The organism is Stenotrophomonas sp. HITSZ_GD (assembly GCF_029543105.1).
In the GTDB taxonomy this organism is placed as follows: domain Bacteria; phylum Pseudomonadota; class Gammaproteobacteria; order Xanthomonadales; family Xanthomonadaceae; genus Stenotrophomonas_A.
In genome coordinates this window covers 54973-112053 of sequence record NZ_JARQXB010000006.1, presented here as the reverse complement: position 1 = coordinate 112053, position 57081 = coordinate 54973, and the positions used below count along the sequence as shown (strand labels likewise).

Sequence of the window (57081 nt, the reverse complement as noted above, 5' to 3'; positions counted from 1 at the left end):
GTTCGGCCGCGCGATCGCCGATGTCACTGCGAACGAGCGCCGCGCCGCCAAGGCGATCAACTTCGGCCTGATGTACGGCATGAGCGCCTTCGGCCTGGCCCGGCAGCTGGGCATCGGGCGTGGCGAGGCGCAGGACTACATCGCGCTGTACTTCAGCCGCTACCCTGGCGTGCGCGACTTCATGGAGAGCACCCGCCAGCAGGCCCGCGAGAAGGGCTACGTGGAAACGGTGTTCGGCCGTCGGCTGTATCTGGAATACATCAACAGCGGCAGCCAGGGCCAGCGCGCTGGTGCAGAGCGCGCGGCAATCAATGCGCCGATGCAGGGCACGGCGGCGGACATCATCAAGCGCGCGATGGTGGCGGTGGACGGTTGGCTGGCCGCGCACCGCGAGCGCGCGCTGATGATCCTGCAGGTGCACGACGAACTGGTGTTCGAGGCCGATGCGGATTTCATCGAAACGCTGCGCACGCAGGCCACTACGCTGATGGCAGGCGCCGCGCAGCTGCGCGTGCCGCTGGTGGTGGATGCAGGCGTGGGCGGAAACTGGGACGAAGCACACTGATGAATGCGCCGCACTTTCCACCCCCGTGAGAAAGTGCGGCGCAATGCATCAGGAAAAGCAACGTGAAACTGTCAGGAATCAATGAATCCGTCCTTAATCCGACGAATTCTTAACCCAAATCTTCACGATCTATCAATGTCCGAAATGGTGTTATAGCCCTCGACAGGCGCAACGCCTGTCGCGGATCTCTCCCATCCCCTGGAGCAGATCTCTGGAACGGCGACTCCTCCCCAAGTTTCCGTTCCCTGGCCCCGCTGACCTCCCCCTGGTCCGCGGGGCTTTTTATTTTCCGAACGCCGGTATTTTGACCGACACGCTGAACGCGAACCGTGCGGTATTTCACCAAAATAAACGACCGTCATTCAGTTGACGCGCTTAATGGCTGAATGCGTTGGAATTACTCGCGCTGCATCACGTTTGGCGCGCCAGCTTCCCGGCGCAGCTCAGCCCAGCCAATCGCGCGGCATCAGATAGTCCGCCAATCGCGCCTCGGGGCTGCCGGCCTCCGGCGTGTAGCCGTACTCCCAGCGCACGCGGGGCGGCAGGCTCATCAGGATGCTCTCCGCGCGACCGCCGCTCTGCAGGCCGAACAGCGTGCCGCGGTCGTACACCAGGTTGAACTCCACGTAGCGCCCGCGGCGGTATTCCAGGAAGGCGCGCTCGCGTTCGCCATACGGGGTGTCCTTGCGGCGTGCCACGATCGGCAGGTAGGCGTCCAGGAAGCCGTCGCCCACCGCCCGCAGGTAGGCGAAGTCCCGTTCGAAGTCACCGTGCAGGTCGTCGAAGAACAGGCCGCCCACCCCGCGCGTTTCGTTGCGGTGGCGCAGGAAGAAGTATTCGTCGCACCAGCGCTTGTGCGCGGCGTAGCGGTCCTCGCCGAAGGGCGCGCACAGCTGCTGCGCGGTGCGGTGCCAGTGCAGCACGTCCTCGTCGTAGGGGTAGAACGGGGTGAGGTCGAAGCCGCCGCCGAACCACGCCGCCACGGCCTGGCCGTCGCGCTCGGCGCGGAAGTAGCGCACGTTGGCGTGGGTGGTCGGCAGGTAGGGGTTGCGCGGGTGGAACACCAGCGATACGCCCGTGGCGCGCCAGGTCGCGCCGGCCAGCTCGGGCCGATGCGCGCTGGCCGAGGGCGGCAGCTTCGAGCCGCATACGTCGGAAAAGCCGATGCCGGCCTGTTCGAACACCGCGCCCTCGCGCAGCACGCGCGTGCGGCCGCCACCGCCTTCGGCGCGCTGCCAGGCGTCCTCCTGGAAGGTGGCCGAGCCGTCGGCGGCCTCGATGGCCTGGCAGATGCGGTCCTGCAGACCGGTCAGGTAGTCGCGTACGCGGTGGAAGTCGTCCATGCCGCCATTCTAGCGAGGCGGCCGCGCGCCCCGCTCAGCGGGTGAACTCGGCGCGGATGCCCGGCCGGCACAGCTGCCAGATGATGCCGGCATGCACCGCGGCGATCGTCAGCGCGCTGATCCACGCCATTAGCCGCACCGCGGCGAGCATCGGCGCACCGGCATCGAGCAGCTGCGCCGTCGCCTCCGCGCCGGACGCCGGCGCCAGCGTCAGCGTGCCCAGCGCCATCTCCACCAACGCGTCGGCGAGCGGGATGGCGGCGAAGTTCGCCAGCGCGACCAGCGCCAGGAGCGCGATGAACGCCACGCGCGCCCATTCGCGCCGCTGCAGCAGCGCCCAGGAAATCCACGCCACCCCCAGCGAGGCGATCGCCCCCAGCACCGACAGCGCGACCAGGTGCGCCCCCAGCCAGGCCAGCGACGCGGGCACCGGCGTGCCGGGCGGCAGTAGCGCGCTGAAATCGGTCAGCCCCGGGAGCGCCAGCGCCATTGCCGCCTGCAGCGCGCTGCAGGCGGCGCTCATCAGCGCCATCGCCAGGCTCAGCCAGGCCATCACGGTGACGAAGCTGCTGCGTGGCGCGGGCGAAGGCGGGGGCATGGTCATGCGCGGATTCCTGCGAAAGGACAGAAAAACAAACGCCGGCGTGCGCCGGCGTTTGTAGGGTCGCTGCGGGCGAGCTTACTTCACCTGCTCCTCGAACAGCTTGAGGATGCGCTTGTACTCGTCCAGCCAGGAGTCGGCCCGGGTGAAGCCGTGGCGCTCCAGCGGGTAGGGCGCGATCTCCCAGTTGTCCTTGTGCAGCTCGATCAGCTTCTGCGTCATGTCCACCGAGTCCTTGAAGAACACGTTGTCATCGACCATGCCGTGCGCGATCAGCAAGTGGTCGCGCATGCCTTCGGCGTAGTGGATCGGCGAGGAGGTCTTGTACGCCTCCGGGTCCAGTTCCGGCGTGTTGAGGATGTTGGAGGTGTACTCGTGGTTGTACTGCATCCAGTCGCCCACCGGGCGCAGCGCGGCGCCGGCCTTGAAGGTGCCCGGGGCGCGGAACAGCGCCATGTAGGTCATGAAGCCGCCGTACGAGCCGCCGTAGATGCCGGCGCGCGCGCGGTCGCCCTGCTTGTGGGCCACCAGCCAGTCCAGGCCGTCCAGGTAATCCTCCAGCTCGGGGTGGCCCATGTTGCGGTAGATCGCCGTGCGCCAGTCGCGGCCGTAGCCTTCCGAGGCGCGGTAATCCAGGTCGAGCACGATGTAGCCCTTCTGCACCAGCAGGTTGTGGAACATCTGCTCGCGGAAGTACGGCGTGTAGCGCTCGGACACGTTCTGCAGGTAGCCGGCGCCATGCACGAACATCACGATCGGATACTGCTTGCCGGCCTCCGGATTCGCGGGGCCGTAGTACTTGCCCCACACCACGCCGGCGCCGTGCTTGGAGGGCACCTGCACGTACTGCGGCTGCACCCAGTCCTGCGCCTTGAACTGCGGCGTGCGGGTGTCGGTGAGCACGCGCGCCTGGCCGCCGGCCGCCGGCACCACCGCCAGCTGCGGCGGCAGGTAGCTGCCGGAGTAACGCACCAGCAGCTGCTGGCCGTTGGGCGAGACGCTGAAATCCTCCACGCCGTCGAGCGCGGTCACTTCGCTCACCTGGTCGTTGGCCAGGTCCAGCTTGCAGACCTCGTAGTCGCCCGGCCACTTCTGGTTGCAGACGAAGAAAAAGCCCTGGCCGTCGGCCGTGGGCATCGGCGCGGAAACTTCCCACTTGCCGCGGGTGCGCTGGCGCGGCTTGCCGCCTTCGGCCACGGTGTACAGGTGCGAATAGCCCGATTCTTCGGAGAGCAGCCACAGCGTGCGGTTGTCCGCCAGCCAGCCGAAATCGTTGAAGCTCCAGTTGATCCACGCGTTGTCGGTGAGGCGGTGGCGCGGGACCAGCTTGGCCTTGTCCAGGTCCACGCTGGCAATCCAGCGGTCCTTGTTGTCCACCGCGCGGATCTCCACCGCCGCGTTGCGGCCGTCGTCGCTCCAGTGGACCGCCGGGCCGCTGCCGTCGCCGTCGCTTTCGATGCGCACGGCGCGGTTGCCCTTCAGCGGGTCGCGCTTGGCGGCCTTGCGCAGCGCGGCCAGCGGGTCGGTGGCGATGCCCGGCAGCGCATCGAACTTCAGCTCGGTGGCGCTGCCGGCGGCGGTATCCACCAGCCACAGCGTGTGCGCCACCGGGTTGTTGCGGCCCACGCGGGTACGCACTTCCTGGAATTCCTCGTAACCGGATTCGGTCACGTACTTGGGCATCTTGCCGGCCTGGCCCTCGTCGGCGCCCTTGGCCTGGGTCACCACCAGCAGGTGGCGGCCATCGGGCGACAGGGCGCTGTCGACGATCTCCACGTCGTCGCCCAGGTACACCGGCCCGGCGGCGCGGGTGGGGTCGGCCTTGCGCCAGGCATCTTCCTGGCTGCGCAGGGCGTCGCGCTGTTCCTTGTCCTTGCGCAGCGTGGCCAGCGTGGCCAGCTGTTGCTCGCGCAGTACGTCGGCCTTGGGCGTGGCGTTGGGGTCGCGCGCGGCCTTCACCACGGCCACCTGGCTGGTGCCGCCACCCGGCGCCCAGTGGTACCAGTCATTGCCGGCGCGCCAGATCACGCCGCCGTCGCTGGCGAACTGCGGCCGCGATTCGGTCTCGTTGCTGCGGGTCAGCTGGGTCAGCGCGCCCGAGCGCAGGTCGCGCAGGAAGATGTCGCCGTTGCGGGCGAACACCATGCGCTGGCGCTGGGCGTCATAAGCGGGATTGGCGGCATCCAGGCCGGCGCGCTCGTTGTCGCCCACGCGCTGGGCGGCGCCGCCGCCTAGCGGCTGGCGGAAGGTATCGCGCACCGGGCTGCCGCTGCGCTTGAGCTGGTACTGCACCTGTTGGCCATCCCACTGCCACCAGGCGTTGTCGACGCCGGGACCGATCCAGTCGGGGTCGGCCATCACCTGTTCGATGGTGAGCGGCGCGGGGGCGGGCTGGGCGCTCGCGCTGGCGGCGAGCAGCAGCAGGGACAACGGCAGCAGCTTGGGCATGGGGTAGGCAGGGCCGGGGACAAAGATGCGCAAGCCTACCAGCGCCCCTTGGGGCGGGGGCTGGGCCACAGGTCATGGCCCGGCGGGAAAAGCGCTCAGATCGCCGGGTTGCCCAGCACGCCTTCGATCTCCACGGCCAGTTCGCGGCGGCAGACCTCCGCGTGCAGCAGCAGGCGCGGCACCCGCGTGCCGAAGCGGGCGTCCAGCGCCGCGGCCACCCGGGGCAGGGCCTGGCGGTCGCGCACGTAGACCTTGAGCAAGGTGCCGGCGTCGTCGATATCGGCCGGCATGCCCGCCTGGCGCGCGGCCGCGGCGCCGCGCAGGGCTTCGATGTTGACGAATATCTCCGCCAGCTGGGCATCGACGTCGTCGTGGTGCGCGGTGGCGTGGCCCACGATGCTCGCCGTGCCCGACAGCAGCAGCGGCGCCCGGCTGCCGGGCGGCGGCAGCATCGCGCGGGCGAAGCTCGGCGACTGCGGGCCGTACTGGCGCGGGTAGCGGTAGGCGCTGACCTGGCGCGGATTCTCCAGCGCCACGCCCGGCGCGCGCGCGGCCAGCCAGTACACCAGCAACTGGCGCGGTCCGCCGAAACTGCCGATGCACGTGGCGGCCGGCAGGCGCGTTTCCTCCACCCGCTCCAGCCCGCGCACGCGCCCGACGCAGAAGCGGCGGTAGCGCTCGGCATCGCCTTCGCCTTCGGTCAGGGCATCGAGGTAGTTCCAGATCCGCAGCACGTGAGGGTAGCCGCGTTCGGCGATGAACTGGTTCAGTTGCGCATAGGCCTGCGCGCTGGCGGCCTCCACGTCCAGGTCCGCACGCTCTTCCAGCACCAGCGCGCCGAATTGCACCTGGCCGTTCTCGGCCCAGGCGATGTCGCCCGTCCGGCCATGGGTGGCAGGCGAATCGCCGCGCCAGATCTCCACCTGCGCCGGTCCCATCGGCTCCAGCGGCACCCGCAGCCGGCGCGGGTCGGCGCTGGCCTGCGCGTGCAGGGGGTGCAGGGAGAAATCCACCGCGGCCAGCACGCGCGGGTCGCGCAGTTGCTCGACCGCCGCCTCGGCGTCGACGAAGGAACAGTGCAGGTGGATCGGGTGGGACAAGCGCTTTCCAGTGGGGTATCGCAAGGCGCGGCATCATAACGCGCAGTTATCCTGCACCCGTGCATGCGGCACATTGACGCGCTGGAACGCGCGCTGGCACGATCCTTCGCTTCGAATGCCGGGTGTTCCGGAATCATTCATTTTCCGGACCTGGGCCGCTGTCTTCCCGATGATCGAATTCTCCGTAACCGGCTGGTCGGCCTGGGCGCCGGGCCTGCCACACGCGCAGGACTGGCTGGATTGGGCACGCGGCGATGCGCGGGCCCCGTCGGGCGATGGCGCGCCTGCGCTGGCCGACGTGCCCCCGGTGATGCGGCGAAGAATCGACCGCCTCGGCCGCATGGCGATCAGCGCCACCGACGATTGCGATGTGTCGCCGGTGCGCGAGAACGTGCCGCTGGTGTTCGTGTCCCGCCACGGCGACGTCGACGGCTCGGTCGAACTGCTGCGCGCGCTGGGCCAGACCGAGCTGCTTTCCCCGACGGCCTTCAGCCTGTCCGTCCACAACGCAGTGGCGGCGCTGTATTCCATCGTGCGCAAGCGCCGCGGCAACTATCTCGCGCTGGCCGGCGGGGCCGCGTCGGTCGAGAACGCCTGCGTCGAGGCGGCCGGCTTGCTGGCCGACGGCGCGCCGGAGGTTCTGTTGGTGTGCTATGACGGCCAGTTGCCGGATATTTACGCCGATTTCGCCGACGAACCCGCGCATGCCTACGCCTGGTGCTGGCGCTTGGCCGCGCCCGACCAGCCCGGTGAGCGACTGAGCCTGTCCTGGGCGCCCACGGACCTGGCGCCGGCGCCGGCCTCGCCCCTGCAACACGGCCTGGCCGTTCACCACTTCCTGCTCAGCGGCCAGCCGCGACTGGATGTCGAACGCGAGGACCAGCGCTGGCGCTGGCATCGCCATGCGTGATCGCCTGCTGCCGACCCGGCTGGATCACGCCTGGCGGGTGTTCGGCACGGGCCTGAGTTTCCTCGCCTTCGGCCTCGGTGGCCTGGCGCTGCGCCTGTGCGTGTTTCCGCTGCTGCAATTGGGCGTGCGCGATCGCACCCGGCGGCGCGCGCAGGCGCGGCGCTGGATCCAGCGCAGCTTCGCGAGCCATGTGTGGCTGATGCACGCGCTCGGCCTGTTGACCTACGAAGTGCGCGGACGTGAACGGCTTCAGCGTCGTGGACAGCTGATCCTCGCCAACCACCCCACGTTGATCGACGTGGTGTTCCTCATTTCCCTGCTGCCCGATGCCGATTGCGTGGTGAAGGTGGGCGTGGCGCGCAACCCCTTCATGCGCGGGCCGGTGCGGGCCGCCGGCTACATCGCCAACGACGAAGGGGCCGGGCTGGTGGAGGACTGCATCGCCGCGGTGCGCCGCGGCGGCAACCTGGTCATCTTCCCCGAGGGCACCCGCAGCGAGCCGGGCCGCCCGCTGCGCCTGCAGCGCGGCGCGGCCAACATCGCCGTGCGTGGGCGCCTGGACATCACGCCGGTGCGGATTTCATGCCATCCGCCGACCTTGGGCAAGGGCCAGAAATGGTATCGTGTGCCTTCACGGCGATTTCACATGTTGATCGAGGTCGGGGATGACCTGCCGATCGCGCCGTTCGTGGACGCGATCGCGGCTTCGCCGGGGGGCGAAGCGCTGGCGGTGCGCCGGCTCAACGACCATCTTGTTGATTATTTTTCGGGAGAAACCGCGCGTGCAGGCACTTGAGCACGAGATCAAGGAATTGATCATTTCATCGTTGTCGCTGGAAGACATCACGCCCGAGGATATCGATCCGGCGGCGCCGTTGTTCGTGGAAGGCCTGGGCCTGGACTCGATCGACGCGTTGGAGCTCGGGTTGGCGTTGCAAAAGCGCTACAACGTGAGCCTGTCGGCCGATTCGCAGGAAACCCGCAAGCACTTCGCCAGCGTGCGCGCGCTGGCCGAATTCGTGGCCTCGCACCAGACGGCATGAGCGCCTGAGCAGAGATTGAAGAGCATGACCAAGACCGAACTTTTCGACCGCATCGTGGCGATCCTGCATGAGAGCTTCGAGATCGATCCTTCGCGGATCAAGCCGGAAACCCGGCTCTACGAGGATCTGGACATCGACAGCATCGACGCGGTGGACCTGATCGTGCAGCTCAAGCCGCTGCTCGGCCGTAGCCTGCAGCCGGATGCCTTCAAATCGGTGCGCACCGTGCAGGACATCATCGACGTGCTGCACGGGCTGCTGCGCGACCAGGCAGCCTGATCCACGGGACGGCCGCCGTGAACCGACTGCGCGCGGCCGCGCTGCTGTTGCTGTCGCTGGCCTACCCCGTGCTGGTGTACCTGGCGATGGGCCGTTTCGAGCCGCGCTGGCTGGCGCTGCTGCTGTTCGCGCTGGCGTTGCTGCGCGCGGTGGCCACCCGCCAGCCGGTGTGGCTGGCCGCCTCCGCCGGTGCCGGCGTGCTGGCGCTGCTGGCCACGGTGCTCAACCAGGCCTTGCCGCTGAAGCTGTACCCGGCGTTCGTCAATGCGGTGCTGCTGGCCGTGTTCGCGGTAAGCCTGCGCTTTCCGCCCAGCGCGGTGGAACGCATCGCCCGCCTGAGCGAACCGGACCTGCCGCCGCAGGCCATCGCCTATACCCGCCGCGTCACCCAGGTGTGGTGCGGCTTCTTCGTGCTCAACGGCACGCTCGCGCTCGCCACCGCCCTGTGGGCATCGGAACGGACCTGGGCGCTCTACAACGGATTGTTGGCTTACGTGATGATGGGTGTGTTGTTCGCGGTGGAGTGGTGCGTGCGGCAGCGGGTGAAGGCGGCGCACGGTCATGGCTGAGTGGGTGGCGCTGGACCGCCTGGCGTTGGCGGCGATTCCCGATCGCGCGGTGCGTCCCGGCCTGACCCACCTGGCCTGGCGCCAGCGCGTGGCCGACTGGCAGGCCGCGTTCGCCGCCGCCGCCGGCGAAGACTGGGCGCTGTACATCGGCGACGAAGCCGAATTTTCCGCCGCGCTGTTCGGCGCATGGCATGCCGGCAAGCGCGTGTTCCTGCCCGGCGACGACCTGCCCGGCACGCTCGACCACCTCGCCGCGCACGTGCAGGGTATTGCCGGCGACCTGCCGGCCACGGTGAAGCCGCTGCGCGCCGCGCCCGGCGCCGGCGATCCGCACGCGCTGGCCGCCCTGGACGAGGAAGCCGCGCGCCTGGTGATGTTCACCTCCGGCAGCACCGGGGCACCGGCGGCAATCGCCAAGTGCCTGCGGCAGCTCGCGCGCGAAGTCGAAGCGCTGCAGGCTGCATTCGGCGAGCTGGCCGAAGGGACCCGCGTGCATGGCACGGTGTCCCACCAGCACATCTACGGCCTGCTGTTCCGCGTGCTGTGGCCGCTGGCCGCCGGGCGCAAGACGATGCCACGCGCGTTCTTCCACGAGGACATGGTCGCGGCGATGGCCGACCACGCGGCGCTGCTGGTGGCCACGCCGGCGCACCTCAAGCGCATTCCCGAACAGTTGGACTGGGCCGCCTTGCAGGGTGGCCTGCGCGCGGTGTTCTCCTCCGGCGGTCCGCTGCCTGCCGAGTCGGCGCGCCACGTGCGCGAACGCTTCGGCGTGGCACCGACCGAAGTGTTCGGCAGCAGCGAGACCGGCGGCATCGCCTGGCGCCGCTGGGACGACGACGCGCCGCACTGGACGGCGCTGCCCGGCGTGCAATGGCGCATCGACGACGCGGGCCAGCTCGAAGTGCATTCGCCGCATCTCGCCCAGCCGCACTGGTGGCGCAGCGAGGACCGGGCCGAGGCCCTGGCCGGCGGCGGCTTCCGCCTGCTCGGCCGCGCCGACCGCATCGTGAAGATCGAGGAACGCCGTGTCTCGCTGGATGCGCTCCAGCAGCAGCTGGCGCGCCATGCCCTCGTGGCCGACGCGCGCGTGCTGGTACTGGCCGGTGCGCGCAGCGTACTCGGTGCGGTGGTGGTGCCCAGTGCCGAAGGGTGGGCGTTGCTGCGCGCCCAGGGCCGGCGCGAATGCGCGCGGCAGCTGTCCGCGCACCTGGCCGACAGCCACGACGCGGTGACTCGCCCGCGCCGCTGGCGTTTCGTGGAGGCGTTGCCGCTCAACGCGCAGGGCAAGGTCACCGAACCCGCGCTGGCCAAGCTGTTCCGCCCGGTCTACCCGCAACCGCAGTGGCTGCAGCGCGACGCCGCCGCCGCCGAGCTGGATATCGTGCTCGACCCGGCGCTGGCGGCGTTCGATGGCCACTTCCCGCAGGCGACGATCCTGCCGGGCGTGGCGCAGCTCGACTGGGCGATCCACTTCGGCCGCGAAGCATTCGCCATCGACGCACCGTTCCAGCGCATGGACGTGTTGAAGTTCCAGCGCGTGCTGCGCCCGGGCGACCAGGTGCGCATGTCGCTGCAATGGAACCCGGCGCAGCAGGTGCTGGGGTTCCGGCTGGTATCCGGCCATGGTCCCCATGCCAGCGGCAGGGTGGTGTTCGGCCATGGCTGAGGCCTTCCGCCCCCTGGTGTTGATTCCGGTCTACGACCACGAGCACGCCATTGGCGGCATGGTGGAAGGCGTGCTCGCCACCGGCGAAGATTGCCTGCTGGTGGATGACGGCTCGCGCACGTCGTGCGCCGCCGTGCTCGATGCGCTTGCCGCCACGCATGCGCCGCGCGTGCGCCTGCTGCGGCTGCCGCGCAACCAGGGCAAGGGGGGCGCGGTGCTGGCCGGCTTCGCCGAGGCCGCGCGCCTGGGCTACAGCCACGTGCTGCAGATCGACGCCGATGGCCAGCACGACCCGGCCGATATCCCACGCTTCCTCGACCACGCGCGCCGCGCCCCGGGGAAGATCGTCTCCGGCGTGCCGCAATACGACGAAAGCGTGCCCAAGGGCCGCCTGTACGGGCGTTACGCCACGCACATCTGGGTGTGGATCAACACCTGGTCGCTGGAGATCCGCGATTCGATGTGCGGCTTCCGCGTGTATCCGCTGGCACCGGCGCTGCGGCTGATCGACGAGGAGCCGATCGGCCGCCGCATGGATTTCGATACCGACATGATCGTGCGCCTGTACTGGCGCGGCGTCGGCGTGATCAACCTGCCCACGCGCGTCACCTATCCGCGCGATGGCGTTTCCCACTTCGACGTGTGGCGCGACAACGTGCGCATCAGCCGCATGCACACGCGGCTGTTCTTCGGCATGTTGCGGCGCTCGCCGCGGCTGTTGTGGCGCCGCCTGCGCGGGGCCGCCGCGTGAGCGCCGCCGCGCGCGCGCCGCACTGGGCCGAGATCGGCGAGAGCACCTCGGCCGCCGGCATCGCGTTCCTGTGCGGCGTGCATCGCTGGCTCGGCCGCTGGCCGTTCCGCGTGTGCCTGTATCCGGTGGTGCTCACCCACTGGATGCTCAACCGCACCGCGCGCCACGCATCGCTGGAATACCTGCGCCGCCTGCACGCGCACGCCGGCGTGTTTAGCCGGCCGCCCGGCGCGTGGCACAGCCTGCGGCACTTCGCCTGCTTCGCCGAAACCGTGCTCGACAAGCTGCTCGCCGCCGGTCGCCGCTATCCGCCCGAGCGCGTCGCGCTGGACCGCGGCGAGGTGCTGGCCCTGGTACGCGAAGGCCGCGGCGGGCTGATCGTCACCGCGCACATCGGCTGCCTGGAGCTGTGCCAGGCGCTGGCCGAATCGGTGCCGGGATTCCGCATCACGGTGCTGGTGCATACCGCGCACGCGCAGCGCATCAACCGCATGATGCGCCGCCTCGATCCCGGCCACCGCGTGGAGCTGCTGCAGGTGACCGACATGGGCCCCGGGACGGCCGCGGTGCTGGCCGAGCGCGTGGCGGCGGGTGAGTTCGTCGCCATCGCCGGCGATCGCGTGCCGGTTGGCGGCGGGCGCACCGTGCGCGTGCCCTTCCTGGGGCACCCCGCGCCGTTCCCGATCGGCGCCTACGTGCTGGCATCGGTGCTGGCGTGCCCGGTGTTCACGATGTCCTGCCTGCACGAAGGCGCGGGCTACCGCATTTCGTTCACCCCGTTCGCCGATCGCATCGTGCTGCCGCGCGGCTCGCGCGATGCCGCCATCGCCGCGCAGGCCACGCGCCTGGCCGCGTGGCTGGAAGCGCAGGTCGTGGCGGCGCCGTATGACTGGTTCAATTTCTTCCCCTTCTGGGATCAGGTTCCGCATGAAGATGGACAATGAGCTGCCCGTGCAGTCCTTCGGCAGCGCGCCGCTGGCGATCGAATCGGTGGTGGGCCTGGCCCGCCGCACCCACGTCGCGGCGCTGAGCGACGACGCGGCGTTCCGCGCGCGCATCCAGCGCGGCGCGGATTTCCTCGACCGCCTGCTCGCCGAGGACGGCGTGATCTACGGCGTGACCACCGGCTATGGCGATTCGTGCACGGTGAACATCCCGCCGCGCCTGGTCGCCGAACTGCCGCACCACCTCTACACGTACCACGGCTGCGGCCTGGGGCGTTTCCTCGACGAAGAAGAGACCCGCGCGGTGCTTGCCGCGCGCCTGGCCTCGTTGAGCCGCGGCATGTCCGGCGTCAGCCTGCCGCTGCTCGAAGGCCTGGCCACGCTGCTGCGCCACGACGTGCTGCCGCTGATTCCCGCCGAGGGCTCGGTCGGCGCCAGTGGCGACCTTACGCCGCTGTCCTACGTGGCCGCGGTGCTGTGCGGCGAGCGCGAGGTGATGTACGAGGGCCAATGCCGGCCGGCGGCCGAGGTGCTGGCGCAGATCGGCATGACGCCGTTGAAGCTGCGGCCGAAGGAAGGCCTGGCGATCATGAACGGTACCGCGGTGATGACCGCGCTGGCCTGCCTGGCCTGGCGCCGCGCCGATTACCTCTCGCGCCTGGCCACCCGCCTGACCGCCTTCAACGTGCTCGCCAGCAACGGCAACGCGCACCACTTCGACGAAGTGCTGTTCTCCGCCAAGCCGCACCCGGGCCAATCGCGCATCGCCGCGCGCCTGCGCGAGGACCTGCACAGCGACCGCCCCAGCCGCAACGACCAGCGACTGCAGGACCGCTACTCCCTGCGCTGCGCGCCGCACGTGATCGGCGTGCTGGAAGACGCGCTGCCGTTCCTGCGCCAGCTGATCGAGACCGAGCTCAACAGCGCCAACGACAATCCCCTGATCGACCCGGACCGCGAGCAGATCCTGCACGGTGGCCACTTCTACGGTGGCCACATCGCGCTGGCGATGGACACGCTGAAGAACGCCGTGGCCAATGTCGCCGACCTGCTCGACCGCCAGCTCGCCCTGCTGGTGGACAGCCGCTACAACCATGGCCTGCCGGCCAACCTGTCCGGCGTGACCGGCGAGCGCGCGCCGATCAACCACGGCCTGAAGGCATTGCAGATCAGCGTGTCGGCGTGGACCGCCGAGGCGCTCAAGCTGACCATGCCGGCTTCCGTGTTCTCACGTTCCACCGAATGCCACAACCAGGACAAGGTCAGCATGGGCACCATCGCCGCGCGCGATTGCCTGCGCGTGCTGACGCTGGCCGAGCAGGTGGTGGCGGCCATGCTGATCGCCGCGCGCCAGGCCATCACCTTGCGCGAGCGCGCACAGGAGCGCGCCGCGCTGGGCGCGCAGGCCGAGGCCATGCACCAGGACCTGTGCCAGCGCATCGCGCTGGTCGAGGAGGATCGCGCCCTGGATGGCGAGCTGCGCGGGCTGGTCGCGCATATCCGCCAGGAGCAGTGGACCCTGTATGTCGACTGAGCTGTCCATCGAGATCGAACTGAGCCCGGCCTTCCACGACTGCGATGCGATGCACGTGGTCTGGCACGGGAACTACTTCAAGTACTTCGAGATCGCCCGCTGCGCGCTGCTGGCGCGGCAAGGCTACGACTACCCGCAGATGCAGGAATCCGGCTACCTGTGGCCGGTGGTCGACACCCGGGTGAAGTACATCCGCCCGCTGTTGTATGCGCAGCCGCTGAAGGTGGCCGCGCGCATCAGCGAATACGAGAACCGCCTGCGGTTCGACTACGAGATCCGCGATGCCGGCACCGGCCAGGTGCTGACCCGCGCGCACACGATCCAGGTCGCCGTGCTCGCCGCCACCGGCGAGCTTCAATACGTCTGCCCTCCCATCCTGTGGGAACGGCTGGGAGTGCATCCGCAATGAAGTCCGTCTTCCTGGCTTTCGCGCTGGCCTTGGTGCCGGCGTGGCCCGCCCTGGCGGCGCCCGCCGTGCCGCCGGAACTGGCGCAAGTGCAGCAGCGCGTGGCCCGGCCGGCGCTGCTGCGTGCCGATTTCGTGCAGGAAAAACAGGTGGCTGGATTCCGCAACCCGCTGCGCTCGCAGGGCCAGTTCGTGCTGGCGCAGGACCGTGGGGTGATCTGGCGCACGCTCAAGCCGTTCCCTTCCGATGTCGTGCTGACGCGCGACCGCATCCTCAGCCGCCAGGCCGACGGCAGCGTGCAGGTCGAGGTCGACGGCCGCCAGCAGCCTGCGCTGCGCGCGATCAACGCGATGATGTTCGCGCTGATGAGCGGCGACGTGCAGGCGATGTCATCCAGCTTCGAGGTGCGCGCCGAACTGTTGCCCGGCAACGGTTGGCGGCTGCACCTGACCCCGCGCTCGGCGATGTTGGCCAAGGCATTCGCCTCGCTGCAGCTGGAGGGCGACCAGTACGTGCGCAAGGTCGAGATCGAGGAAGCCAACCACGATCGCACGCGCCTGAGCTTCGACAACTTCCGCCAGGCGCCGCCGCTGGCCGCCGACGAGGCCCGCAGCCTTGAATGACCCAGCCGCACAAGCAGGGGGCGCCGATGCCCGCCTGCATCGCCACTGGCGCTGGGTAGGCTTGCTGTGGCTGGCGGTCGTCGTCGCGGTCGCCGTGCACCAGTGGAGCTTCTGGCGCGGCGCGCACATCGACAGCGACGTGCTGGCGTTGCTGCCGCAGGATGCCGACGACCGCCTGCTCTCCGACGCGACCCGCCTGATCGCCGACAACAGCGCGCGCCAGGTGGTGGTGCTGCTTGGCAGCGACACCGCCGAGGGCGCCAAGGCGGCGCAGGCCGCGTATTCGCGCGAGTTCCAGGGTGCTGGCCAACATGGCGACCTGCCGCTGGAGGAGAGCGCCTCCGTGCAGGGCTGGTTCGACCAGGCGCGCGCGTTCTACGCGCCTTATCGCGATCGCCTGCTCACCGCAGCGCAACGCGCGCGCCTGCAGGGCAGTGACGAAGCCGCTCTCGGCCAGCAGGCGCTGGCCGCGCTGTACGGCCCGCTCGGCGCACCGCGCCTGACCGAATGGAACCGCGACCCGCTCGGCTTGTGGCCGCAGTGGTGGCAGGCGCGTGCCGCCGGCACCGGCCTGCGCGTGGGCGACGATGGCCTGCTGCAGGCCGATGGCCGCTACTGGGCGGTGCTGCAGTTCCAGACCCGCGATTCGGCATTCCGCCTCGATGGCGAGCAGCGCATCGGCCAGGCATTGGACGCCGCCGCGGCCGCCGCGCGCGCCGCCGTGCCGGACCTGCGCGAACTGCGCGCCGGCGTGCCGCTGCATGCCGAGGCCGCCGCCGCGCAGGCCAATTTCGAGATCAACACCATCGGCTGGGGTTCGCTGGCCGCGGTGCTGCTGCTGGTGTGGCTGGCGTTCCGCTCGCTGCGGCCCATCCTGCTGGTGGCGATGTCGCTGATGATCGGCTGCGCGACCGCGCTGTCGGTCACCGCGCTGGTATTCGGCAAGGTGCATCTGCTGACGCTGGTATTCGGCGCCAGCCTCGTCGGCGTGGCCGAGGATTACGGCATCCACTGGTTCGGCTCGCGTCAGGCCGAGCCCCATGCCAGCCGCTGGCAACTGCTGCGTCACCTGCTGCCGGGTTTGTGGCTGGCGCTGCTGACCAGCGCGTTGGCCTACCTGGCGCTGGGGCTGGCGCCCTTCCCGGGGCTGCGCCAGATGGCGCTGTTCTCGGTGGTGGGCCTGGCGGCCGCCTTCCTCACCGTCATCGCGTGGTTCCCGCTGCTGGACAAGGGCCGCGTGCGCGAAACGCGCTTTGCTTATTGGCTGGGTGGCACCCTGGCGCGCTGGCCGCGGCTGGGGCAGGGCAAGGGCAAGGTCAGCGTGGTGCTGGGCGTGATCGCCCTGGTGGTGATCGCCGGCGGCCTGCTGCGCCTGCAACCCAACGACGACCTGCGCAGCCTGCAATCCTCGCCGCCGGCGTTGATGGCGCAGCAGATCGAAGTCGGGCGGCTGCTCGGCATGCCGAGCCCGGCGCAGTTCTTCCTGGTGCAGGGCGCCGATGAAGAGCAGGTGCTGCAGCGCGAGCAGGCGCTGGTCGCCAAGCTGGATGCACTGGAAGCCCAAGGCCGCATCGGCGGCCACCAGGCGATCAGTGACTGGTGGCCATCGCAGGCGCGCCAGCAGGCCGATGCCGGATTGACCGCGCGCATCGAAGCCAGCGTGCTGCGGCAGGTAGGCGAGGCCACCGGCGAGACGCTGTCGCGCCCGGCGTACGCCGCCCCCGCGGGCATCGCGGCGTTCCTGCGCGACCCGGTCTCGCTGCCGTTCCGCCACCTGTGGCTGGGCCCGCTGGGCAACGGGCAGGCCTCGGTGGTGATGGTGGACGACCTGTCGCGCGCCGACGCGCTGGCGGCCCTGCGTGCACAGGCCGACGGCCTGGACGGCGTGCGCTGGGTCGATCGCACCGCGGATTTCTCCCATCTGCTCGGCCACTACCGCCGCATGATGGGCGCGCTGCTGCTGGCCGGCGTGGTGCTGGTGTTCGGCGTGCTCGCCTGGCGCTATCGCCGGCAGTCCTGGCGCGTGATCACCCCGACGCTGCTGGCCGGCCTGCTGACGGTCGCGCTGCTGGGCTGGTTCGGCCAGCCGCTGCTGCTGTTCAACGTGCTGGCGCTGCTGCTGCTGCTGGGCATGGGCATCGATTACGGCATCTTCCTGCTCGAACACCGCGGCGATCGCAGTGCGTGGCTGTCGGTGTGCGTTGGCGCGGCCAGCACCTGGCTGTCGTTCGGCCTGCTCGCGTTGTCGTCCACGCCCGCGCTGCGCGCCTTCGGGCTCACGCTGCTGTTCGGCATCGGCCTGGTGTGGTTCATCACCCCGCTGTTCCGCCCCGCGCCGCACGACTGACCTCCTTCCTCTCGAGGCTCCCGCATGACCCGTTCTACGGAAAGAACCGAAATCCTCATCGTCGGTGCCGGCCCCGCCGGCTCGGTCGCCGCCGCGCTGCTGCGCCGGCAGGGCCGCCAGGTGGTGATGATCGAGCGCGAGCAGTTCCCGCGCTTCTCCATCGGCGAGAGCCTGCTGCCGCAGAGCATGGAATACATCGAGCAGGCCGGGCTGCTGCAGGACGTGGTGGAGGCCGGGTTCCAGTACAAGAACGGCGCGGCGTTCGTGCGCGGCGAACGCACCACCCAGTTCGACTTCCGCGACAAGTTCTCCCCGGGCTGGGGCACCACCTACCAGGTGCAGCGCGCCGACTTCGACCACGTGCTCGCCAAGGGAGCGCAGCGCCAGGGCGCGGACCTGCGCTTCGGCCACGAGGTGCTGGCGATGCGCCCGGGCGCACGGCCCAGCGTGGACGTGCGCGATCCCGACGGGCACGAATACACGCTGGAGGCGGACTTCGTGCTCGACGCCAGCGGCTTTGGCCGGTTGCTGCCGCGCTTGCTCAAGCTGGAGTCGCCCTCCAACTTCCCGGTACGCGGCGCGATCTTCACCCATGTGCGCGACCACATCGCGCCGGAGGCGGGCTTCGATCGCAACAAGATCCTCATCACCACGCATCCGGCGCACGTGGACGTCTGGTTCTGGACGATCCCTTTCTCCAACGGCTGCTGTTCGCTGGGCGTGGTGGCCGAGCCTGCGTTCTTCGAGCGCTATCCGGGCGACGACCTGCAGAAGCTGCAGGCCATCGTCGCCGAGGACCCGAACCTGACCCGCCTGCTGGCGCGCGCCGAATGGGCGGTGCTGCCGGTGCGCCGCATCACCGGCTATTCGGCCAATGTCAGCGCGTTGCACGGCGAAGGCTATGCGCTGCTCGGCAACGCCGGTGAATTCCTCGACCCGGTCTTTTCCTCCGGCGTCACCATCGCGTTCAAGTCCGCCCAGCTGGCCGCCGACTGCCTGGCCCGCCACTACGCGGGCGAGCAGGTGGACTGGCAGGCCGGCTTCGACGAGCCACTGCGGTACGGCGTGAAGGCGTTCCGCCGCTTCGTGGAAGCCTGGTACGCCGGCGGTTTCCAGAAGATCATCTTCCACCCCGACCCGCAGCCGGACATCCGCCGCATGATCTGCTCCATCCTCGCCGGCTATGCCTGGGACCTCGACAACCCCTACGTCGCCGACCCCAGCGGCCGCCGCCTGCGCGTGCTGGAGGAACTGTGCAGCGCCTGATCGCTCGCGCCCTGCTGCTCGCCGGCGTGCTGCTGCTCGCCGCCTGCGCCGGTGCGCGCCTACGCCCGCCGGCCATGGCGCTGCCGCCGCTGCAGTTGGCGCCGGCCGCGCTGGGCCATCCGCTGGCGCTGCAGCAACGGCTGGTCTTTCGCTACGGCAACCATCGCAGCACGCTCGACGCCCTGCTCGAAGCCGATGCCGACGAAGTGCGCCTGGCCGTGCAGGCGCTCGGCCAGACGGGCGTGACCCTGCGCTGGGATGGCCGCACGCTCCAGCAGCAACGCGCGCCATGGTTGCCGCCACAGGTGCGCGCCGAGCGCGTGCTCGATGACCTGCAGTTCGCGCTGTGGCCGGCCGCGGCCGTGCGCGCCGCGCTGCCCGAGGGGTGGACACTGACCGAGCACGACGCCACGCGCCAGCTCGAACACGCAGGACGCCCGTGGCTGGTGCTGGAGCGCCACGACGCCACCCAGCAGACCCTGCGCAACCTGGCCGAGGGCTACGCGCTGGACATCGAATCGGCCCCGCTGGAATCGAGCCCGCCGTGAACGACGTGTTCCTCAACGAAATGGGCGTGGTCTGCGCGCTGGGGGGCGATGCCGACGCGGTCGGGCACGCGCTGTTCGACACCCGCGCGCCGGCCAATGCCGCCACCGATGCCATCACCCCGGGCCGCGCGCTGATCCTGGGCCAGGTGCTGGCGCCGCTGCCGGCGATGGACGACCAACCCGTCCAGATGCGCGGCCGCAACAATGCGCTGCTGCGCCAGGCCTATGCGCAGATCGCCCCGGCGGTCTCCGCGGCCATCGAGCGCTTCGGCCCCGCGCGCGTGGCCGTGGTGCTCGGCACCAGCACCTCGGGCATCGGCGAGGCCGAGGATGCGCTGCGCCAGCGCGCGGCCGGCCAGCCGTGGCCCAGCGGCTTTCACTACGCGCAGCAGGAGATGGGCACGCCGGCGCGCTTCGTGCGTGCGCTCAGCGGCGCGCGCGGGCCGGCCTGGACCGTTTCCACCGCCTGCTCCTCCAGCGCCAAGGCGATGATGTCGGCGGCGCGGCTGCTGCGCGCGGGCCTCGTCGATGCGGTGGTCGCCGGCGGCGCCGATTCGCTGTGCCGCTTCACCGTCGAGGGTTTCAGCGCGCTGGAGTCGGTGTCGGCGCAGCGCTGCAATCCGTTTTCGCGCCACCGCGAGGGCATCAACATCGGCGAAGGCGCGGCGCTGTTCCTGATGACCCGCGAGCAGGGCGAAGTGCGCCTGTCCGGCTGGGGCGAGACGTCCGACGCGCACCACCTCTCCGCGCCCGACCCGAGCGGCGCCGGCGCGATCGACGCCATCGGCCAGGCGCTTGCGCGCGCCGGCCTGGCGCCGGCGCAGGTCGATTACGTCAACCTGCACGGCACCGCCACCCGCCAGAACGATGCAATGGAAAGCCGCGCGATGCAGGCGGTCTTCGGCCGGCCGGTGCCGGCCAGCGCCACCAAGCCGCTCACCGGCCACACGCTCGGCGCGGCCGGCGCGATCGAGGCGGCGCTGTGCTGGCTCACGCTGGCGCGCAACCCGGCCGGCCTGCTGCCGCCGCACTGGTGGGACGGCGAGCCCGATCCGGAGCTGCCGCCGCTGGCGTTGGTCGCGCCCGGCGAAGCGGCCGCGCGCGCGCCGCGCCACCTGCTCAGCCACTCCTTCGCCTTCGGCGGCAGCAACGCCGTGCTGGCTTTTTCCAGGGATTGATTCGGATGACCGTGCAATACGACATCGAACAGGTCATTCCCCACCGCGGCATGATGCGGTTGATCGACCGCCTGCTCGCCTGCGACGAGGACAGCGTCAGCGCCGAGGTGCGCGTGCCGGCCGATGCGCTGTTCGGCGATGCGCTCGGCGTGCCGGCCTGGGTGGGCGTGGAGTACATGGCGCAGACGGTGGCCGCCTGGGCCGGGCATCGTGCGCGGGGGCGCGGCGAGGCGCCGTCGATCGGTTTCCTGCTCGGCACGCGCCGCTACCAGGCCGCCACGCCGCGTTTCGACGCCGGCGCGGTACTGCGGGTGGAGGCAAGATGCGAACTGTTGGGCGACAATGGCCTGGGCATGTTCGCGTGCCGCATTCTCCAGGGGGATGCGGTGCTGGCGACGGCCAATGTTTCGGTTTTCGAGCCGCCCAACGCGGCGGCTTATCTGGAGAGTGGTGAGGCATGAAGGGGGAGACGACGGTCCTGGTGACCGGGGCCAGTCGCGGCATCGGGCGGGCGATCGCGCTGCGCGTGGCCGAGGCCGGCCATGACGTGGTGGTGCATTGCCGTAGCCGCGTGGAAGAGGCGCACGCCGTGGCCACGCAGATTCGCGCGCTGGGCCGGCAGGCCCGCGTGCTGAGTTTCGACGTGGCCGACCGCGCCGCCAGCGCCGCCGCGCTGCTGGCCGACGTGGAGGCGCACGGCGCCTACTACGGCGTGGTGTGCAACGCCGGCATCGCGCGCGACAACGCCTTCCCCGCGATGAGCGGCGAGGATTGGGATGCCGTCGTGCACACCAACCTGGATGGCTTTTTCAACGTGCTCAACCCGCTGGTCATGCCGATGGTGCGGCGGCGCAAGCCCGGCCGCATCGTCACGCTGTCATCGGTGTCCGGGCTGGTGGGCAACCGCGGGCAGACCAACTACAGCGCGGCCAAGGCCGGCATCATCGGCGCCACCAAGGCGCTGGCGCTGGAGCTGGCCAGCCGCGCGATCACCGTCAACTGCGTCGCGCCCGGGCTGATCGACACCGAGATGCTCGACGCCGAAGTGGTCGAGCACGCACTGCCGCTGGTGCCCGCGCGCCGGCTGGGCCGCCCGGAGGAAGTCGCCGCCGCGGTGGCCTTCCTGCTTTCCGAGGAGGCCGGCTACATCACCCGGCAGGTGATTTCGGTCAACGGAGGACTGGTCGGATGAGCAGCACGGACAAGCGCGTCGTAGTCACCGGCGCCGGCGCGATCAGCCCGCTGGGCCACGACTGGCCGAGCATCCACCTGCGCCTGCGCGAATGCCGCAACGCGGTGCGCTACCTGCCGGAGTGGGACGTCTACGACGGCTTGAACACCCGCCTGGCCGCGCCGGCGCTGCCCTTCGAGCTGCCGCCGCAATACAACCGCAAGACCACCCGCAGCATGGGCAAGGTGGCGATCATGTCGGTGCGCGCCACCGAGATGGCGCTGGAGCAGGCCGGCCTGCTCGGCCACCCGGTGCTGCGCGGCGGCATGGCCGGCGTGTCTTATGGTTCCTCGGCCGGTGCGCACGACGCCATCGCCGAGTTCGGCCGCATGCTCAACGAGCACAGCACCTCGGGCATCTCGGCCACCACCTACCTGAAGATGATGAGCCACACCGCGCCGGTGAACATCGGCGTGTTCTTCGGCCTCACCGGCCGGGTGATCACCACCTCCAGCGCCTGCACTTCCGGCAGCCAGGGCGTGGGTTCCGGCTACGAGGCCATCCGCAGCGGCAAGCAGACCGTGATGCTGTGCGGCGGCGCCGAGCAGCTCGACGCCACCGCCGCGGCGGTGTTCGACACGCTCTTCGCCACCAGCGTGCGCAACGATGCGCCGCAGACCACCCCGCGCCCGTTCGATGCCCAGCGCGATGGCCTGGTGCTGGGCGAGGGCGCCTGCACCCTCGTGCTGGAAGAGCTCGAACACGCACAGGCGCGCGGGGCGAACATCCTGGCCGAGATCGTCGGCTACGGCACCAACAGCGATGGCCAGCACGTCACCCAGCCCAGCGCCGACACCATGGCCCAGGCGATGCGCCTGGCGCTGGCCGATGCCGGCCTGGACGCCTCGCGCATCGGCTACGTGAACGCCCACGGCACCGCGACCGACCACGGCGACATCGCCGAATCCCAGGCCACCGCGCAGGTGTTCGGCCATGCCGTGCCGATCAGCTCGCTCAAGAGCTACGTCGGCCACATGCTCGGCGCCTGCGGTGCGTTCGAGGCCTGGTTGAGCATCGAGATGATGCGCGAGGGCTGGTTCGCGCCGACCGTGAACCTGGCGCAGGTGGACCCGCGCTGCGCCGCGCTGGATTACGTCACCGGCGAAGGCCGCGCCTTGCAGACCGAATATGTCGCCAGCAACAACTTCGCCTTCGGCGGCATCAACACCTCGTTGATCTTCCGCCGCTGGCCGCATTGATCGCCGTTCATCCACAAGGAGTGCCACCATGAAACGAATTCTCGCCGCCACCTGCCTCGCCCTGCTTGCCGCCGCGCCCGCCTACGCGCGCGAAACCCGCGTGGAGCAGCCGCTGCAGGCCCTGCTGGATTCGCAGGAAGCCAAGGACGCCGGCATCGATGGCAGCGTGAAGTTCTACCTGGCCGGGCAGCCCCATCCGGCGGTGGTGGAGTCCTTCGGCAGCGACGTCTCCAACCGCAAGACCAACGCGGCCAACAAGAGCGACGAGGCCGCCTGCCGCTGGGTGACCCTGTCCGTGCTCAAGGCGCTGCAGGACGGCGCCAAGGCCAAGGGCGCCAATGCGGTGATCGACGTGGTCAGCTTCTACAAGGCCAAGGAATTCAGCAGCCCGACGAGCTACGAATGCTACGCCGGCGCCATCCTGGCCGGCATGGCGCTGAAGGGCACCTACGCCAAGGTGAAGTAAGCCCACGCGCGCCTGACCAGGGCCCGCCGACCCGCCCCGGCCGCGCCGGTAGCGGGACCGGCGGGCCTTGTTGTTTTCACCGCGCCGTTCGCCCGCGCCCGGATAATGAACGGCACGAAATGCCGAGCATGCTGGCGAACCTTTCGCCAGTGCCGTATTTCCGACACAATTCCCGCTGGTTTTTCTCTTCGCTGGGCGTGGCCCGCGCGCATGCAAGCCTACGTCTACAAGAGCCAACGCAAGCAGGACACCTATGTCTACCTCGCCGTGCGCGACGCCTTCGACGCGTTGCCTGCCGCGCTGCTCGCCCAATTGGGCGCGTTGAGCTTCGTCATCGAAGTGTCGCTGGATGCCCAGCGCAAGCTGGCCCAGGCCGACGTGGCGCAGGTGCGCGAGGCGCTGGGCGGGCGCGGCTTCTACCTGCAGATGCCGGCGACGCTGGCGGGCGCGGGGCGTACCGATGGCTGAAGGCTTGCCGCGCGCACGCCTGCTGCCTGCCGCCTTCGCGGCCGGCGTGCTGCTGAGCCTGCTGGCCGGCGTGGGCGGCGGGATCGCGGCCGTGGCGGTGTGCCTGGCGCAGCCGGCCTTCGCCCTGGGCGTGTCGTGGGCGCGCCATACGCGCGCCTTGCCGGGCCACCCCAAGGACGCCCTGCACGCCGTCGTGCCGCTGCTGGGCCTGTGGGCCGCCGGCGGCGCACTGCTCGCCTTGCTGGTGGCCTGGCCCTTGGCCGCCCTGCGCGACAGCGGCAGCCTGCCGGCCGCGCTCTCGCTGAGCGTGGCGGTGGCCGCCGCGCTGCTCGGGGTGTGGCGCACCTGGCCGTTGTGGCACGAACTCGAACGCGCGGGCGGCGACCTGCGCACCGGCTGGCAGCACCTGGGCGGGCGCGAACTGCATGCCTGGCAAGGCCTGGTGGTGGCCGCGGCGGTCCTGCTGGTCTGCGGCGCCGGGCTGGTGCTGGCCTGGCCGGGGCTGCTGGAAGGCGGTGCGCGCTGGGGCGTGGCGATCGCCGCGGCCATCCTGGCTCCGCTCCTGCATCTCCTGCTGCAACGCATGCCGCTGGCCGGTGCGGCTGCCGTGCCGGTGGCGGGCCCGCAGGCGCGCGAACTGCTCGCCGTGGCGGCCGAATCGGCACCGTTGGAAACCTTGCCGCGCCACGAATGGGTGCCGGCGCTGTACGACGCCGCGCGCGGTGGCCGTGTCGACCGCGCGCTGCAGCTGCTCGAAGCCGGGGCCGATCCGCACGCCCTGCCGGAGGAATCCTGGCGCGACCAGCGCAGCCTGGCCGTGCTGGCGGCTGTCCTGCCGGACCTTCGCCTGCTGCGCGAGCTGATCGTGCGCCGGGTCGACATCAACCAGCCGTATCGCGGCATGACCCCGCTGCTGGCGGCCACGCGCGACAGCTGGCACGGCCGCCCCGACGCGGTGATGACCCTGCTCGCCAACGGCGCCGACCCGCGCGTCACCGACGGCGAAGGCAATACGCCGCTGCATCACGCCGTGCGCAGTTCGGACCCCGGCGTGGCCGCGCTGCTGCGCGATGCCGCCGCCGAGATCGACGCGCTCAACCACGAAGGCCATTCGCCGCTCGCCGCTGCCTGCCAGGCCGGCAACTGGCGCCTGGCGCGCTTCCTGCTGGAACGCGGCGCCAAGCCCGAGCCGGCCGACGGCAGCCCGGTGCTGCTCGCCGCCGCCGGCACGGAAGAAGACGACCCGGCCGGCGTGCAGCTGCTGCTCAAGCACAAGGCGCGCATCGACGCCCGCGACCGCCAGCGCCGCAGCGCCCTGCACGAGGCGGCCCTGGCCGGCCATGCCGAGATCGTCGAGGTGCTGCTCGGTGCCGGCGCCAACCTCGATGCGCGCGACTTGCTCGGCCGCACCCCGTTCCTGGAGGCCGCGCGCCAAGGCCGCGCGGCGGTGCTGGAACAACTGCTCACCCGCAAGGCCGATTTCACCGCCGTGGACAGCGATGGCCGCAACGCGGTGATCCTGGCGGCCGCCGCCGAACAGGCCTCGCCGGCACTGATCCAGCGCCTGCTCGACCTCGGCTTGCCGGCCGACCAGGCCGACCATGCCGGCCGCCGCGCCGTGGACCTGGCCGCCGAAGCGGGGCGCTGGAGCATCGTCGCGCTGCTGGATCCGGAATATCCCCTGCCGTCGGCCGTCACCGATACCCGCGCGGACGCCGAGCCCGGCACGCCGCCGCCGGTGCTTGATCGCCCGCCGCTGGTGCTGCTGCGCGAAAGCCTGCAGCTCGGCCGGGGCGAAGGCCTCGCCGCGCTGGCACGCCTGTGCGCGCCGCAGGAGCTGGGCGAACTGCTGCACGACCCGCACCTGGCGCTGAACCCGGACGCGGTGGACTGGCTGCTGCGGCACGGCGCCGACCCCGAAGTGCGCGATGCCTGCGGCGACGTGCCGGTGTTCGCGCTGCTCTCGCGCGGCGTGGATGCGGTGCCCACGCTGCAGGTGCTGCTGCGCCACGGCGTGTCGCCCTCCGGCGCGGGCGGCCTGAGCCGCTTCCTGGCGGCGTGCGTGCAACACGACAGCGGTTCGCGTGGGCTGGAACAGGTCGCGCTGGAGCTGCTCGAACGCGGTGCCGATCCCTTCGCGCATGCCGGCGCCCAGGGCGGCGATCCCCCGCTGTCGCTGGCCGTGCGACTGGGCTGGCTGCGCCTGCAGCAGGCACTGCTCGAGCGCGGCGTGGATCGCGAAGCCCGCGACAGCCACGGCATGACCGCACTGCACCTGGCCACCGCGCTGGGCCGCGAGGCCTCGCTGAAGCTGCTGGTGATGCAGGGTGCCTCGCCGGATGCGCGCGCCGCCGACGGGCAGACACCGCTGGGCGTGGCGCTGTCGATCGGCCGCCGCGACCTTGCCGACTGGCTCGACTGGCGCGTGTGGCCGCTGCCGCGCCGCCCGCTGCGCCCGGCCGACGTGCCGGCTGCCGCCACGCGCGGCGATGCCGACGCGGTGCGCCGCCTGATCGAACTCGGCCTGCCGGTGGACGCGGTTGATGCGCAGGGCTGTACCGCCCTGCTGCGCGCGGCCGGCAGCGGCCATGCCGCCGTGGTCGACCTGTGCCTGGCGCGCGGGGCCGATCCGCAGCACGCCGCCAGCAGTGGCGCCACCCCGCTGTCGGCGGCGGTGAGCATGCGCCAGACCGATATCGTCGTGGCCCTGCTCGATGCCGGCGCGCAGATCGAACATCGCCTGCCGGGCGGCGTGACCGTGCTGATGCTGGCCGCCGCGCTGGGTTTGCCGGACATCACCGCGCGCCTGCTCGCCGCCGGTGCCGATGTGCATGCCGGCGACGCGCAGGACCTCGCGCCGCTGCACTGCGCCGCGCTGTACGGCTTCACCGCGCGCGACCGCTCGCGCCTGCTCGCCCTGCTGGACACGCTGCTGCTGGCCGGCGCCGATCCGGAGAAGGTCGCTGCCGGCAAGGTCAGCCCGCTGCTGCTGCTGCTCGGCGCGCGCGCCGAGCCGGGCACGCGCTGCGACGAGCAGGTGGTGCTGGCCGGTGTGGAGCGGCTGCTCGACGAGGGCGTGTCGCTGGAGGTGCAGGACCCGCGCGGCTTCGGCCCGCTGCACCTGGCCGCGCTGCATGGCCTGCCCGCACTGGTCCAGCGCCTGCTGCGCGCCGGCGCCGACCCGGACCGCCGCGATGGCCTGAACCGCACGCCGCGCGAGATCGCCATCATGCGCGGCTTCGTCGATGTGGCCGGCCAGTTCGAGCCGGCGGTGCCGGGCGTGTCGTCGATGGCGCGCTTCCTGCGCGAGAACCGGTAAGCCCGTCTGGTCCGCGTCCTGTTCCTGTGCAGCCGCAACCGCCTGCGCAGCCCCACCGCCGAGCAGGTGTTCGCGCAGTGGCCCGGCGTGGCGGCCGATTCGGCCGGGCTGGCCGACGACGCCGACGTGGTGTTGTCGGCCGACCAACTGGCAGGCTGCGACCTCGTCTGCGTGATGGAACGCCGCCACCTGCGCCGGTTGAAGTAACGGTTCGCGCGCCAGCTGCGGGGCGTGCGCGTGGTGTGCCTGGATATTCCCGACGACTACGACTACATGGCGCCGGCGCTGGTGGCCGAACTGGAGCGCAAGGTCGGGCCGCTGTTGCGGAGCCTGGCGGGCGGCTAGGGCGCGCCACGTCCAGGCGCCCGCCGCCGCGTACGCCGGCCAGGCGGGCGGCCGGCCCGCCGTCGGCAACGCCTTGTCCGCAACGCAGCTTCCCATGCCGCCCTCCGCCGTTACATAAGATGCTCACATTTGCCGTGTGAGACTGCGGCTTTCCGGCCGACGGAGCCCGCATGACCGGGACGGCAGCACGCATCGAAGACCACGCCATGCTCGGCAACTGCCGCAGCGCGGCGCTGGTGGACCGCGACGGCACCATCGACTGGTTGTGCCTGCCGCGTTTTGATTCCGCCGCCGTCTTCGCCTGCCTCCTGGGCCACGAGGAGAACGGCTGCTGGAAGCTCGCGCCCAAGGGGCCTTACCGCAGCCACCGCCAGTACCGCGACGGCAGCCTGGTGCTGGAAACCACGTTCGAGACCGATACCGGCAGCGTGCAGCTGATCGATTTCATGGTCACCAGCCACGACGAGGAAGTGCATACCCACCTGGTGCGGATCGTGCGCTGCACGCGCGGCCACGTGGACCTGCAGATGCGCGTGCTGCTGCGCTTCGACTATGGCCACTCGGTGCCGTGGGTCACGCAGATCGAGGACGGCATCCAGGCGGTGTGCGGCCCGGACTGCGTGACGCTTCGCACGCCGATGCAGCTGGTCGGGCACGACTTCGCCACCGAGGTCGAGTTCACCCTGCGCGAGGGCGGCCATACCTGGTTCGTGCTCGGGCATGGCTTGTCGCACCAGGCGCTGCCGCCGCCGCTGGACCCGCTGGAGGCGCTGCGCGATACCGAGGCGTTCTGGCACCAGTGGTCCGACCGCTGCCACGCGGCCGGCCAGTACGAACCCCAGGTGAGGCGCTCGCTGGTGGTGCTGAAGGGGTTGAGCTACCTGCCCACCGGCGCGATCGTCGCCGCGCCCACCGCTTCGCTGCCCGAGCAACTGGGCGGCACGCGTAATTGGGACTATCGCTACTGCTGGCTGCGCGATTCGGTATTCACGCTGGTGGCGCTGATCACCGCCGGCTACCACGAAGAGGCCGAGGCCTTCCGCGACTGGCTGCGCCGCACGGTCGCCGGCTCGCCGGAACAGCTGCAGGCGCTGTACAGCGTGTGGGGCGAGCGGCGGTTGCTGGAATGGTCGGTGCCGTGGCTGGCGGGCTACGAAGGCTCGCAGCCGGTGCGCATCGGCAATGCCGCCGCCGGCCAGTTCCAGCTCGATGTGTATGGCGAGCTGATCGGCGCCTTCCACTACGCGCACGAGAAGGGCGTGCCGCCGCCGAAGTGGGGCACCGGGATGATGCGCGCCTACCTGGAGCAGCTGGAACAGCGCTGGCGGGAGCCGGACGAAGGCATCTGGGAAATCCGCGACGAGCGGCGCCACTTCGTGCATTCCAAGGTGATGGCCTGGCTGGCCTTCGATTGCGGCGCGCGCGACGGCTTCGGTGACTCCACCGACGAACAGCGCGCCCGTTGGCGCGCGCTGGCCGACCGCATCCATGCCGAAGTGCTCGAACGCGGCGTGCATGCCGACGGCCACTTCGTGCAGAGCTACGATTCCGAACGCCTGGACGCGGCCTGCCTGCTCATCCCACTGGTCGGCTTCCTGCCGCCGGACGACCCGCGCGTGGCCGCCACCGCCGAGGCGATCGCCCAGCGCCTGACCATCGACGGCCTCGTCCGCCGCTACCACGCCGACGACGAGGCCGATGGCCTGCCGGCGGGCGAGGGGGTCTTCATCGCCTGCAGCTTCTGGCTGGTCGACAACTACACGCTCCTCGGCCGCCACGACGAGGCGCACGCCCTGTTCGAACGCCTGCTGGGCCTGTGCAACGATGTCGGCCTGCTGGCCGAGGAGTACGATCCGCGCAGCGAACGCATGCTCGGCAATTTCCCGCAGGGGTATTCGCACGTGGCCCTGGTCAACAGTGCGCTGCGCCTGCATGGTCTTTCCGGAGAAAAGGAACGCCACCCATGACCGCCAACCCGGCCGTGCCGCCCTGCATCATCGTCGTGTTCGGCGCCCGCGGCGATCTCACCCGCCGCCTGGTGATGCCCGCGCTGTACAACCTGCGCCGCGCCGGCGCGCTGGGCGAACACTTCGCCATCGTCGGCGTGGACCACGGCGACATCAGCGAGCGCGCCTGGCGCAGCAACATCGGCCGGCAGATGCGCGAACTGCTCAGCGCGCGCGACGCCGAGTTTGCCGCCGATGGTTTCGACACCCATGCCTGGGACTGGCTGCGCGAGCGCATGCATTACCTGCGTGGCGATTTCACCGACCTGGACGCCTACCACAAGCTGGACACGCTGCTGGAAAAACTGCACGCGCGCTACGGCACGGAAGGCAATGTGCTGTTCTACCTGGCCACCGCCGCGCGCTTCTTCGAGCCGGCGCTGCTCAACCTGGGCGCGGCCGGGTTGGTGAAGCAGAAGGAGGGCAATGGCTGGAAGCGGGTGATCGTGGAGAAGCCCTTCGGCCATGACGTGCCGAGCGCGCGGCGGCTCAACGAGATCGTGGCGCGGGTGCTGGAAGAGGACCAGGTGTTCCGCATCGACCATTTCCTGGGCAAGGAGACGGTGCAGAACATCCTGGCGTTCCGTTTCGCCAACGGCCTGTTCGAGCCGGTGTGGAACCGCGACCGCATCGACCACGTGCAGATCACCGCCTCGGAAACCATCGGCGTGGAAGGGCGCGGGCGCTTCTACGACCCCACCGGCTGCCTGCGCGACATGGTGCCCAACCACCTGTTCCAGCTGCTGGCGATGATCGCGATGGAGCCGCCGTCGGCCTTCACCACCGAGGCGATGCACCGGCGGCGCGCCGAGGTGATCGAAGCGGTGCGTCCGCTCAAGCCCGAGGACGTGGTGCGCGGCCAATATGCCTCCGGCGCCATCAACCGTGTCGCCGTGCCGGGCTACCGGGAGGAGGACACCGTGCCGGAGGATTCCAACACCGAGACCTACGTGGCGATGAAGCTGCAGGTCGATACCTGGCGCTGGGCCGGCGTGCCGTTCTACCTGCGCACCGGCAAGCGGTTGCGCGAGCGCACCACCGAGATCGCGATCCGCTTCAAGCCGGCGCCGCTGGCGCCGTTCCGCAGCACCGAGGTGGGCGGCTATGGCCCGGACTGGCTGGTGTTGCACATCCAGCCGGACGAGGGCATCTCGCTGCAGTTCGACGTCAAGCGCCCCGGCCCGCACGTGGCGCTGGCGCCGGTGCGGATGGATTTCCGCTACCGCGACTGGTTCCCCAAGGAATACACGGTCGGCTACGAGCAGTTGCTGCGCGACTGCATGAATGGTGAGTCCGGGCTGTTCCAGGACGCGGCGATGGTGGAAGGCGCCTGGCGCATCGTGCAGCCGATCCTGGATGCGTGGAAGGAGCCGCCGAACGATTTCCCGAACTACCCGGCCGGCAGTGCCGGCCCGGCCGCGGCCGACGCGCTGCTCGCGCTCAACGGCGGGCATGCGTGGCGCGCGCTCACCGCCGGCCGCCGGCCGCCGCCGCGGCGCGCGGTGGAAGATCGCCCGGCGGCGAAGCGGGCGCCAGCCAAATCGCGCAAGCCGGCGAAGGCCGCCAAGGCAGCCAAGACCAAGACGCCGCGTGTCAGCAAGGCGGCGCGGGCGACGAAGGCCGCCAAGCCGGCGAAGGCGCGCACGCCGCGGCGCTGAGCCGCGTCACGGCGCGCGCCGGAACACCACCGTCAGCGGCGTGGACGGATCGTGCACCAGCAGGCGCTCGCCGCGCAGGCAATAGCGGTGCAGGCCCGGCGCGCCGTTGATCTCCATGTGGTAGCAATCGCCCTGCGTATCGACGATGCGGTAGTGGCGCGAGATCGCTTCGGGCATCCCGTCCACGCGCATCACCAGCGCGTCGGCGGTGATCTCGATGCGCCCGCCGGCATACACCGCGCGGATCTGCGGCACCGCCTGCGCGGTGATGCCGTCGCGGCGCGCCTGCTCCACCGTGCCTTGCAGGTCCACCGTCCACTGCCCCTGCAGCGGCGAACGCGCCGTGCAGCCCAACAGCGCCGGCAGGCAGAGCGCCCAGGCCAGGCTCCTTGCCGCTTTCATACGCCTCCCCCGATGACGTGGACGCCGATCATCGGGCATGCGGCGGCCCGCTTTCAATGTGCCGTGCCGCCTCCGCCGCGCTTGGCCGCGGCCTGTGCCTCGTCCGGCGGGCTCTCGATGTCGGCCTCGAACAACCGCATCAGGTCCGCGCGCGCCTCGCGCGAGGTCTGGATCACCGCCGCCTCGTCGTCGTACACCAGGTACTGGCGCTTGAGCAGGTCTTCATCGTGCTGGCGGAAACGCGACACCGCGTGCCCGGCGCTGGCCGCGTCGCTGCCCAGCTCCACCAGCATGCGCTCGCTCAACTCCAGGCTGGAACCGAGCACCTCGCGGAAGGGCTCGGCGCCCAGGTCCATCAGCTTCCAGGCGTGCTGGCGATTGCGCGCGCGCGCCAGCACCTTCGCTTGCGGGTAGAGGCGGCGGATCAGGCGCACCGCCTTGATGTTGGTCTCCGGTTCGTCCATCGCGATCACGAACACCTTGATGCGGTCCGCGCCGGCGGCCCGCAGCAGCTCTGGCCGCGTCGGGTCGCCGTAGTAGAGCTGGCTGCCGAAGCGGCGCAGGTCTTCCACCGTCTCGGGGTTGTGCTCCAGCGCCACGTAGGGAATGCGCTGGGCGGTGAGCAGGCGCGCGACGATCTGGCCGAAGCGCCCCATGCCCGCCACCAGCACCTGCGGGGATTGCGGGTCGATCTTGTCGAAGTCCTTGTCCTCGCGCTCCGTGCGCTGCGGCCGGCCGAGCAGGCGCTGCATGCCCAGCAGCAGCAAGGGCGTGAGCGCCATCGACAAGCCGACGATGGCGACGAGGCGGTCGTGGTTGGCCGCGCTGAGCAGCCCGACGCGGTGCGCCTCGTTGAACACCACGAAGGCGAACTCACCCCCCAGCCATAGCACCGTGCCCAGCATCAGGCAGCTGCGCAGCGGCAGCCGCGCCACCCGGCCCACCAGGAACAGCAGCGCGAACTTCACCACCAGCAGCGCGCCGACGCCGGACGCCACCAGCAGCGGCTCGGCGACGATGCGGTCCAGGTCGATGCCCATGCCCACGGCGATGAAGAACAGCCCCAGCAGCAAGCCCTCGAACGGCTCGATCTGCGATTCCAGCTCGTGGCGGTATTCCGAATCGGCCAGCAGCACGCCGGCCAGGAACGCGCCCAGGCTCGGGCTCAGCCCGGCCTCCTGCATGAACCATGCGGTGCCCAGCACCACCAGCAGCGCGGTGGCGGTGAAGACCTCGGGCAGCTTGGTGCGCGCCACCACCCGGAACAGGTGGCGCAGCGCGAAGCGGCCGAACAGGATCACGATGGCCAGCGCGCCGAGCGCCACCACCACGTCGCGCCATTCCAGCGCATCGTTGCGCACGCCGCCCAGCAGCGGGATGGCGGCCAGCAGCGGAATGGCGATGAGGTCCTGGAACAGCAGGATGGCGAAGGCCAGGCGGCCGTAGTCGCTGTTGAGCGCCTTGTGCTCGGCCAGCAGTTGCAGGCCTACTGCGGTGGAGGACAACGCCAGCGCGATGCCGACGATCAGCGCGGTGCGCCAGCCGAAGTGGTCGGCCATCAGCAAGGCGCCGAGCGCCACCGCCGTGAGCAGCACCTGCGCGGTGCCCGCCCCGAACACCGAATGCCGCATCAGTTTCAGCCGCGCCGGCGAAAGCTCCAGGCCGATGACGAACAGCAGCATCACCACGCCGATCTCGGCGGCGGAGAGGATGCGGTCGGCGTCCTGCACCAAGCCGAAGCCGTCCGGGCCGAGCAGGACGCCGGCCACCAGGTAGGCCAGCACCGCGCCGAGGCCGAACTTCTTGAACACCGGCACGACGATGATCGCCGCCAGCATCAGGACCAGCGCCAGCTCCAGGCCACCACTATGCATCGCACATCTCCAGGGGGGACTTCATTATGGCCGTGCCTGGCCCGCGCGCGCTGCCCGGGCCATCGCCGATGAACGCCCGCGGGCCGGCGCCGTCCGCGCGGTTGACCCTCCCGGTGCATCGGCGCAGACTTCGCGCGCCGCCGGCGGCCCGACCGCCGGCGCACCCTTCCGGAGTCCCCGAACCCATGTCCAGCGACAGTCACCCTAGACCCTGGTCGACGCCAGCGCCGGCAGCCGCCTGATCGTTTCGGGGGTTCGCCGCGCCATCGTCGACGATGGCCGCATTGCAGGCGAACCATGCACAACGAAGACCTCCTGCGTCCCTTGCCGGGCGCCGATGAACTGATCGCGCCCCTGGCCGAGCTCAACACCGCCGACGCGGTGGAGTATCTCAACGCCCAGGACCGCGAAGACGCCACCGCCATGCTGGCGGCCCTGCCGCAGCCGCGCGCGGTGAAGATCCTCGAGCAGCCCGAGCTGCGCCATGCCAGCGCGCTGGTGGCCGCGCTGCCGCCGGACGTGGCCGCCGCGCTGCTCGGCCAGATGGCCGACGACCGCGCCACCGACATCTTCCACGAACTGGACGCGGCCGAGCGCGAGGCGCTGCTGTGGCGGCTGGGCACCGACGCGCGGCTGTCGATCCAGAAGCTGATGCGCTACCCGCCCAACACCGCCGGCGCGCTGATGACCACCGAGTTCGTCGCCGTGCCGGCGGACTGGACCGTGGGGCAGACCTTGCAATACGTGCGCGAGGTCGAGCGCAGCCGCGAAACGGTGTACGCCATCTACCTGCTCGACCCGCGGACCCGCCAACTCGCGCAGGTGGTGACCATGCGCCGCCTGATCACCGGCCTGCCGCACACGCCGATCCTGGACGTGGCCCAGGTCAACCCGCCGATCGCGGTGGACCCGATGCTGGACCAGGAAGAAGTGGCGCGGCTGATCCGCCGCCACGACCTGCTGGCGATCCCGGTGGTGGACGCCGCCGGCCACGTGCTGGGCATCGTCACCGTGGACGACATCCTCGATACCCTGATCGCGGAGTCCACCGAGGACGTGCAGAAGTTCGGCGGCGTCGAGGCGCTGGACAAGCCGTACATGCACATCGGCTTCGGCGAGATGATCCGCAAGCGCGCCGGCTGGCTGAGCGTGCTGTTCCTGGGCGAGATGCTCACCGCCAGCGCGATGCAGCACTTCGAGGACGAGCTGTCCCGGGCGGTGGTGCTGACGCTGTTCATTCCGCTGATCATGAGTTCCGGCGGCAACTCCGGCTCGCAGGCCACCTCGCTGCTGATCCGCTCGCTGGCGCTGCGCGAGCTGCGCCTGCGCGACTGGTGGAAGGTGGCGTTGCGCGAGCTGCCGACCGGCATGGTGCTGGGCGGCATCCTCGGGCTGCTGGCGATCATCCGCATCGCGGTGTGGCAGAACGCCGGGTTCTACGACTACGGCACGCACTGGAAGATGGTGGCGGTGACGATCGGCGCGGCCCTGGTGGGCATCGTCACGTTCGGATCGCTGTCCGGCTCGATGTTGCCCTTCGTGCTGCAGCGGCTGGGCTTCGACCCGGCGAGCGCCTCGGCGCCGTTCGTGGCCACGCTGGTGGACGTGACCGGGCTGGTGATCTATTTCAGCATCGCCGCGGCGATATTGAGCGGCACGCTGTTGTAGGCGCGTGCTTCGGCCGCGACCCGCGCCGCGGTCCGGCCCATGGCGGTCGCGGCCGAAGCCGCTCCTACACATGCGTGCGCAGGCCCGCACAATGGCGTAACGGCGCGACTCACGCAGGCACCGCCGGCGCCACCCTTTGCGCACGCGCATACCGCGCCCACGCGCTCCCGTGTACGGTAAGCGCATGAGTACCTACCACCTCTCCTCGGTCTTCCGGCCGCAATCGGTCGCGGTCATCGGCGGTAGCCCGCGCGAACGATCGGCCGGGCGCGCGGTGGTGCGCAATCTGCGCGCGGGCGGCTTCCCCGGGCAGATCGGCTGGGTCAACCCGCGCTACCCCGAGATCGATCGCATCGCCACGGTGCGCAAGCTCAAGGACCTGCCGTGGGTGCCGGACCTGGTCGTGGTCACCGCGCCGGCCAGTATCGTGCCGCAGGTCATCGAGGCCGCCGCCGAACGCGGCGTGCCCGCCGCGGTCATCCTCACCGCGCACCTGGGCGAAGGCCCCGGCTCGGCCGGCGAGCGGGTCGAGCGCATCGCCCGCGCGGCGGGGCTGCGCATCCTCGGTCCGCACTGCCTGGGCGTCATCGCGCCGCATGCGCGTCTCAACGCCAGCATCGCCGCGCACACGCCGCAGGCGGGCGACCTGGCGCTGGTCTCCGATTCCAGCGCCATCGCCGCCGCGCTGGTGGAGTGGGGCGTGGCGCGCTCGGTCGGCTTCTCCGCCGTGGTTTCGCTGGGCGACACGCTGGACGTGGACTTCGGCGACCTGCTCGACTACTTCGCCACCGACCACCGCACCCGCGCCATCCTGCTCTACATCGAGCACATCAAGGATGCGCGCAAGTTCATGTCCGCCGCCCGCGCCGCGGCCCGCGCCAAGCCGGTAGTGGTGGTGAAGTCGGGCCGGCAGTCGCAGCGCAATGCCGGCGCGAGCACGCATGCGCAGGCGTTGGCCGGCGCCGACGCGGTGTACGGCGCGGCCTTCGCGCGCGCCGGCCTGCTGCGCGTGGGCGCGCTGGACGAACTGTTCGCCGCCGCCGAAACCCTCGGCCGCCTCGGCACGTTCCCCGGGCGCCGGCTGGCGATCCTGTCCAACGGCGGCGGCATTGGCCGGCTGGCGGTGGACCAGCTCACCCTGCGGGGCGGCACCCTGGCGCCGCTGTCGGAGGCGACCATCGCGCGGCTGGACCAGGTGCTGCCGGAGGGTTGGTCGCGCGACAACCCGGTGGACATCATCGTCGATGCCGACGGCGAGCGGTATGCCGGGGCCATCGACGCCTTGCTGGAAGACCCCGACAACGACGCGGTGCTGGTCATCAACGTACCCACCGCCTTTACCTCGTCGGCCGATGCGGCCAAGGCGCTGACCCGCAGCCTGGGCCAGCGCGGGCGTTACCAGCGGCACAAGCCGGTGTTCGCGGTGTGGCTGGGCAACGACGATGCCGCCATCGCCGCGCTCAACGCCGCGCGCGTGCCGACCTACGCCACCGAGTCCGACGCGGTGCGCGGCTTCACTCACCTGGTGCGCTACCGCGAGGCGCAGGCCGCGCTGATGGAAACGCCGCCCAGCCTGCCGGAGGACTTCGTCGTGGACGCGGCCGGCGCGCGCGCGCTGGTCGAGGCGGCGTTGGCGAAGGGGCAGCGCTGGCTCGACCCGGTCGCCACGATGCAGCTGCTCGCCGCCTACGGCATCGCCTGCGTACCGGTGCAGGTCGCCACCAGCGCCTACGAGGCCGCCGAGCTGGCCGAGACGTTGATTGCCGGCGGCGCCACGGTGACGGTGAAGGTGCTGTCGGACGACATCGCGCACAAATCCGATGTCGATGGCGTGCGCCTGAACCTGCCCAGTGTCGGCGCGGTGCGCGAAGCGGCCGAAGGCATCCTGCGTCGCGCGCGCGAGGCGTTGCCCGGAGCCGCCATCGCCGGCGTGGTGGTGCAGCCGACGGTGGTGCGCCCGAAGGCGCGCGAATTGGTCGCCGGCATCGCCGACGACCCGACGTTCGGCCCGGTGATCGTGTTCGGCCGCGGCGGCACCGCCGTGGAGGTGATCAACGACCGTGAACTGGCGCTGCCGCCGCTGGACCTGCGCCTGGCGCACGAGTTGATCGGCCGCACCCGTGTCTCGCGCATCCTCAAGGGCTACCGCGACGTGGCCCCGGCCGACGAGCGCGCGGTGGCGATGGTGCTGGTCAAGCTGGCGCAGCTGGCGGCGGACCTGCCGGAAATCCTCGAGCTGGACATCAACCCGCTGCTGGCCGACCGCGAGGGCGTGTTGGCGCTGGACGCACGCGTGGCGGTGGGCGCGCCGCGCCGGCTGCACAAGGGGCGCGGGCATCCACGCTTTGCGATCTTCCCGTATCCCAAGGAGTGGGAGCGGCAGATCACCCTGGCCGACGGGGCGCGCGCGCTCGTGCGGCCGGTGCGGCCGGAGGACGACGCGCTGTTCCGCGCGTTCTTCGCCCGCGTCACCGACGAGGACCTGCGGCTGCGCTTCTTCCAGTCGGTGAAACATTTCAGCCACGAGTTCATTGCCCGGCTGACCCAGCTGGACTACGCGCGCTCCATCGCGCTGGTCGCCATCGAACCGCGCAGCGGCGAGATGCTCGGCGCGGTGCGCCTGCATGCCGACGCCGATTACGAGCGTGGCGAGTACGGCATCCTGATCCGCTCGGACCTCAAGGGCCACGGCATCGGCTGGCAGCTGATGCGGATCATGATCGAGTACGCGCACTGGCTGGGCCTGAAGACGGTGGAAGGGCAGGTGCTGCGCGAGAACCGCACCATGCTGGCCATGTGCGAAAGCCTGGGCTTCCACCTCCACCCGGACCCGGAAGACGCCTCGCTGATGAACGTGTCGCTGCCGGTGGGCGAGGTGCCGCCGGCCTGAACGGGCGCCGGGCGCCGGCCCGGTCTCGTTCACGTGTGCTGGGGCAGCATCGCTCCACCCAGTGGAACGGAGTACGACATGAGGCAGGTGGCGATGGCGCGTTGTCAGGTGGTGGCCGCCGTGATGCTGGCGCTGGCCGGCTGCAAGGAGTCCGCGCCGGCCCCGGCCGCCGCGGCCGGCAGCGCGGATGTGGCGCGCGAGGCCGCCCGTCCATTGGCCGAGCAGGCCGCCGCCGACACCGCTGCGCTGGCCGCACCGCCGCTGGCCACCGGGGTCAGCCTGGATGGCAACGCGTTCGACGACATGCTGACGGGCCTGCACCTGGCCGCCCCGGCCGGCCTGCAGTGGCGGCGCGAGTTCCACCCCCAGTTCCTCACGCCCTCCGGCTGGGCGATGTTCGCGCCCGCGGGCCAGGCCGGCACGCCGCTGGCCGCGCTGCTGGCTGATGGCTCCAACGAAATCACCGCCGCCGAGTTGCGGGTGGGCCGCAGCGACGACCCCCAGGCCGTGGCCGGCTGCATGCAGGCCCCCGCCGAGGCCCAGGGCACGCCCGAGCCGGTGGTGCTGGATGGCGTGGACTTCGTCCACTACCACGCCGCCGACGCGGCCATGAGCCACTACCTGCAGGTGGATGGCTACCGCGGCATGCGCCATGGCCACTGCGTGGCGATCGACCTGGTGGTCAGCGGGACCCGGCCGGAGGTCTACGACCCCCCGCGCCAGGCGCCGTTCGCGGTGGAGGCCGCCCAGGCCCAACTGCGCCAGGCACTGGCGGCGGTGCAGTGGCGCGAAGCGGCCGAACCCTCCCCTTCGCGCTGAAAAACCTCCCGCGCGAAGCCCTTTTGCGCAGTCCCGGCGCGTGAAGGAATGCTTGACAAAACCCAATGGCCCTTGCGCCAAGGCATACGCAAATCACCCAAGATGGTGTGTTGACGCATCGGGGCGACCCCACTATCTTGGGTTCGTCGGTAGCGCGTGACCCAAGTCACGCCGGCAGGCGCGAAGCGGTGGAGCCCCCGATGGGCGAGGCCGGCGCTGTCCCGATGGCGGCCGCGTGCAAAGCACCAACGCGGCGCCGGCCGAGGCATCCTGGAAGGGGGCCGGGGGAAAACGGAAGCGCTGCCCGCCGCGACCATGCGCGGGTGTCGCAGCTTCCGCGACACCCGTTCCCCACGCTTCCGGGTCCCGGTCACTCCGTTGCCTGCCCCCCGCAGGCGACCGCGTGCCTCAATCATGGAGAACAGAGCCGTGACCTCGCCCGAAACTTCCGCCGTTGCCACCGAGAAAGACGCCCAGTTCCTGCTGACGTCGCCGCCGACCGCCACGGTCATGGGCGTGACCAAGCGCAACGGCACGATCGAACCGGTGGATCTGAACAAGATCGTGCGTGCCGTGCAGCGCTGCTGCGAGGGCCTGCACGCGGTGGACCCGATGCGCGTGGCCACCCGCACCATCTCCGGCCTGTACAACGGCGCCAGCACCCGCGAGCTGGACGAGCTGTCCATCCGCACCGCCGCGCTGCTGATCGGCGAGGAGCCGGAGTACGGCCGCCTGGCCGCGCGCCTGCTGGCCAACTACATCGCCAAGGAAGTCTCCGGCCAGGAAATCCACGCCTTCTCGCAGTCCGTGGCCCGCGGCCACGAGGTCGGCCTGATCAACGACCGCCTGCTGAACTTCGTGCAGACCAACGCGCGCAAGCTCAACGATGCGATCGACATCTCGCTGGACCTGCACTTCGACTATTTCGGCCTGCGCACGCTGTACGACCGCTACCTGCTGCGCCATCCGCACACCCGCAAGGTCATCGAGACCCCGCAGCAGTTCTTCCTGCGCATCGCCAGCGCCCTGAGCGAGGATGTGCCCGAGACCCTGGCGCTGTACAAGCGCATGGGCAACCTGGACTACCTGCCGTCCTCGCCGACCCTGTTCAACTCCGGCACCACCCACGAGCAGCTGTCCTCGTGCTTCCTGCTGGATTCGCCGCAGGACTCGCTGGAGTCGATCTATTCCAAGTACGGCGACATCGCCCAGCTTTCCAAGTTCAGCGGCGGCATCGGCGTGAGCTACACCCGCGTGCGTTCGCGCGGTTCGCTGATCAAGTCCACCAACGGCCACTCCAACGGCATCGTGCCGTGGCTGAAGACGCTGGACTCCTCGGTCGCCGCGGTGAACCAGGGCGGCAAGCGCAAGGGCGCGGCCTGCGTGTACCTGGAAACCTGGCACGCCGATATCGAGGACTTCCTCGAGCTGCGCGACAACACCGGTGACGAGGCCCGCCGTACCCACAACCTCAACCTGGCCAACTGGGTGCCGGACCTGTTCATGAAGCGCGTGGAGGCCGACCAGGAATGGTCGCTGTTCGACCCGCGCATCGTGCCGGAGCTGACCGACCTGTACGGCGATGCCTTCGAGGCCGCCTACGTGCAGGCCGAGGCCCAGGGCAAGGCGCAGCGCACGATTTCCGCCCGCAAGCTGTATGCGCGGATGATGCGCACGCTGGCCGAGACCGGCAACGGCTGGATGACCTTCAAGGACAAGTGCAACAAGGCCAGCAACCAGACCTTGCGCACCGGCAACGTCATCCACCTGTCCAACCTGTGCACCGAGATCCTGGAGGTCACCTCCAACGACGAGACCGCGGTGTGCAACCTCGGCTCGATCAACCTCGGCCGCCACTTCGACGAATACGGCGATTTCGACTTCGACAAGCTGGCCGAGACCGTGCGCCTGGCCGTGCGCCAGCTCGACCGCGTGATCGACCTGAACTTCTACCCGATCGAGACCGCGCGCCGCGGCAACCTGCGCTGGCGCCCGGTCGGCCTGGGCTGCATGGGCCTGCAGGATGTGTTCTTCCGCAAGCGCCTGGCGTTCGACTCGGCCGAGGCCCGCGCGCTGTCGCAGAAGATCGCCGAGACGATCTACTTCCACGCGCTGGAAACCTCCTGCGAGCTGGCCGCCGAGCGTGGCAAGCACCCGTCCTTCGCCGACACCCGCGCCGCCAACGGCGAGCTGCAGTTCGACGCCTGGGGCGTGGTGCCGGAGAACGCCGAGCGCTGGGACGCCCTGCGCGCCCGCATCAAGGAGCACGGCCTGCGCAATTCGCTGCTGATCGCCATCGCGCCGACCGCCACGATCGCCTCGATCGCCGGCTGCTACGAGTGCGTGGAGCCGCAGGTGTCCAACCTGTTCAAGCGCGAGACGCTGTCGGGCGACTTCCTGCAGGTCAACCGCTACCTGGTCGAGGAACTGAAGCGCCTGGGCATGTGGACCGCGGAAATGCGCGACACCATCAAGCTGGCCGAAGGTTCGATCCAGGGCATCGCGCAGATCCCGGAAACCCTGCGCCAGGTCTACCGCACCGCGTGGGAGCTGCCGATGCGCGCGCTGATCGACATGGCCGCCGACCGCGGCGCCTACATCGACCAGTCCGCCTCGCTCAACCTGTTCATGGAAAGCCCGAACATCGGCGCGATGTCCTCCATGTACATGTATGCGTGGAAGCAGGGCATCAAGACGACCTACTACCTGCGTTCGCGCCCGGCGACCAAGATCGCCAAGACCACGGTGAGCACCTACACCCCGGTCGAGGCGGTGGCCTGCTCGCTGGAGAACCCGGAAGCCTGCGAGGCGTGCCAGTAATGCAGTGACCTGCGGCAATCCGTCCGCGTGCGGGGTTGATCCCGCGCAAGGACGGATTGTCGGCATCGCGTGAGGATGGCATTGCCCGATCCGCACCCGTTCGCAACACGCCGCGTGGAGCATCGGGGCAGCACAGACTGCTCCGGGGGTTGGAGATGAAGCGTTACGCCGACCGCTCGGGCCAATCGGGTGTGGAAGCCTACCGGTTCGACGCGACCTCGATCTGGGTCAAGTTCCGCAACAGCGACACGCTTTACCAATACAGCAGCAAGGGCCGCGCCGGCCCGAGGAAGGTGGCGCGGATGAAGACGCTCGCCGAGGCCGGTGAAGGATTGAGCACCTATATCAGCCAGCACGCGCACGACGATTACGAGCGCTGAGGGCTGCCCCCAGCACATCCCGTTTACTTCCGCCGCCGGGCGGGGAATACAAGGCAACAGAACATGTCCGAACAACGCCGCCAGATGCTGCTCGACCCGGGTTTCGAACTGACCCTGCGTCCGATGCGCTACCCGCAGTTCTACGAGATGTACCGCAACGCGATCAAGAACACCTGGACGGTGGAGGAGATCAACTTCCAGATCGACATCTCCGACCTGCACTCGAAGATGACCCCGGCCGATCGCCACCTGATCCACCGGCTGGTCGCCTTCTTCGCCACCGGTGATTCGATCGTCTCCAACAACCTGGTGCTGAACCTGTACCAGCACCTCAATGCGCCCGAAGCGCGCATGTACCTCTCGCGCCAGCTGTACGAAGAAGCGCTGCACGTGCAGTTCTACCTGACCCTGCTCGACAACTACCTGCCGGACCCGGCCGAACGCGCCAAGGCGTTCTCGGCGGTGGAGAACATCGACTCGATCAAGAAGAAGGCCGAGTTCTGCTTCAAATGGATCGACTCGATCCAGGACCTCAAGCGCATCGAGACCCGCGAGCAGCGCCGTCAGTTCCTGCTCAACCAGATCTGCTTTGCCGCATGCATCGAGGGCCTGTTCTTCTTCGCCGCCTTCGCCTACGTGTACTACTTCCGTTCGCGCGGCCTGCTGCCGGGCCTGGCCTCGGGCACCAACTGGGTGTTCCGCGACGAGAGCTGCCACATGGAGTTCGCGTTCGAGTCCGTGCGCCAGGTGCGCGAGGAAGAGCCGGACCTGTTCGACGACGCGCTCAAGCAGCAGGTGTACCAGATGCTGGAAGAGGCCATCGAGTGCGAGCTGCAGTTCGCCGAGGACGTGCTGTCCGGCGGCGTGGCCGGCATCTCGACCCGCGACATGCGCCAGTACCTGCAGCACTGCGCCGACCAGCACTTCGCCAAGCTGGGCATGGAGAAGAAGTACAACGTGCGCAACCCGCTGCCCTTCATGGAGCTGCAGGACGTGCAGGAACTGACCAACTTCTTCGAGCGCCGCGTGTCGGCCTACCAGGTGGGCGTGCAGGGCGAGGTGTCGTTCGACCATGCGTTCTAAAGAACGCATGCGGGGTTTGGCGCTGCCCGCGTAGCGGGCAACGCCCCCAAGGTTGTGCTTCGCAAAACCTTGGGCCCCGACCCTCCGCCTCCAGTCCCCCGCGCCTTCGGCGCGCCCCCCCTTACTAAGGGGGGGCTCTTCGTCTGAGGGATGTGCGAATGCCCCGGCATAGGCTGGGGTTTTTGCTTTCTTGCACGTCTTCCCTTTCTTCCTTATGGGAACGCTTCGGTCCCTACCTGCGGCGGGATACACGGGGAAAGGTCCGCCGGTGCACAATGGCGCCGACCCCACATCGCTGCCCGGCCATGACCGACATCACGCCCGATACCGTCGCTTCCATCGACGTCACCCCCGCCATCGCGCCTACCGAGGTGCGCATGGCCGAGATCGTCTTCCCCAACCACACCAACCACATGGGCACGCTGTTCGGCGGCCAGGCGCTGGCGTGGATGGACAAGGCCGCGTTCCTGGCCGCGGCGCGCTATTCGCGCCACACCGTGGTGACGGCGCGCTCGGACCAGGTTGATTTCAAGCTGCCGATCCGCCAGGGCCAGATGGTGGAAACCATCGGACGCGTGGTCGAGGTGGGCCGCAGCTCCATTCGGGTGGAAGTCGAGCTTGTCGCCGAGGACCTGGCCACCGGCGAGCGCAAGCTGTGCACGCGCGGCCATTTCGTGATGATCGCGCTCGGCCCCGATGGCAAGCCCACGCCGGTGCAGCCGCTGCCGTTCGCGGTCGCCAGCGCCTGAAGCGGGCCCGCCGGGTCGCCGCTCAGGCGACCTTGTGGTCCTCGCGCTTGGCTTCTTCCATCGCTTCGGGCTCCAGTTCCTCGGCGCTGCGGTTCAGCCGCACGAACACGCCCCAGGCAATCAGCAGCATCGCAGTGCATGCGCCCACGGCGGCGGCATAGGGCAGCTGGCGGGGGTCTTCGTGCATCAACTCGAAGATCGACACCAGCGTTTCGATCGCCAGCGCGATGACGATCACCACGAAGAAGCGCGACAGGTAGCGGCGCACGCGCGTGGGCCCGCTGACCTTCACGTCGCGCATCACTTCCTCTTCGAAGATCGTCTGCCCCAGCTCCAGCGTCACCAGCGCGACGGTGAGCATGCCGATCGCCTCGAGCACGGTGTTGAAACGGTCGCGCGTACTCTGGCCGATGGTCGGCGTGAAGCCGTGCCACAGCTCGTACCCGGCCATGCCCACCAGCCCGGCGGCGCAGACGACGAAGAACGCGATCACCACGACGTGACCGCCGCGGAACACCTGCTCGAAGATTTTCATGGACGCATGCCGGGGATGCCGGCCGGCAGCATCCCCGGGCGCGTGTCAGCGCGGCGCGAAAACCGGCCTCAGGCGCGACTCATGCGTTCCAGCTGGTAGGCCTGCAGGTGCACGTAGGCGGCCATCAGCCAGGGCGCGTTGCGCCCGGTGTCGCGCACGCGGGCGAGCATGTCGCCGACGATCTGCCGCGCCTCCACCTGCCGGCCGGCCTCCAGGTCACGCAGCATCGAGGCCTTCAGGTCCGAACTCGGGGCCAGCAGCGCTTGCAGCGCCTTCTCGCGCGCGGCCAGCGGGATTACCTGTCCGTCGGCTTCGGCGGCGATCAGCGTTTCGTTGTACAGGCCGTTGATCAGCGCGCGGCCATCGTCGGTGTCGACGACGCGGCCGATGGGCGAGCGGGTCAGGCAGGTGGCGGCGGCCAGGCTGCACAGGAAGGTGAACTTGATCCACTGTTCCTGCGCGATGGTGGGCGAGGCGACATGGTCAATGCCGGCCTGCGCGCAGGCCTCGGCGAAGGCGCGCACGCGCGGGCTCAGGTGCGCGCTGTCGCGCTCGCCGAAGGTGATCGAGGCCGGCTTGCCCAGGTGCAGGATCTCGCCCTCCGGGCCCTGCGCGGCGCTGATGAAGCACAGCCCGCCCAGCACGTTCGCGTGGCCGAAGTGCGCGTCCAGTTCCTTGTAGTGCAGCAGGCCGTTGAGGATCGGCAGCACCGTGGTGCGCTCGCCGACCGCCGGGGCGATGGCGTCGATCGCGCTGCCCAGGTCGTAGGCCTTGCAGGCGAGGATCACCAGGTCGAAGGGCTCTACCGCGGAGGCGGCGCCCACCGATTCGGCGGTGACGTGCTTGACCGCGATGTCGGCATCGCCGAGCGGGCTGCGGATGCGCAGGCCGTCGCGGTCGAGCTGGTGGGCGCGGCGTTCGCGCACCAGGAACGTGACGTCCAGCCCGGCCTGGGCCAGCCTGCCGCCGAAGTAGCCGCCGGTGCCGCCGGCGCCCAGAACTAGGATACGCATGGGAATCTCCTCAGCTACGTAGCCCGACGCCACGGCGCAGCAGCCACAGGCCCAGCGCGCCCAGCACGACGACAAAGCCCAGCATCAGCGCATAGGCCACCCACAGCGGCACGTCGCTGCTGCCCAGCAAGCCGTAACGGAAGGCATTGACCATGTAGAAGATCGGGTTGGCGTGCGTGGCCGCCTCGGCCCACGGAGGCAGCAGCTTCACCGAGTAGAACACGCCGCCCAGGTAGGTGAGCGGGGTGAGGATGAAGGTCGGCACGATGGCAACGTCGTCGAACTTCTTCGCATAGACGGCGTTGATGAAGCCGGCCAGCGAGAAGATCGTCGCGCCCAGCAGCACCGTGGTCAGCGTCACCAGCGGGTGCGGGATGCGCACCGGGGTGAAGAACATCGCGATGAGCAGCACGATCACGCCGACCATCAACCCGCGCAGCACCGCACCGGCCACGTAGCCGGTGAGGATGACCCAGTTGGGCATCGGCGAGACCAGCAGCTCCTCCACGTGGCGGCCGAACTTGGCGCCGAAGAACGAGGAGGAGATATTGCCGTAGCTGTTCTGGATCACGCTCATCATCACCAGACCGGGGACGATGAAGGCCATGTAGTCGTAGCCGCCCATGCTGCCCACGCGCGAGCCGATCAGCCCGCCGAAGATCAGGAAGTACAGCGTCATGGTGATGGCCGGCGGCACCAGGGTCTGGCCCCAGATGCGCAGGATGCGCTTGACCTCGCGGCGCACGATGGTGGTCAGTGCGTTCCAGTTGCGCTGGGTGTCGCTCTGCGCGACGGGCGGCTGCGCGCTCATGCCTTGGTCTCCAGGTTGGCGGTGAGGCGCACGAACAGTTCCTCCAGGCGGTTGGACTTGGTGCGCATCGAGCGCACGCGGATGCCGGCGCCCTGCAGCGCGGCGAAGATGCGGTTGAGGTCCATCGCCCGCGGCATTTCCACATCCAGCGTGTGTGCGTCGGTGGCCACCAGCGTCACGCCTTCGATAGCCGGTAGCTGCGCGGGCAGGTCGCCGTCGATATCGAACAGGAAGCCTTCCACGTCCAGCTTGGCGAGCAGCGCGCGCATCGGCCCCTGCTCCACGATGCGGCCGTGGTTGATGATCGCCAGGTGCCGGCACAGGCTCTCGGCTTCTTCCAGGTAGTGCGTGGTGAGGATGATGGTGGTGCCGGCGGCGTTGATCTCGCGCAGCACGCGCCACATGTCGCGGCGGATCTCGATGTCCACGCCGGCGGTGGGCTCGTCGAGGATGAGCAGGCGCGGGCGGGTCATCATCGCGCGGGCGATCATCAGCCGGCGCTTCATGCCGCCGGAGAGCGTGCGGCTCATCACCTGCGCTTTCTCCCACAGATGCGCGCGCTTGAGCTCGGCTTCGGCCAGCGCTTCAGCCTCCTGGCGCGGCATGCCGTAGAAGCCGGCATAGTTCACCAGGATGTCGAAGGGCTTCTCGAACAGGTTGAAGTTGATCTCCTGCGGGACCAGGCCGATCAGCCGCATCGCCGCGCTGCGCTCGCGCACCAGGTCGGTGCCGAACACCTCCACCTGGCCTTCGGTGAGGTTCACCAGCGAGGAAACTATGCCGATCAGCGTGGACTTGCCGGCGCCGTTGGGGCCGAGCAGGGCGAAGAAATCGCCCTCCTGCACCTCCAGCGAGACGCCCTGCAGCGCCTGCACGCCGTTGTCGTAGGTCTTGCGCAGGTCCCGCACGCGCAGCGCGGGGGCCTGGGAACGGGAATCGGGGTTCAAGCTCGTGCCTTCGCGCCGGGTCGCCGGCGCCGGGAAAACAGCCGTTATTATAGAAGGCCCCCGCGGGCCTGGCCCCGGCTACAGACTGTTCCGCCTCCGTGCCCGTTCAATTCCCCCTCAAGCTCGTCGACCGCCGCATGATCGCGCCCACGGTCGGCCACTATCGTTTCGTCCGCGATGACGGCCAGCCCCTGGATTTCCAGCCCGGCCAGTTCATCCAGGTCCATTTCGAGTACGCCGACGGCACCCCCGCCAAGCGCAGCTACTCGCTGGCGACCATCCACGACCACGCGCTGGGGCCGGGCGAGGCGGTGGAGATTGCCGTCAGCTTCGTGCCCGGCGGCGCGGCCACGGCGCTGTTCGAAGCGCTCGGGCCGGGTCATCCGCTGCAGGCCAGCGGCCCGTATGGTCGCTTCTGCCTCCAGCCGGGCGACCACAACCGGCGTTACCTCCTGATCGCCACCGGTACCGGCGTGACCCCTTACCGCTCGATGTTGCCGCTGCTGGCCCAGGCGATGGCCGAGCGGGGCATCGAAGTGGTGCTGCTGCAGGGCGCCCGCAATGACGAGGAGCTGCTGTACGGCGAGGATTTCCGTGCCTTCGCCGAGGCGCACCCGGCGTTTCGCTACGTGCCGTGCTATTCGCGCGGCCTGCCCGACGACGCCCACCCGGACGCGCGCCACGGCTACGTGCAGCAGCACCTGGCCGAATTCGCACCGGACCCGGCCACCGACATCGCCTACCTGTGCGGCAACCCGAACATGGTCGATGCCTGCTTCGAGGCACTGAAGGAAGCGGGTTTGCCGGGGGCGCAGATCCGCCGCGAGAAGTACGTCAGCAGCAAGTAGGGCAACGGACGCGGCCTCCGGCCCGCTTCGCCAACCGGAAACGGCCGCATGCGCGCACCGCTGGATGATGCATCGGCGGCGCGCACTGTTGCGGCCATGGTCTTTGCGCCGTGCTGCCGTGCAGCAATACTAGGCAGCCCCATGTCGGCCCCCCCTTGTGATGAACCACGCTCCGGAGACGCTCGCCTCGCGGCTCACCGCCGCCCAACGCCTGCTGATCCTCATCGCCCTCTCGCTGGGCGGCTTCGCCATCGGCACCAGCGAGTTCGCCAGCATGGGCCTGATGCTGGAGATCAGCCGCGGGCTGGGCATCAGCGAGAGCCAGGTCGGGCACCTGATCAGCGCCTATGCCATCGGCGTGGTGGTGGGCGCGCCGGTGCTCGCCTTCGCCGGGGCGCGCCTGCCGCGTCGCACCCTGCTGCTCTTGCTGATGGGCTTCTATGCGGTGGGCAACCTCGGCAGTGCACTGGCGCCGAACTACGAGATCGCGCTGCTGGCGCGCTTCATCGCCGGCCTGCCGCATGGCGCGTATTTTGGCGTGGCGATGCTGGTGGCCGCCGCGATCAGCCCGCCCGAACAGCGCGGCGCGGCGGTCTCCAAGGTACTGCTGGGTTTGTCGGTCGCCATCCTGGTGGGCAACCCGCTGACGACCTGGCTGGGCCAGCACGCGAGCTGGCGCATCGCCTTCGGGCTGGTGAGCGTGCTGGCGGTGATCACGGTGGCACTGATTGCGCGCTTCCTCGCCCCAGACCCAAACGAGCCGCGCACTACCCCGATGCGCGAGCTGAAGGCGTTCAACCGCCCGCAGGTGTGGCTGGCGTTGGCGATCGGCGCGATTGGCTTTGCCGGCATGTTCTGTGTGTTCACCTATCTCTCGCCGACGCTGGTGCGCGTGACCGGCGTGTCGGAGCGCTGGATGCCGCTGGCCGTGGGCGCGTTCGGCATCGGCGCGCTGATCAGCAATTTCGCCGGCGGCTGGCTGGTGGACCGCTTCCAGTTCCGCGCGGCGGGGCTGGTGCTGGTGTGGTCGATCGCGGTGCTGCTCATCTACCCGTTGGCCGCGCACAGTTTGTGGAGCGTGCTGATCGCGGTAGTGGCCGTGGGCACGATGGGCGCGCTGGCGGTGATCCTGCAGACGCGGCTGATGGATGCGGCGGGCGAGGCGCAGACGCTGGCGGCCGCGTCGAACCATGCGGCGTTCAACACCGCCAATGCGCTTGGTCCATGGCTGGGTGGGATGGCGATCGATGCGGGATACAGCCCGTCGTCCACGGGGTATGTGGGGGCGGCCACGGCGGTGATCGGCCTGCTGCTCTGGGCGGTGGCGGTGTGGTGGGAGCGGCGCGAAGGGCGGGCGGTGTCGGATATCGCCCGCTCCTGATCCGTCGGCCCCTGCAGTGGCAAGGGCGCATTTGACCCAGGGCAAGAAGGGGTTGTCAGGAAGTTTCTTTACACAGTGACTGGTCCCGCGAGCGTTGATTGCGCGACCTTCGGCGCGAAAAGGAAGTTGATCTGGAAGCGTTGAGGTAAAGGCGACGCCTGGATGGATAGGCGATTGCGCTGACTTCACGCTACGCCGCACCGCCGAACCTTCGTACAAGTCCACTGGTCGCAGAGATAACTGGTTGGACGAATCCGCAGGGACAACACTGGAACCCCATGCCATGGCCGACCACGAAAGCTCGGCACGGGAGTGAACCCTCAACGTCGCGCGTGCTCGCGGCGATTCATTCCGCAGAGGATCCAGCCATGGCGGACATCATCATCACGGACGAGCAGCTTTCTTCTTCCGCCTATACCGACACCATCAACGTGCCGATCGAGAAGGTCGATGTCGCCGAGTGGCTGTTCAGCCTCCCCGTGGCCGGGTACCAGCGTTGCTGTCCGCCCGACCACATCTCAGCCGGCACCACCACCATCGATAATGGAAAGGGCAGGTCAATCAACGCCGAGATGATCGGCCAGACGTTGAGGGTCCAGCACTATGTCGCATCAGAGAAGAATTGGAGAATCTGCGGCGAGCAGCGGATTCCAAGGTGTCTTTCGAGTGGAAGGTAGACTTGACGCCAAACGACTGGATAAGCGCTAGAAAATTTATGGCGCTGGCGGTTGACCGGTACGGGACAAGTGCTTGGATGGAGGATTGAAAGTGAAGTCATCGATTGCATACATAACGATGGCAATGTTCCTCGGCGGGTGTGGTCTGATGGAAGCAAGGTATGTCGACGTCAGCAAAGAGGCGGGCATTCGGGAGATCGTTTCAAGTAGTCGAATGACAACCGTCGACATGCTACTTCTTGGCGTCGACTCCTACCCATCAAGTAAGAAAATTGAATCTTATGTGCTGGTCAAGTTGCCAGGTTTTGATGGGCCGGAAGTTCTTTCTAGGTCACTACTTCCTAAGGGTGCCCGGCTTCACTTCATGGGCGCGCAGCGATGCACGAATTGTTATCCACAAAGTGTGCGATTCAGCGTTAAGGTGGACGGGTTGGCAAAAGAAGAGCCTGTTTATATCGACATGTCTTCGATGTCTTTGCTTGAATAGAGTGTCCGTTAGCTTCTGATTGGGTTTGCGCATTAAATGGCATTTCATCTTATCCGCGACGCATTTAGAGTTCTTTGGTTTTCCGTAGTCAATTCGCGGCGTGCAGTGAGAATTGTCGCCAATCAGGCAGTGGGTCTTAGTCGTGAAGGTGTCGGTTCCGACCAGTTCCTCCGAGTGGTGGCCGGGGGCTTGCAACCTGGACGCTGTGGGGCCCTGCTCATAGAATTGCCGCCGGCGTTCGATCAGCACCTTCGCTGGCGTGGCTGCGGAACCATTCCCGATTTAGCAGCTCGCTCAACTTCCCGTTGAAACTTTCGACCAAGCCCTTCCGGATCCAGATGGAGGGGTCGCATCATGTGACATCTCTTCATGCACTATTGACTGTTCGAGTCTCGCAGAGTGCGCCCTCGAATACGGTTACGTGGAGATCATGGCCGATCCGCAAAGGCGGAAAGCACTACAGCTGGTGAAGGCCCTGATTAAAAGTTCACTTACTCAAGATCAACGGCCATCGAGAAGCATCCATGATCTCGCGATAGCAATGGGCGGCTAGTTCGCGGCGAGGTGCTAACTGTTCCAGGCGCTTCCGGTAGCGGTGCGGGCGGTCGTGGGATCAAGAGGCGGCGCATCGTCGCAAAGAGCTCCAGGTGCAGGTGAATCTTCGACCGTTTCTGCGGGCAGTGGACGCGCCCAGAAAGTTGTCCCTACGAGTTCTCATATAAAACGGCTAGCATGAAAAGCGGAATACATTCACTTCACGACGCCGAGATCCTCTCTGTCTCATGGAGAGGCAATGACTTGGAACTCAAAATTGTTCGGGAATCAGATGAGATTGTCCTGAGGCTGATGGAAGCCGCAATTGTGAGGCTTGCAGATTTTGGGGTGCAGAATATCGTTGAGCGCCTGTGGACTTCCGCCGGAAACGAGTGGGATGCCGACTTTTTTCGCGAACGTCTCATATGGGCCACATCTGCGGTCGACGCGCCGTCATACCTTTCCGACTCAAGGTCATCTGAAATTCTGGAGTCACTAAGGGGATCTGACCTGTTAATGGTGGGGCTGGTGCCTTCCATTGGCGCTGAGCTGCTCGCGGTATGTAAGAGGTTCGATGTAGTACCTCAGGTGAGTCGATCCAATGAGATGTAGAGTTCCGTAGAGAGCAGGTTCTCGAGCGCGGCTTCACAGTGGTGGACGTGGCCGCGTGGGACCGGAACTCACGAGTGCGCCCCATATGGCTGGGTGTAGTCGCTAAGGCGGCGACCGACGCGGCCAGTCCGGTGGCGACGAGTGATTCCGCCGAGGTGCGCCGGCTCAAGGCTGCTCCAGAGAACCATCGCTAGAAGTTCTTCATATCACTCCGCATTTTGCATCCAGCGCATAAACTCGGCTGGTGAATGCCTCAGCCACAGCCCAGTGTTCTGCGGTACGTCACTGGCCTAAACGCTGCAGCCCGCCGAGGAGCGACGTAGTGTTGCTAGTCAAGCAAACTTGACAGGTCCAGGTCCGGGCTCCATCCTGATGTAAAGCATCATTGACAGGGGCTCCGCAGTGACCGCACTCCTCTCGCGCAGCAACCGCCTGCGCGGCCTGGCCGTTATCGCCACGCTGCTCGCCGCGGCCGCCTACCTCCCGGCCCTCGGCCTGCCCCTGCGCTACCACGACTTCACCGCCGGCCTCGCCTGGGGAATGGGCGTCGCGCTGCTGCTCGTCTGCGCCCTGCATACGCTGCGGCCGCAGTGGCTGCCCGACGAGTCCGACCGCCTCCAGCAGCAGCTCTCCCGTCGTTACCTGCGCGAGGCTACGCCTGGCCTGCTGGTCTACCTCGCGCTGCTGATCCTCTCGCCCTGGCTCTCCACGCAATCGCACGGCCCGTGGCTTGTCGCCGTGGTCTGCGTGTTGCCGCTCGCGGCCATCGCCCTGCTCCTGCGCGCCGCACTGCGCTACCTGCGCGATGCCGACGAGCTCCAACGCAAGATCGAGCTCGAATCCCTGGCCATCGCCGCGCTGGTCGTCCCGCAGCTCTACTTCTCCGCCTGGGTGTTGCAGCGCTTCGGCCTCATCCACGTCGAGGCCGAACCCGCCATGTCGTGGGTCTTCGCCGGCATCCTGCTGGTGCGCCTGCTCGCCAGCCTGTGGCTGCGGCGGCGCTACCAATGAACAACCGCCTGCGCGAACTGCGCGAGGGGCAGGGCTGGTCCCAGGGCCAGCTGGCCGAGGAACTGGGTGTGTCCCGGCAGACGGTCAACGCGCTGGAAACCGGCAAGTACGATCCCAGCCTGCCGCTGGCGTTCCGCATCGCACGTCTTTTTGGTGAGGCGATCGAACGGATTTTCCTGTACGAAACATGAGATGTTGAAGTGGGGAGCGGGGGGACGGTCACATCGGCCGCGCCGCCGCGTCGTGGAACGAAGACTCAGGAAGGAAACGCAGATGTCCAAGAAGGTCAGGATCATCCTGGCGCTGGTGGTGGTCGCGGCGCTGTTCGGATACCGTCAATGGCAGGCACGCCACCCGGCGCCGGCCGCTGCCACTGCCGCCGCGCCGAACAAGGCCGCGTCCAAGCCGCGCCACGCCGTGGCCGAGGAAGCGCCGGTCACCCGCACGCGCGGCTCGCTGAAGTTCCACCCCTGCACGCTGACCTCGGCCCAGGCCGCGGGCAACGTGGAGGCGCAGTGCACGACGCTGGCCGTGCCGGAAAACCCCGCCGCGCCCAACGGTCGCAAGATCGACCTCAAGATCGCCTGGCTGGATTCCAAGAACGACGCCGCCGCCGACCTGGAACCGGTGTTCTTCATCGCCGGCGGACCGGGCCAGTCCGCCACCGAGGTGGCCAGCCTGGTCGAGGTCGCGCTGGCCGAAACCCGCAAGCAGCGCGACGTGTTCCTCATCGACCAGCGCGGCACCGGCGGTTCGCACCCGCTTGCGTGCCTCGGCCCGGACGGCAAGCCGCTCGCGCTGCCGGAGGAAGATGTCACCGACGCCGCCAAGGTGGTCGCCGACTACGCCGCCCGCTGCGCCGCCGCGCTCAAGCCCACCACCGATACGCGCTTCTACACCACCCACGAGGCCATCGGTGACCTCGACGCCGTGCGCGCCGCGCTCGATGCGCCGCGCGTGGACCTGGTCGGTGTCTCCTACGGCACCCGCGTCGCGCAGCAGTACGCCAAGCGCTATCCGCAGCATGTGCGTGCGCTGGTGATTGACGGCGTGGCGCCGAACGACCTGGTGGTCGGCGGCGAGTTCGCCACCACCTTCGAGGATGCGATCAAGCTGCAGGCCGCGCAGTGCCGGCAGGACGCCGCTTGCACCAAGCGCTTCCCCACCGACACCCACGAACAGCTGCGCAACGTGCTGGCGCGCCTGCGCGAGGCGCCGGTCGAAGTGGACTACCGCCACCCGGGCACCGGCGAGATCGCGCACGGCAAGGTCACCGCCGACACAGTGGTCGGCCTCGCGTTCGCCTTCTCCTACGCTCCGCAGACGGCCTCGCTGCTGCCGCTGGTGCTGGACGAGGCGTCGCATGGCCGCTACGAGCCGCTGATGTCGCTCGCCCAGTTGGCCAACCGCCAGTTGGGCGGGCAGATGAACCGCCTGATGCAGTGGTCGGTGATCTGCGCCGAGGACGCCGGCCGCTATAAGCCCTCGGAGGCAACCGCCTCCACGCTGCTCGGCCCGGAAGTAGCGCAGATGTTCTTCGCCGCCTGCCCGGCCTGGGCCAGTGGCACCGCGCCGGCCGACTTCACCGCGCCGCTCACCGGCAACGTGCCGGTGCTGCTGCTGTCCGGCGAGCTCGATCCGGTCACGCCGCCGCGCTACGCCGAACGCGTGCTTGCCCACCTGCCCAACGGCAAGCACGTCATCGCGCCGGGGCAGGGCCACAGCGTGATGGCGCTGGGCTGCGTGCCCAAGCTGATCGGCCAGTTCTTCGACAAGGGCGATGCGAAGTCGCTCGATGCCTCGTGCGTGCAGGATCTCAACCGCGTGCCGGCCTTCACCTCGTTCAACGGATGGGAACCCTGATGCACGCCATCGCTCACATGGAGGACGCGGCATGATCATCGCCGAAGACCTGCACAAGTCGTTCAAGACCCGCACCGGCCTGGTCAAGGCCGTGGATGGGGTCAGCTTCAGCGCCGGCGACGGCCGCATCACCGGCCTGCTCGGCCCCAACGGCGCCGGCAAGACCACTACGCTGCGCATGCTCTACACGCTGATGTCGCCCGATAGCGGCCGCGTCACCGTGGACGGTATCGACACCACGCGCGACCCCATCGCCGTGCGCCGCCGCCTCGGCGTGCTGCCGGATGCGCGGGGCGTGTACAAGCGCCTCACCGCGCGCGAGAACATCGCTTACTTCGGCCAGCTGCACGGCATGTCGGCCTCGCACATCGCCGAGCGCGTGCGCGTGCTGTCCAAGGCGCTGGACATGGACGACATCCTCGACCGCCAGACCGAAGGCTTCAGCCAGGGCCAGCGCACCAAGACCGCCATCGCCCGCGCGCTGGTGCACGACCCGCGCAACGTCATCCTCGACGAACCCACCAACGGCCTGGACGTGATGACCACGCGCGCGCTGCGCGGTTTCCTACGCCAGCTGCGCGAGGAAGGGCGCTGCGTGATCTTCTCCAGCCACATCATGCAGGAGGTGGCGGCGCTGTGCGACAGCATCGCCATCATCGCCAAGGGGACGGTGGTCGCCGCCGGCACGGCCGACGAGCTGCGCGCGCAGACCGGCGAGGACAACCTGGAGGACGCCTTCGTCAAGGCGATCGGCTCGGACGAGGGACTGCACGCATGAACCCGATGGAACCCAAGAAGCGCGGCCTGATCGCCACCGTGTGGACGGTGATGCGCAAGGAACTACGCGATATCTCCCGCGACCGCCGCACGCTGCTGCTCTCGCTGCTGCTCGCGCCGCTGCTGTACCCGGTGCTCATCCTGGGCATGAACATGCTGGCCGAGTCGCGGGTGAAGACCCAGATCGACAAGCCGCTGGAGATTCCCACCGTCAACGCGCAGGCCGCGCCGAACCTGGTGGCCTTCCTCAAGGCGCAGGGGCTCAACGCGGTGCCCGCGCCGGAGGACCTCACCGGCGCGATCCGCAGCCAGGACATCGACGTGGCGATGCGCATCAGCAACGACTACGCACAAGCCTGGCGCGAAGGCCGCCCGGCGCTGGTGGAGATCCTGCGCGACACCACGCGGCGCGATGCGGATATTCCCAGCACGCGCCTGCAGGCCGCGCTGACGGCCTACGCGCAGCAGGTCGGCGCGCTGCGCCTGCTGGCACGTGGTATCGACGCGCAGGTGGCGCGCCCGGTGGACGTGGGCATGCAGGACCTGGCGACGGCCGAAGCCAAGCGTGGCTTCTACATGTCGCTGCTGCTGCCGGTGTTGCTGATCATCACCTCGTTCCTGGGCGGCGCGTACCTGATCCTGGACGCGACCGCCGGCGAGCGCGAACGCCAGTCGTTGGAGCCGTTGCTGGCGACGCCGGCGCCGCGCAGCGCGGTGGTCAGCGGCAAGATCGCGGCCGCCTGCGTGATCGGCATGGTCTCGCTGCTGTTGACCCTGCTGGCCTTCAAGTTCAGCGCGATGTTCGCCAGCGGGGCCGCGCGGCAGCTCAACGTCAGCTTCGTGTCGATGGTGCAAATGCTGTTCGTGCTGATGCCGATGCTGTTCATCGGTACCTCGCTGCTGACCTACCTGGCGGCCGCCGCCAAGAGCATGAAGGAAGCGCAGAGCCACATGACCTGGCTGATGCTGCTGCCGATGCTGCCGGGCTACGCACTGATGGTGTATCCGCTGAAGACCCAGCTGTGGCACTTCGCGGTGCCGTTCCTGGCGCAGAACCAGATGCTGCAGAAGATCACCCGCCACGAAACGATCGACCTGCAGGTGTGGGCGGTATATCTCGGCGCGGGCTTCGGCCTGGCGGCGCTGCTGTGGTTCGCGGCGGTGCGGCGTTATCACCATGAGCGATTGGCGATCAGCGGCTGAGATCGTCGATGCGGGGAAGGGCCCGGCCAAGCGCCGGGCTTTTTCTTTGCCCTCTACAGGTCGTCGGACACGTCGGCGCGCGCGCATCGCCACCGATGGGGCCAATCACCGCTCATCCCGAACTCGAATCGTTTCCATGCAACGACCCGCTGAGCGGTTCAGCGCTGCGCAGGGCCACTTCGCGTGGGATTGACGGCGGCGCAACGAATGCGCGCGCAGGCTCGGCGCACACCCAGACCTGCGGAGGGCAGGATGAAACGCAACCCGATGATCCCGGCGCTTGGCGCCCTGTTGATGCTTCCGGCGCTGGCCATGGCGGGCGACAAGGCCGCCAAGATGGACAAGATGGACGCCAACCACGACGGCACGGTCACCAGTGCCGAACACGCCGCCGGTGCGCAGCAGATGTTCACCGCCATGGATGCCAACAAGGATGGCTACGTCACTGCCGCCGAGATGGACGCCCATTGGGCCGCCAAGGGCAAAGAGGGGCAGGCCGACAAGATGAAGCTGTCTTCGGCCGACAAGATCAAGGAGATCGATACCGACGGCGATGGCCGCATTTCCGCCGCCGAACACGCCGCCGGCTCGGCCAAGATGTTCGCCAGGATGGATACCGATGGCGACGGCAAGCTCACCGCGGCCGAGTTGCAGGCCGGCCACGACAAGGCGATGAAGCAGGCCTCCAACGGCATGTAACGCGCGCTTCCATCGCCGAACCCAGGCACGGGGCCGGGCATCGCCGATGCCCGGCCTTATGTGGTCTCACAGCCCGATGTCGTAATGCTCCACGCGCCCCACCGCGTCGATCGCGGCACGCACGTCCGCCCGCGTCTTCAAGGCCTTCGCGCGTGGCTCCAGCGGCGCGAAGGCGGGTAGCG

52 protein-coding genes and 2 pseudogenes (2 of these 54 cut by a window edge) are annotated in these 57081 nt (G+C 69.2%); 42 read left to right on the top strand and 12 right to left on the bottom strand.

What is annotated here, in order from left to right:
- A protein-coding gene (polA, locus tag P6166_RS08310) for a DNA polymerase I (RefSeq protein ID WP_277764004.1) crosses the window boundary here: on the top strand, window positions 1-565 show its end. It extends 2204 nt beyond the left edge of the window; only the last 565 of its 2769 coding nucleotides appear in the window; its start codon lies beyond the left edge, outside the window; its stop codon occupies window positions 563-565.
- Between the two features lie 443 nt (window positions 566-1008).
- Here polA and hemF read toward each other — a convergent pair whose 3' ends face one another.
- From hemF to P6166_RS08290, 4 genes are all read right to left on the bottom strand, one after another.
- Window positions 1009-1908 (bottom strand): oxygen-dependent coproporphyrinogen oxidase, encoded by a 900-nt coding sequence (gene hemF, locus P6166_RS08305; RefSeq protein WP_277764003.1) that lies wholly within the window; start codon window positions 1906-1908, stop codon window positions 1009-1011.
- Between the two features lie 34 nt (window positions 1909-1942).
- Window positions 1943-2512: a hypothetical protein gene (locus P6166_RS08300; RefSeq protein ID WP_277764002.1), complete on the bottom strand. Its 570-nt coding sequence runs from the start codon at window positions 2510-2512 to the stop codon at window positions 1943-1945.
- 75 nt (window positions 2513-2587) lie between these two features.
- Entirely contained in the window at window positions 2588-4957 is a 2370-nt protein-coding gene (locus P6166_RS08295) for a S9 family peptidase (protein WP_277764001.1), read from the bottom strand.
- A gap of 95 nt (window positions 4958-5052) precedes the next feature.
- On the bottom strand, window positions 5053-6057 hold the full coding sequence (locus tag P6166_RS08290; RefSeq protein WP_277764000.1) for a pteridine-dependent deoxygenase: 1005 nt from the start codon (window positions 6055-6057) through the stop codon (window positions 5053-5055).
- Between the two features lie 169 nt (window positions 6058-6226).
- On the opposite strand from P6166_RS08290, the gene P6166_RS08285 reads away from it, so the two are divergent.
- From P6166_RS08285 to zwf, 24 genes and pseudogenes are all read left to right on the top strand, one after another.
- Entirely contained in the window at window positions 6227-6967 is a 741-nt protein-coding gene (locus P6166_RS08285) for a beta-ketoacyl synthase chain length factor (RefSeq protein ID WP_277763999.1), read from the top strand.
- The gene (locus P6166_RS08280) at window positions 6960-7763 is read left to right on the top strand and encodes a lysophospholipid acyltransferase family protein (RefSeq protein ID WP_277763998.1); all 804 of its coding nucleotides are present in this window, start codon (window positions 6960-6962) and stop codon (window positions 7761-7763) included. Before P6166_RS08285 ends, P6166_RS08280 begins: the two co-directional genes overlap by 8 nt.
- The gene (locus tag P6166_RS08275; RefSeq protein ID WP_277763997.1) at window positions 7750-8010 is read left to right on the top strand and encodes a phosphopantetheine-binding protein; all 261 of its coding nucleotides are present in this window, start codon (window positions 7750-7752) and stop codon (window positions 8008-8010) included. The genes P6166_RS08280 and P6166_RS08275 overlap by 14 nt, the downstream gene beginning before the upstream one ends.
- A gap of 24 nt (window positions 8011-8034) precedes the next feature.
- Window positions 8035-8289, top strand: a complete 255-nt coding sequence (locus tag P6166_RS08270; RefSeq protein WP_277763996.1) for an acyl carrier protein — start codon at window positions 8035-8037, stop codon at window positions 8287-8289.
- 17 nt (window positions 8290-8306) lie between these two features.
- On the top strand, window positions 8307-8858 hold the full coding sequence (locus tag P6166_RS08265) for a hypothetical protein (protein ID WP_277763995.1): 552 nt from the start codon (window positions 8307-8309) through the stop codon (window positions 8856-8858).
- Complete coding sequence (locus tag P6166_RS08260; protein WP_277763994.1) at window positions 8851-10527, top strand: AMP-binding protein; 1677 nt, start codon at window positions 8851-8853, stop codon at window positions 10525-10527. The genes P6166_RS08265 and P6166_RS08260 overlap by 8 nt, the downstream gene beginning before the upstream one ends.
- Window positions 10520-11278, top strand: a complete 759-nt coding sequence (locus tag P6166_RS08255; RefSeq protein WP_277763993.1) for a glycosyltransferase family 2 protein — start codon at window positions 10520-10522, stop codon at window positions 11276-11278. The genes P6166_RS08260 and P6166_RS08255 overlap by 8 nt, the downstream gene beginning before the upstream one ends.
- A complete protein-coding gene (locus P6166_RS08250) occupies window positions 11275-12222 on the top strand; it encodes an acyltransferase (RefSeq protein ID WP_277763992.1) in 948 nt (315 codons plus the stop codon). The genes P6166_RS08255 and P6166_RS08250 overlap by 4 nt, the downstream gene beginning before the upstream one ends.
- Window positions 12212-13756, top strand: coding sequence for an aromatic amino acid ammonia-lyase (locus tag P6166_RS08245; protein ID WP_345781866.1), 1545 nt, complete (start codon window positions 12212-12214; stop codon window positions 13754-13756). The genes P6166_RS08250 and P6166_RS08245 overlap by 11 nt, the downstream gene beginning before the upstream one ends.
- Window positions 13746-14165 (top strand): acyl-CoA thioesterase, encoded by a 420-nt coding sequence (locus P6166_RS08240; RefSeq protein ID WP_277763990.1) that lies wholly within the window; start codon window positions 13746-13748, stop codon window positions 14163-14165. Before P6166_RS08245 ends, P6166_RS08240 begins: the two co-directional genes overlap by 11 nt.
- Window positions 14162-14785 (top strand): outer membrane lipoprotein carrier protein LolA, encoded by a 624-nt coding sequence (locus tag P6166_RS08235; RefSeq protein WP_277763989.1) that lies wholly within the window; start codon window positions 14162-14164, stop codon window positions 14783-14785. Before P6166_RS08240 ends, P6166_RS08235 begins: the two co-directional genes overlap by 4 nt.
- A complete protein-coding gene (locus P6166_RS08230; RefSeq protein WP_277763988.1) occupies window positions 14778-17132 on the top strand; it encodes an MMPL family transporter in 2355 nt (784 codons plus the stop codon). The genes P6166_RS08235 and P6166_RS08230 overlap by 8 nt, the downstream gene beginning before the upstream one ends.
- 24 nt (window positions 17133-17156) lie before the next feature.
- On the top strand, window positions 17157-18398 hold the full coding sequence (locus P6166_RS08225; protein ID WP_277763987.1) for an NAD(P)/FAD-dependent oxidoreductase: 1242 nt from the start codon (window positions 17157-17159) through the stop codon (window positions 18396-18398).
- Window positions 18386-18946 carry a DUF3261 domain-containing protein gene (locus P6166_RS08220; protein WP_277763986.1) on the top strand — a complete coding sequence of 187 codons (561 nt, stop codon included), beginning with the start codon at window positions 18386-18388 and terminating at the stop codon, window positions 18944-18946. The genes P6166_RS08225 and P6166_RS08220 overlap by 13 nt, the downstream gene beginning before the upstream one ends.
- Window positions 18943-20124: a beta-ketoacyl-[acyl-carrier-protein] synthase family protein gene (locus tag P6166_RS08215; RefSeq protein ID WP_277763985.1), complete on the top strand. Its 1182-nt coding sequence runs from the start codon at window positions 18943-18945 to the stop codon at window positions 20122-20124. Before P6166_RS08220 ends, P6166_RS08215 begins: the two co-directional genes overlap by 4 nt.
- Window positions 20125-20129: 5 nt before the next feature.
- Complete coding sequence (locus P6166_RS08210; protein WP_277763984.1) at window positions 20130-20585, top strand: hotdog family protein; 456 nt, start codon at window positions 20130-20132, stop codon at window positions 20583-20585.
- Window positions 20582-21316, top strand: a complete 735-nt coding sequence (gene fabG, locus P6166_RS08205) for a 3-oxoacyl-ACP reductase FabG (protein WP_277763983.1) — start codon at window positions 20582-20584, stop codon at window positions 21314-21316. Before P6166_RS08210 ends, fabG begins: the two co-directional genes overlap by 4 nt.
- Complete coding sequence (locus tag P6166_RS08200) at window positions 21313-22554, top strand: beta-ketoacyl-ACP synthase (protein WP_277763982.1); 1242 nt, start codon at window positions 21313-21315, stop codon at window positions 22552-22554. Before fabG ends, P6166_RS08200 begins: the two co-directional genes overlap by 4 nt.
- A 28-nt stretch (window positions 22555-22582) precedes the next feature.
- Window positions 22583-23020, top strand: a complete 438-nt coding sequence (locus P6166_RS08195; protein ID WP_277763981.1) for an excinuclease ATPase subunit — start codon at window positions 22583-22585, stop codon at window positions 23018-23020.
- Window positions 23021-23230: 210 nt separating this feature from the next.
- Window positions 23231-23488 carry a YcgL domain-containing protein gene (locus P6166_RS08190; protein ID WP_277763980.1) on the top strand — a complete coding sequence of 86 codons (258 nt, stop codon included), beginning with the start codon at window positions 23231-23233 and terminating at the stop codon, window positions 23486-23488.
- Window positions 23481-26807, top strand: a complete 3327-nt coding sequence (locus P6166_RS08185; protein WP_277763979.1) for an ankyrin repeat domain-containing protein — start codon at window positions 23481-23483, stop codon at window positions 26805-26807. The genes P6166_RS08190 and P6166_RS08185 overlap by 8 nt, the downstream gene beginning before the upstream one ends.
- A gap of 6 nt (window positions 26808-26813) precedes the next feature.
- Window positions 26814-27152: pseudogene (locus P6166_RS08180) on the top strand (phosphotyrosine protein phosphatase).
- A gap of 170 nt (window positions 27153-27322) precedes the next feature.
- Window positions 27323-29119 carry a glycoside hydrolase family 15 protein gene (locus P6166_RS08175; RefSeq protein ID WP_277763978.1) on the top strand — a complete coding sequence of 599 codons (1797 nt, stop codon included), beginning with the start codon at window positions 27323-27325 and terminating at the stop codon, window positions 29117-29119.
- On the top strand, window positions 29116-30816 hold the full coding sequence (zwf, locus tag P6166_RS08170) for a glucose-6-phosphate dehydrogenase (protein ID WP_277763977.1): 1701 nt from the start codon (window positions 29116-29118) through the stop codon (window positions 30814-30816). Before P6166_RS08175 ends, zwf begins: the two co-directional genes overlap by 4 nt.
- Window positions 30817-30822: 6 nt before the next feature.
- Here the strand turns inward: zwf and P6166_RS08165 are convergent, their stop codons facing one another.
- Entirely contained in the window at window positions 30823-31218 is a 396-nt protein-coding gene (locus P6166_RS08165; RefSeq protein ID WP_277763976.1) for a hypothetical protein, read from the bottom strand.
- A gap of 53 nt (window positions 31219-31271) precedes the next feature.
- On the bottom strand, window positions 31272-33092 hold the full coding sequence (locus P6166_RS08160) for a monovalent cation:proton antiporter-2 (CPA2) family protein (protein ID WP_277763975.1): 1821 nt from the start codon (window positions 33090-33092) through the stop codon (window positions 31272-31274).
- 297 nt (window positions 33093-33389) lie between these two features.
- On the opposite strand from P6166_RS08160, the gene mgtE reads away from it, so the two are divergent.
- The 7 genes from mgtE to P6166_RS08125 all read left to right on the top strand — a co-directional run bounded on the left by mgtE (window position 33390) and on the right by P6166_RS08125 (window position 43501).
- Entirely contained in the window at window positions 33390-34760 is a 1371-nt protein-coding gene (gene mgtE / locus P6166_RS08155; protein WP_277763974.1) for a magnesium transporter, read from the top strand.
- A 184-nt stretch (window positions 34761-34944) separates the two neighbouring features.
- A complete protein-coding gene (locus tag P6166_RS08150) occupies window positions 34945-37650 on the top strand; it encodes a bifunctional acetate--CoA ligase family protein/GNAT family N-acetyltransferase (protein ID WP_277763973.1) in 2706 nt (901 codons plus the stop codon).
- Between the two features lie 78 nt (window positions 37651-37728).
- Complete coding sequence (locus tag P6166_RS08145; RefSeq protein ID WP_277763972.1) at window positions 37729-38469, top strand: hypothetical protein; 741 nt, start codon at window positions 37729-37731, stop codon at window positions 38467-38469.
- A gap of 414 nt (window positions 38470-38883) precedes the next feature.
- On the top strand, window positions 38884-41289 hold the full coding sequence (locus P6166_RS08140) for a ribonucleoside-diphosphate reductase subunit alpha (protein WP_277763971.1): 2406 nt from the start codon (window positions 38884-38886) through the stop codon (window positions 41287-41289).
- 155 nt (window positions 41290-41444) lie between these two features.
- Entirely contained in the window at window positions 41445-41669 is a 225-nt protein-coding gene (locus P6166_RS08135) for a hypothetical protein (protein ID WP_107147753.1), read from the top strand.
- A gap of 63 nt (window positions 41670-41732) precedes the next feature.
- On the top strand, window positions 41733-42752 hold the full coding sequence (locus tag P6166_RS08130; RefSeq protein WP_277763970.1) for a ribonucleotide-diphosphate reductase subunit beta: 1020 nt from the start codon (window positions 41733-41735) through the stop codon (window positions 42750-42752).
- 377 nt (window positions 42753-43129) lie between these two features.
- A complete protein-coding gene (locus P6166_RS08125) occupies window positions 43130-43501 on the top strand; it encodes an acyl-CoA thioesterase (RefSeq protein WP_108143290.1) in 372 nt (123 codons plus the stop codon).
- Window positions 43502-43523: 22 nt separating this feature from the next.
- Here the strand turns inward: P6166_RS08125 and P6166_RS08120 are convergent, their stop codons facing one another.
- The 4 genes from P6166_RS08120 to P6166_RS08105 form a co-directional block, all read right to left on the bottom strand.
- Window positions 43524-44036 carry a hypothetical protein gene (locus tag P6166_RS08120; RefSeq protein ID WP_277763969.1) on the bottom strand — a complete coding sequence of 171 codons (513 nt, stop codon included), beginning with the start codon at window positions 44034-44036 and terminating at the stop codon, window positions 43524-43526.
- A 68-nt stretch (window positions 44037-44104) separates the two neighbouring features.
- Entirely contained in the window at window positions 44105-45049 is a 945-nt protein-coding gene (gene panE / locus P6166_RS08115) for a 2-dehydropantoate 2-reductase (protein WP_277763968.1), read from the bottom strand.
- Between the two features lie 10 nt (window positions 45050-45059).
- On the bottom strand, window positions 45060-45860 hold the full coding sequence (locus P6166_RS08110) for an ABC transporter permease (protein ID WP_277763967.1): 801 nt from the start codon (window positions 45858-45860) through the stop codon (window positions 45060-45062).
- Window positions 45857-46807, bottom strand: coding sequence for an ABC transporter ATP-binding protein (locus tag P6166_RS08105; protein ID WP_277763966.1), 951 nt, complete (start codon window positions 46805-46807; stop codon window positions 45857-45859). The genes P6166_RS08110 and P6166_RS08105 overlap by 4 nt, the downstream gene beginning before the upstream one ends.
- Before the next feature lie 68 nt (window positions 46808-46875).
- On the opposite strand from P6166_RS08105, the gene P6166_RS08100 reads away from it, so the two are divergent.
- The 4 genes from P6166_RS08100 (at window position 46876) to P6166_RS08085 (ending at window position 50200) form a co-directional block, all read left to right on the top strand.
- Window positions 46876-47655 (top strand): ferredoxin--NADP reductase, encoded by a 780-nt coding sequence (locus P6166_RS08100; protein WP_277764066.1) that lies wholly within the window; start codon window positions 46876-46878, stop codon window positions 47653-47655.
- A 160-nt stretch (window positions 47656-47815) separates the two neighbouring features.
- Window positions 47816-49036 (top strand): MFS transporter, encoded by a 1221-nt coding sequence (locus P6166_RS08095; protein WP_277763965.1) that lies wholly within the window; start codon window positions 47816-47818, stop codon window positions 49034-49036.
- Window positions 49037-49404: 368 nt separating this feature from the next.
- Window positions 49405-49713 carry a hypothetical protein gene (locus P6166_RS08090; protein ID WP_277763964.1) on the top strand — a complete coding sequence of 103 codons (309 nt, stop codon included), beginning with the start codon at window positions 49405-49407 and terminating at the stop codon, window positions 49711-49713.
- A 118-nt stretch (window positions 49714-49831) separates the two neighbouring features.
- The gene (locus P6166_RS08085; protein WP_277763963.1) at window positions 49832-50200 is read left to right on the top strand and encodes a hypothetical protein; all 369 of its coding nucleotides are present in this window, start codon (window positions 49832-49834) and stop codon (window positions 50198-50200) included.
- A 122-nt stretch (window positions 50201-50322) separates the two neighbouring features.
- On the opposite strand, the pseudogene P6166_RS08080 reads toward P6166_RS08085, so the two are convergent.
- Window positions 50323-50561: pseudogene (locus tag P6166_RS08080) on the bottom strand (hypothetical protein); the annotation flags it as partial.
- Between the two features lie 1187 nt (window positions 50562-51748).
- On the opposite strand from P6166_RS08080, the gene P6166_RS08075 reads away from it, so the two are divergent.
- From P6166_RS08075 to P6166_RS08050, 6 genes are all read left to right on the top strand, one after another.
- On the top strand, window positions 51749-52357 hold the full coding sequence (locus P6166_RS08075) for a hypothetical protein (protein ID WP_277763962.1): 609 nt from the start codon (window positions 51749-51751) through the stop codon (window positions 52355-52357).
- The gene (locus P6166_RS08070) at window positions 52354-52548 is read left to right on the top strand and encodes a helix-turn-helix transcriptional regulator (RefSeq protein ID WP_277763961.1); all 195 of its coding nucleotides are present in this window, start codon (window positions 52354-52356) and stop codon (window positions 52546-52548) included. Before P6166_RS08075 ends, P6166_RS08070 begins: the two co-directional genes overlap by 4 nt.
- Window positions 52549-52630: 82 nt before the next feature.
- Complete coding sequence (locus P6166_RS08065) at window positions 52631-54220, top strand: alpha/beta hydrolase (RefSeq protein ID WP_277763960.1); 1590 nt, start codon at window positions 52631-52633, stop codon at window positions 54218-54220.
- Window positions 54221-54251: 31 nt separating this feature from the next.
- A complete protein-coding gene (locus tag P6166_RS08060) occupies window positions 54252-54998 on the top strand; it encodes an ATP-binding cassette domain-containing protein (protein WP_277763959.1) in 747 nt (248 codons plus the stop codon).
- A gap of 5 nt (window positions 54999-55003) precedes the next feature.
- Complete coding sequence (locus P6166_RS08055) at window positions 55004-56200, top strand: ABC transporter permease (RefSeq protein ID WP_277764065.1); 1197 nt, start codon at window positions 55004-55006, stop codon at window positions 56198-56200.
- A gap of 252 nt (window positions 56201-56452) precedes the next feature.
- The gene (locus tag P6166_RS08050; RefSeq protein WP_277763958.1) at window positions 56453-56899 is read left to right on the top strand and encodes an EF-hand domain-containing protein; all 447 of its coding nucleotides are present in this window, start codon (window positions 56453-56455) and stop codon (window positions 56897-56899) included.
- A gap of 66 nt (window positions 56900-56965) precedes the next feature.
- Here P6166_RS08050 and P6166_RS08045 read toward each other — a convergent pair whose 3' ends face one another.
- Window positions 56966-57081, bottom strand: the final stretch of a protein-coding gene (locus P6166_RS08045; RefSeq protein ID WP_277763957.1) for a hypothetical protein. Its footprint extends 1366 nt past the window's final position; only the last 116 of its 1482 coding nucleotides appear in the window; the start codon falls outside the window, past its right edge — the gene reads right to left on this strand; it ends in the stop codon at window positions 56966-56968.

Coding starts and splice junctions, on each gene's coding strand:
- P6166_RS08090 (WP_277763964.1), top strand. CDS start 49,405: ATGGCGGACATCATCATCACGGACGAGCAGCTTTCTTCTTCCGCCTAT.
- P6166_RS08240 (WP_277763990.1), top strand. CDS start 13,746: ATGTCGACTGAGCTGTCCATCGAGATCGAACTGAGCCCGGCCTTCCAC.
- P6166_RS08095 (WP_277763965.1), top strand. CDS start 47,816: ATGAACCACGCTCCGGAGACGCTCGCCTCGCGGCTCACCGCCGCCCAA.
- P6166_RS08165 (WP_277763976.1), bottom strand. CDS start 31,218: ATGAAAGCGGCAAGGAGCCTGGCCTGGGCGCTCTGCCTGCCGGCGCTG.
- P6166_RS08280 (WP_277763998.1), top strand. CDS start 6,960: ATGCGTGATCGCCTGCTGCCGACCCGGCTGGATCACGCCTGGCGGGTG.
- P6166_RS08285 (WP_277763999.1), top strand. CDS start 6,227: ATGATCGAATTCTCCGTAACCGGCTGGTCGGCCTGGGCGCCGGGCCTG.
- P6166_RS08260 (WP_277763994.1), top strand. CDS start 8,851: ATGGCTGAGTGGGTGGCGCTGGACCGCCTGGCGTTGGCGGCGATTCCC.
- P6166_RS08295 (WP_277764001.1), bottom strand. CDS start 4,957: ATGCCCAAGCTGCTGCCGTTGTCCCTGCTGCTGCTCGCCGCCAGCGCG.
- P6166_RS08060 (WP_277763959.1), top strand. CDS start 54,252: ATGATCATCGCCGAAGACCTGCACAAGTCGTTCAAGACCCGCACCGGC.
- P6166_RS08120 (WP_277763969.1), bottom strand. CDS start 44,036: ATGAAAATCTTCGAGCAGGTGTTCCGCGGCGGTCACGTCGTGGTGATC.
- P6166_RS08130 (WP_277763970.1), top strand. CDS start 41,733: ATGTCCGAACAACGCCGCCAGATGCTGCTCGACCCGGGTTTCGAACTG.
- P6166_RS08140 (WP_277763971.1), top strand. CDS start 38,884: ATGGAGAACAGAGCCGTGACCTCGCCCGAAACTTCCGCCGTTGCCACC.
- P6166_RS08135 (WP_107147753.1), top strand. CDS start 41,445: ATGAAGCGTTACGCCGACCGCTCGGGCCAATCGGGTGTGGAAGCCTAC.
- P6166_RS08160 (WP_277763975.1), bottom strand. CDS start 33,092: ATGCATAGTGGTGGCCTGGAGCTGGCGCTGGTCCTGATGCTGGCGGCG.
- P6166_RS08175 (WP_277763978.1), top strand. CDS start 27,323: ATGACCGGGACGGCAGCACGCATCGAAGACCACGCCATGCTCGGCAAC.
- P6166_RS08055 (WP_277764065.1), top strand. CDS start 55,004: ATGGAACCCAAGAAGCGCGGCCTGATCGCCACCGTGTGGACGGTGATG.
- P6166_RS08085 (WP_277763963.1), top strand. CDS start 49,832: ATGGCAATGTTCCTCGGCGGGTGTGGTCTGATGGAAGCAAGGTATGTC.
- P6166_RS08255 (WP_277763993.1), top strand. CDS start 10,520: ATGGCTGAGGCCTTCCGCCCCCTGGTGTTGATTCCGGTCTACGACCAC.
- P6166_RS08300 (WP_277764002.1), bottom strand. CDS start 2,512: ATGACCATGCCCCCGCCTTCGCCCGCGCCACGCAGCAGCTTCGTCACC.
- hemF (WP_277764003.1), bottom strand. CDS start 1,908: ATGGACGACTTCCACCGCGTACGCGACTACCTGACCGGTCTGCAGGAC.
- P6166_RS08125 (WP_108143290.1), top strand. CDS start 43,130: ATGGCCGAGATCGTCTTCCCCAACCACACCAACCACATGGGCACGCTG.
- P6166_RS08065 (WP_277763960.1), top strand. CDS start 52,631: ATGTCCAAGAAGGTCAGGATCATCCTGGCGCTGGTGGTGGTCGCGGCG.
- P6166_RS08190 (WP_277763980.1), top strand. CDS start 23,231: ATGCAAGCCTACGTCTACAAGAGCCAACGCAAGCAGGACACCTATGTC.
- P6166_RS08195 (WP_277763981.1), top strand. CDS start 22,583: ATGAAACGAATTCTCGCCGCCACCTGCCTCGCCCTGCTTGCCGCCGCG.
- P6166_RS08200 (WP_277763982.1), top strand. CDS start 21,313: ATGAGCAGCACGGACAAGCGCGTCGTAGTCACCGGCGCCGGCGCGATC.
- panE (WP_277763968.1), bottom strand. CDS start 45,049: ATGCGTATCCTAGTTCTGGGCGCCGGCGGCACCGGCGGCTACTTCGGC.
- fabG (WP_277763983.1), top strand. CDS start 20,582: ATGAAGGGGGAGACGACGGTCCTGGTGACCGGGGCCAGTCGCGGCATC.
- P6166_RS08145 (WP_277763972.1), top strand. CDS start 37,729: ATGAGGCAGGTGGCGATGGCGCGTTGTCAGGTGGTGGCCGCCGTGATG.
- P6166_RS08110 (WP_277763967.1), bottom strand. CDS start 45,860: ATGAGCGCGCAGCCGCCCGTCGCGCAGAGCGACACCCAGCGCAACTGG.
- P6166_RS08050 (WP_277763958.1), top strand. CDS start 56,453: ATGAAACGCAACCCGATGATCCCGGCGCTTGGCGCCCTGTTGATGCTT.
- P6166_RS08185 (WP_277763979.1), top strand. CDS start 23,481: ATGGCTGAAGGCTTGCCGCGCGCACGCCTGCTGCCTGCCGCCTTCGCG.
- P6166_RS08070 (WP_277763961.1), top strand. CDS start 52,354: ATGAACAACCGCCTGCGCGAACTGCGCGAGGGGCAGGGCTGGTCCCAG.
- zwf (WP_277763977.1), top strand. CDS start 29,116: ATGACCGCCAACCCGGCCGTGCCGCCCTGCATCATCGTCGTGTTCGGC.
- P6166_RS08270 (WP_277763996.1), top strand. CDS start 8,035: ATGACCAAGACCGAACTTTTCGACCGCATCGTGGCGATCCTGCATGAG.
- mgtE (WP_277763974.1), top strand. CDS start 33,390: ATGCACAACGAAGACCTCCTGCGTCCCTTGCCGGGCGCCGATGAACTG.
- P6166_RS08150 (WP_277763973.1), top strand. CDS start 34,945: ATGAGTACCTACCACCTCTCCTCGGTCTTCCGGCCGCAATCGGTCGCG.
- P6166_RS08225 (WP_277763987.1), top strand. CDS start 17,157: ATGACCCGTTCTACGGAAAGAACCGAAATCCTCATCGTCGGTGCCGGC.
- P6166_RS08245 (WP_345781866.1), top strand. CDS start 12,212: ATGGACAATGAGCTGCCCGTGCAGTCCTTCGGCAGCGCGCCGCTGGCG.
- P6166_RS08235 (WP_277763989.1), top strand. CDS start 14,162: ATGAAGTCCGTCTTCCTGGCTTTCGCGCTGGCCTTGGTGCCGGCGTGG.
- P6166_RS08210 (WP_277763984.1), top strand. CDS start 20,130: ATGACCGTGCAATACGACATCGAACAGGTCATTCCCCACCGCGGCATG.